Origin of the sequence: Natrinema limicola JCM 13563 (genome assembly GCF_000337475.1) — an archaeon.
GTDB classification, from domain to species: Archaea; Halobacteriota; Halobacteria; order Halobacteriales; family Natrialbaceae; genus Natrinema; species Natrinema limicola.
The window spans coordinates 1-44,442 of sequence record NZ_AOIT01000059.1 but is presented as its reverse complement, the minus strand read 5'-3'; the positions used below and the strand labels follow the sequence as shown (position 1 = coordinate 44,442).

Annotated in this window: 45 protein-coding genes; 24 read left to right on the top strand and 21 right to left on the bottom strand. The window is 63.2% G+C overall.

What is annotated here, in order from left to right; genetic code table 11:
- Both C476_RS14935 and btuC read right to left on the bottom strand, forming a co-directional pair.
- Positions 1–1,100 (bottom strand): heme ABC transporter ATP-binding protein (locus tag C476_RS14935; protein ID WP_008014415.1); only part of this gene is annotated, 1,100 nt, incomplete at its 3' end.
- Entirely contained in the window at positions 1,097–2,194 is a 1,098-nt protein-coding gene (btuC, locus tag C476_RS14930) for a vitamin B12 ABC transporter permease BtuC (protein WP_049911926.1), read from the bottom strand. The genes btuC and C476_RS14935, both read right to left, overlap by 4 nt.
- A 60-nt stretch (positions 2,195–2,254) precedes the next feature.
- On the opposite strand from btuC, the gene C476_RS14925 reads away from it, so the two are divergent.
- From C476_RS14925 to C476_RS14910, 4 genes are all read left to right on the top strand, one after another.
- Positions 2,255–3,319, top strand: coding sequence for a PGF-CTERM-anchored ABC transporter substrate-binding protein (locus tag C476_RS14925; protein ID WP_008014412.1), 1,065 nt, complete (start codon positions 2,255–2,257; stop codon positions 3,317–3,319).
- A gap of 107 nt (positions 3,320–3,426) precedes the next feature.
- A complete protein-coding gene (srp19, locus tag C476_RS14920) occupies positions 3,427–3,708 on the top strand; it encodes a signal recognition particle subunit SRP19 (RefSeq protein ID WP_008014410.1) in 282 nt (93 codons plus the stop codon).
- Position 3,709: 1 nt separating this feature from the next.
- The gene (locus C476_RS14915) at positions 3,710–3,958 is read left to right on the top strand and encodes an H/ACA ribonucleoprotein complex subunit GAR1 (protein ID WP_008014409.1); all 249 of its coding nucleotides are present in this window, start codon (positions 3,710–3,712) and stop codon (positions 3,956–3,958) included.
- Between the two features lie 85 nt (positions 3,959–4,043).
- Complete coding sequence (locus C476_RS14910) at positions 4,044–5,072, top strand: presenilin family intramembrane aspartyl protease PSH (RefSeq protein WP_008014408.1); 1,029 nt, start codon at positions 4,044–4,046, stop codon at positions 5,070–5,072.
- Positions 5,073–5,074: 2 nt separating this feature from the next.
- Here the strand turns inward: C476_RS14910 and C476_RS14905 are convergent, their stop codons facing one another.
- The 4 genes from C476_RS14905 to C476_RS14890 form a co-directional block, all read right to left on the bottom strand.
- Positions 5,075–6,178, bottom strand: coding sequence for a PAS domain-containing sensor histidine kinase (locus C476_RS14905; protein ID WP_008014407.1), 1,104 nt, complete (start codon positions 6,176–6,178; stop codon positions 5,075–5,077).
- A gap of 79 nt (positions 6,179–6,257) precedes the next feature.
- On the bottom strand, positions 6,258–7,772 hold the full coding sequence (gene cysS / locus C476_RS14900; RefSeq protein WP_008014406.1) for a cysteine--tRNA ligase: 1,515 nt from the start codon (positions 7,770–7,772) through the stop codon (positions 6,258–6,260).
- A gap of 93 nt (positions 7,773–7,865) precedes the next feature.
- On the bottom strand, positions 7,866–8,912 hold the full coding sequence (locus tag C476_RS14895; RefSeq protein WP_008014405.1) for a PAS domain-containing sensor histidine kinase: 1,047 nt from the start codon (positions 8,910–8,912) through the stop codon (positions 7,866–7,868).
- 83 nt (positions 8,913–8,995) lie between these two features.
- Positions 8,996–9,499, bottom strand: coding sequence for a DUF7523 family protein (locus tag C476_RS14890; RefSeq protein WP_049911923.1), 504 nt, complete (start codon positions 9,497–9,499; stop codon positions 8,996–8,998).
- 111 nt (positions 9,500–9,610) lie between these two features.
- On the opposite strand from C476_RS14890, the gene C476_RS14885 reads away from it, so the two are divergent.
- Positions 9,611–9,937, top strand: coding sequence for a NifU family protein (locus tag C476_RS14885; RefSeq protein WP_049911922.1), 327 nt, complete (start codon positions 9,611–9,613; stop codon positions 9,935–9,937).
- A 64-nt stretch (positions 9,938–10,001) separates the two neighbouring features.
- Positions 10,002–10,262, top strand: coding sequence for a BolA family protein (locus C476_RS14880; protein ID WP_008014402.1), 261 nt, complete (start codon positions 10,002–10,004; stop codon positions 10,260–10,262).
- A gap of 26 nt (positions 10,263–10,288) precedes the next feature.
- On the opposite strand, the gene C476_RS14875 is transcribed toward C476_RS14880, so the two are convergent.
- On the bottom strand, positions 10,289–11,101 hold the full coding sequence (locus tag C476_RS14875) for an enoyl-CoA hydratase/isomerase family protein (protein WP_008014401.1): 813 nt from the start codon (positions 11,099–11,101) through the stop codon (positions 10,289–10,291).
- Between the two features lie 115 nt (positions 11,102–11,216).
- Here C476_RS14875 and C476_RS14870 point away from each other — a divergent pair, with 115 nt between their 5' ends.
- Genes C476_RS14870 through C476_RS14860 form a run of 3 tightly spaced genes read left to right on the top strand, consistent with a single transcriptional unit; the run spans position 11,217 to position 14,702 of the window.
- Complete coding sequence (locus C476_RS14870; RefSeq protein WP_008014400.1) at positions 11,217–11,678, top strand: PH domain-containing protein; 462 nt, start codon at positions 11,217–11,219, stop codon at positions 11,676–11,678.
- The gene (locus C476_RS14865) at positions 11,668–13,266 is read left to right on the top strand and encodes a PH domain-containing protein (protein ID WP_008014398.1); all 1,599 of its coding nucleotides are present in this window, start codon (positions 11,668–11,670) and stop codon (positions 13,264–13,266) included. Before C476_RS14870 ends, C476_RS14865 begins: the two co-directional genes overlap by 11 nt.
- A 20-nt stretch (positions 13,267–13,286) precedes the next feature.
- On the top strand, positions 13,287–14,702 hold the full coding sequence (locus tag C476_RS14860; RefSeq protein WP_008014397.1) for a class II fumarate hydratase: 1,416 nt from the start codon (positions 13,287–13,289) through the stop codon (positions 14,700–14,702).
- 127 nt (positions 14,703–14,829) lie between these two features.
- Here C476_RS14860 and C476_RS14855 read toward each other — a convergent pair whose 3' ends face one another.
- Together C476_RS14855 and C476_RS14850 are read right to left on the bottom strand one after the other, a co-directional pair.
- Positions 14,830–15,261, bottom strand: coding sequence for a universal stress protein (locus C476_RS14855; protein WP_049911930.1), 432 nt, complete (start codon positions 15,259–15,261; stop codon positions 14,830–14,832).
- Between the two features lie 69 nt (positions 15,262–15,330).
- Positions 15,331–16,407: a CNNM domain-containing protein gene (locus tag C476_RS14850; protein WP_008014394.1), complete on the bottom strand. Its 1,077-nt coding sequence runs from the start codon at positions 16,405–16,407 to the stop codon at positions 15,331–15,333.
- Between the two features lie 300 nt (positions 16,408–16,707).
- Between C476_RS14850 and C476_RS14845 the strand changes: the two genes are divergently transcribed.
- The 7 genes from C476_RS14845 to C476_RS14810 all read left to right on the top strand — a co-directional run bounded on the left by C476_RS14845 (position 16,708) and on the right by C476_RS14810 (position 24,776).
- The gene (locus C476_RS14845; protein WP_008014392.1) at positions 16,708–16,941 is read left to right on the top strand and encodes an HVO_2901 family zinc finger protein; all 234 of its coding nucleotides are present in this window, start codon (positions 16,708–16,710) and stop codon (positions 16,939–16,941) included.
- 183 nt (positions 16,942–17,124) lie between these two features.
- Positions 17,125–17,613, top strand: coding sequence for a PH domain-containing protein (locus C476_RS14840; RefSeq protein ID WP_008014391.1), 489 nt, complete (start codon positions 17,125–17,127; stop codon positions 17,611–17,613).
- The gene (locus tag C476_RS14835; protein ID WP_008014389.1) at positions 17,610–19,199 is read left to right on the top strand and encodes a PH domain-containing protein; all 1,590 of its coding nucleotides are present in this window, start codon (positions 17,610–17,612) and stop codon (positions 19,197–19,199) included. The genes C476_RS14840 and C476_RS14835 overlap by 4 nt, the downstream gene beginning before the upstream one ends.
- 1,585 nt (positions 19,200–20,784) lie before the next feature.
- The gene (locus C476_RS14825; RefSeq protein ID WP_008014386.1) at positions 20,785–21,180 is read left to right on the top strand and encodes a DUF5805 domain-containing protein; all 396 of its coding nucleotides are present in this window, start codon (positions 20,785–20,787) and stop codon (positions 21,178–21,180) included.
- The gene (locus tag C476_RS14820; protein WP_008014385.1) at positions 21,170–22,216 is read left to right on the top strand and encodes a tyrosine-type recombinase/integrase; all 1,047 of its coding nucleotides are present in this window, start codon (positions 21,170–21,172) and stop codon (positions 22,214–22,216) included. Before C476_RS14825 ends, C476_RS14820 begins: the two co-directional genes overlap by 11 nt.
- Before the next feature lie 443 nt (positions 22,217–22,659).
- A complete protein-coding gene (locus C476_RS14815; protein WP_008014382.1) occupies positions 22,660–23,466 on the top strand; it encodes an N-acyl homoserine lactonase family protein in 807 nt (268 codons plus the stop codon).
- Positions 23,463–24,776 (top strand): hydroxyacid-oxoacid transhydrogenase, encoded by a 1,314-nt coding sequence (locus tag C476_RS14810; protein ID WP_049911920.1) that lies wholly within the window; start codon positions 23,463–23,465, stop codon positions 24,774–24,776. The genes C476_RS14815 and C476_RS14810 overlap by 4 nt, the downstream gene beginning before the upstream one ends.
- A 20-nt stretch (positions 24,777–24,796) precedes the next feature.
- On the opposite strand, the gene C476_RS14805 is transcribed toward C476_RS14810, so the two are convergent.
- From C476_RS14805 to C476_RS14780, 6 genes are all read right to left on the bottom strand, one after another.
- Positions 24,797–25,723, bottom strand: a complete 927-nt coding sequence (locus C476_RS14805; protein WP_008014378.1) for a hypothetical protein — start codon at positions 25,721–25,723, stop codon at positions 24,797–24,799.
- Positions 25,724–25,803: 80 nt separating this feature from the next.
- A complete protein-coding gene (locus C476_RS14800; RefSeq protein ID WP_008014377.1) occupies positions 25,804–27,828 on the bottom strand; it encodes a midas domain-containing protein in 2,025 nt (674 codons plus the stop codon).
- A gap of 56 nt (positions 27,829–27,884) precedes the next feature.
- Positions 27,885–28,718, bottom strand: coding sequence for an MBL fold metallo-hydrolase (locus C476_RS14795; RefSeq protein WP_008014376.1), 834 nt, complete (start codon positions 28,716–28,718; stop codon positions 27,885–27,887).
- A 159-nt stretch (positions 28,719–28,877) separates the two neighbouring features.
- Entirely contained in the window at positions 28,878–29,654 is a 777-nt protein-coding gene (locus tag C476_RS18440; protein ID WP_008014374.1) for a DUF7344 domain-containing protein, read from the bottom strand.
- A 231-nt stretch (positions 29,655–29,885) separates the two neighbouring features.
- Positions 29,886–30,935 (bottom strand): diphthamide biosynthesis enzyme Dph2, encoded by a 1,050-nt coding sequence (dph2, locus tag C476_RS14785; RefSeq protein ID WP_008014372.1) that lies wholly within the window; start codon positions 30,933–30,935, stop codon positions 29,886–29,888.
- An 81-nt stretch (positions 30,936–31,016) separates the two neighbouring features.
- Complete coding sequence (locus C476_RS14780; protein ID WP_008014371.1) at positions 31,017–31,601, bottom strand: HalX domain-containing protein; 585 nt, start codon at positions 31,599–31,601, stop codon at positions 31,017–31,019.
- A gap of 177 nt (positions 31,602–31,778) precedes the next feature.
- Between C476_RS14780 and C476_RS14775 the strand changes: the two genes are divergently transcribed.
- Together C476_RS14775 and C476_RS14770 are read left to right on the top strand one after the other, a co-directional pair.
- Positions 31,779–32,696: a DUF7139 domain-containing protein gene (locus C476_RS14775; RefSeq protein ID WP_008014369.1), complete on the top strand. Its 918-nt coding sequence runs from the start codon at positions 31,779–31,781 to the stop codon at positions 32,694–32,696.
- Between the two features lie 96 nt (positions 32,697–32,792).
- The gene (locus C476_RS14770) at positions 32,793–33,824 is read left to right on the top strand and encodes a disk-shape morphogenesis protein volactin (protein ID WP_008014367.1); all 1,032 of its coding nucleotides are present in this window, start codon (positions 32,793–32,795) and stop codon (positions 33,822–33,824) included.
- A 72-nt stretch (positions 33,825–33,896) separates the two neighbouring features.
- On the opposite strand, the gene C476_RS14765 is transcribed toward C476_RS14770, so the two are convergent.
- Entirely contained in the window at positions 33,897–34,079 is a 183-nt protein-coding gene (locus C476_RS14765; protein ID WP_008014365.1) for a zinc finger domain-containing protein, read from the bottom strand.
- A gap of 132 nt (positions 34,080–34,211) precedes the next feature.
- Between C476_RS14765 and C476_RS14760 the strand changes: the two genes are divergently transcribed.
- Positions 34,212–34,856 carry an METTL5 family protein gene (locus C476_RS14760; protein ID WP_049911929.1) on the top strand — a complete coding sequence of 215 codons (645 nt, stop codon included), beginning with the start codon at positions 34,212–34,214 and terminating at the stop codon, positions 34,854–34,856.
- 29 nt (positions 34,857–34,885) lie between these two features.
- Here C476_RS14760 and C476_RS14755 read toward each other — a convergent pair whose 3' ends face one another.
- On the bottom strand, positions 34,886–36,697 hold the full coding sequence (locus C476_RS14755) for a rhomboid family intramembrane serine protease (RefSeq protein WP_049911928.1): 1,812 nt from the start codon (positions 36,695–36,697) through the stop codon (positions 34,886–34,888).
- 166 nt (positions 36,698–36,863) lie between these two features.
- Here C476_RS14755 and C476_RS14750 point away from each other — a divergent pair, with 166 nt between their 5' ends.
- Entirely contained in the window at positions 36,864–37,148 is a 285-nt protein-coding gene (locus C476_RS14750; RefSeq protein WP_008014360.1) for a DNA-directed RNA polymerase subunit L, read from the top strand.
- A 77-nt stretch (positions 37,149–37,225) separates the two neighbouring features.
- Here the strand turns inward: C476_RS14750 and C476_RS14745 are convergent, their stop codons facing one another.
- Both C476_RS14745 and hisF read right to left on the bottom strand, forming a co-directional pair.
- Positions 37,226–38,098 (bottom strand): hypothetical protein, encoded by an 873-nt coding sequence (locus tag C476_RS14745; RefSeq protein ID WP_008014359.1) that lies wholly within the window; start codon positions 38,096–38,098, stop codon positions 37,226–37,228.
- A 63-nt stretch (positions 38,099–38,161) separates the two neighbouring features.
- On the bottom strand, positions 38,162–38,977 hold the full coding sequence (hisF, locus tag C476_RS14740; RefSeq protein ID WP_008014357.1) for an imidazole glycerol phosphate synthase subunit HisF: 816 nt from the start codon (positions 38,975–38,977) through the stop codon (positions 38,162–38,164).
- 154 nt (positions 38,978–39,131) lie between these two features.
- Between hisF and C476_RS14735 the strand changes: the two genes are divergently transcribed.
- Positions 39,132–39,314 carry a DUF7550 family protein gene (locus C476_RS14735; RefSeq protein WP_008014355.1) on the top strand — a complete coding sequence of 61 codons (183 nt, stop codon included), beginning with the start codon at positions 39,132–39,134 and terminating at the stop codon, positions 39,312–39,314.
- 176 nt (positions 39,315–39,490) lie between these two features.
- On the opposite strand, the gene C476_RS14730 is transcribed toward C476_RS14735, so the two are convergent.
- Both C476_RS14730 and C476_RS14725 read right to left on the bottom strand, forming a co-directional pair.
- The gene (locus tag C476_RS14730) at positions 39,491–39,718 is read right to left on the bottom strand and encodes a ribbon-helix-helix domain-containing protein (protein ID WP_008014354.1); all 228 of its coding nucleotides are present in this window, start codon (positions 39,716–39,718) and stop codon (positions 39,491–39,493) included.
- Between the two features lie 156 nt (positions 39,719–39,874).
- A complete protein-coding gene (locus tag C476_RS14725) occupies positions 39,875–40,174 on the bottom strand; it encodes a hypothetical protein (protein WP_008014353.1) in 300 nt (99 codons plus the stop codon).
- Positions 40,175–40,360: 186 nt separating this feature from the next.
- Between C476_RS14725 and C476_RS14720 the strand changes: the two genes are divergently transcribed.
- The 3 genes from C476_RS14720 (at position 40,361) to menD (ending at position 44,192) form a co-directional block, all read left to right on the top strand.
- Positions 40,361–40,957, top strand: coding sequence for a sulfite oxidase-like oxidoreductase (locus tag C476_RS14720; protein WP_008014351.1), 597 nt, complete (start codon positions 40,361–40,363; stop codon positions 40,955–40,957).
- Between the two features lie 61 nt (positions 40,958–41,018).
- Positions 41,019–42,362, top strand: a complete 1,344-nt coding sequence (locus tag C476_RS14715) for an isochorismate synthase (RefSeq protein ID WP_008014348.1) — start codon at positions 41,019–41,021, stop codon at positions 42,360–42,362.
- A 6-nt stretch (positions 42,363–42,368) separates the two neighbouring features.
- Positions 42,369–44,192, top strand: coding sequence for a 2-succinyl-5-enolpyruvyl-6-hydroxy-3-cyclohexene-1-carboxylic-acid synthase (gene menD, locus C476_RS14710; protein ID WP_008014346.1), 1,824 nt, complete (start codon positions 42,369–42,371; stop codon positions 44,190–44,192).
- Positions 44,193–44,442: the final 250 nt, after the last annotated feature.

Genomic DNA, 44,442 nt, shown 5'->3' with positions numbered 1-44,442 from the left:
GTCACGTCGGCTTCCCGAACGAGCGTCTCGGCGGTGGCGCGGTCCTCGGGGGCCAAGCGCGCAAACGGTTCGGTCTCGATCGCCTCGACGCCCAGTGAGCGAGCGGTTTCGGCTGCAGCGTCGCCGCTCGAGACGGGACCGAGCGTCACGTCGATCCCCGCGGCCTCGAGTCTGGCGACCACGCCGGCTGCGGCGGTTCCTGTCCCAAGGACGTGAACCCGGTCCGGACGCGACGCCGGCTCCGGCTCGCGGGCGTCTGCCAGCGCCGTCACCGTCTCGGTTCCCGTCACCGGATTCTGTGTCACGACCGCGTTCGCGTCGAAGGAGTCGGCCAGCGCGTCGCCGGTCAACACCGTCGCTGGTGGGCCGTCTCTGGCGACCGTGCCGTCCGACAGCAACACCAGTCGATCGCAGTACCGCGCCGCGAGATCGAGGTCGTGGATCGCTGCGATCACGGTTCGGCCCTCGTCGACCAGCTCGCGGACGAGCTCGAGCGTCTCGACCTGATGGTTGACGTCGAGACTCGCCGTCGGCTCGTCTAACAGCATGACTGGCGTCGCCTGGGCGATCGCCCGCGCGAGGACGACCCGCTGGCGCTGGCCGCCGCTTACCTCGTCGATCGGTCGGTCGGCCAACTCCGCCGTCCGGGTGCGCTCTAAGGCGCGCTCGACGACAGCATGGTCATCAGGTGTCGCCGACGAGAACCGCGAGCGGTGTGGATGACGCCCCATTTCGACGACGTCGCGGACGGGAAACGAAAACGACAGCGATGTGTCCTGGGGCACGACCGAGACGAGCCGACTCGAGGCCCGCGACGGAAGATCGTGAACGTCGGTCCCGTCGATCGCGACAGTGCCTGAATCGGGCTCGAGCGCGCCGCTGATCGTCCGCAACAGCGTCGTCTTTCCGGCCCCGTTGGGTCCGACGAAACCGACGAACTCGCCCGGCTCGATGGTGAGCGAGACGGCCTCGAGTACCGAGAGGTCGCCAAACGACAGTGAGACATCTTCGACGGTGATCGTCGCTGGATCCGGCCGCGGCTGCTCGTCGTTCTCGAGGTCGGAATCGGCCGCATCGATGGGCCGCCCGGGCTCGGTCATACCGAGTGCACCTCCCGGCGGCTGAGCAGGAACAGGAAGAAGGGTGCGCCAAGCGCTGCCGTGATGATCCCGACCGGAACGACGGCCGGACCGGTCCGAGCGAGGGTATCGGTCGCCACCAGGAACGATGCGCCGGCGAGTGCGCTGGTCGGCAACAGGATCCGGTGGTCCGGCCCCACGATCAGCCGCATGATGTGTGGCACGACGAGGCCGACGAAGCCGATGACGCCTGCAACTGCGACGCCGGCAGCGGTTACGATGCTCGCAAGCACGAGCAAGAGGAGTTTGGTCCGCTCGACTTCCACGCCGAGGTGGTGGGCGTCTTCCTCGCCGAGCAACAGAACGTTCAGCTCTTGTCGGAACGCACAGAGCGCGAGAATGCCCGCCAGCGTGATCGGGAGAGCAAATCCCACGTCTCCCCACTGGCTGTTGTTGAGATGCCCCATCATCCAGTAGACGGCCTGTCGCAGCGAGTCACCGCTATGGACGACCATATACGAGATCATCGCACCGAGAAACGTCTGAATCGCAACGCCGGCGAGCAATAGCGTCGCGACTGGCGTTCGGCCACCCTCTGTCGCGATGGCATAGACGAGAAACGCCGTTGCGAGCGCGCCGAGAAAGGCCGAGACGTGGAGGCTTCCGAAGGGGATGAGCCCCGGAAAGACGATCGCCGCGACCGCACCCGCTGCGGCACCCGAGGAGACGCCGATAATCGACGGATCCGCCAGCGGGTTCCGGAAGAACCCCTGCATCACCGTTCCCGCAGCGCCGAGTGAGAGCCCAACGGTCGCCGCGAGCGTGATCCGTGGCAGTCGAATGTCTTTGACGATGATCTGGTGTGTCACCGGTACGTCGAACGAAAAGACGGTCGCGTACTCGAGCCCCAGAGTCGGAACGGAGACGCCGATAACGGGAAGCGACGCACTGCTACTCGTCACGCCGACAGGGACGACGACCGCGTTTAACATCGCCATCGCGACGGTCACGACATCGATCCTGACCGGTCCGAGTGCGGCGCTGGTGAGAACGACCGCGACGAGCAGGACGAACAGCCCCGCCGACCACACTGCTGTCCGACCCGATCGATACATACCCGACAACCAACCTTGCAGTAGGCAAATATTTGTTGAAGTAGGGTTGAGGTGGGAGCGATGCGACGCCACATAACCGTCCTGTTTGTCCTGCTAATTGTCGGTTCCGCGGTTGCGCCCACCGCCGCTGGGCAGTCGAACGCTGACGCTGAATCGACCGTCGACGTTTCGTGTGAGTTCCCCCTCAAGCTGACCGATGCGACCGGCACGACCATTACGCTCGAGGAGCGCCCTGAATCGATCGTCACGCTACAGGCCAGCGACACGCAGACGGTGTACGAAATCGGTGCCGAGGACCGTCTGGTGGGGATGCCCTACAGCTATGCAACCAGCGATTTTGACCGCGGTGATCGTGTAAACATCGGTGACGGCTGGACGGTCAAGCACGAACAGGTGATCGATCTCGATCCCGACATCGTGCTAGCGGCGAACGCGACGAAGGACGGCGACATCGAGCAGCTTCGGAACGCGGGCCTTACCGTCTATCAGTTCAGCGACGCCGAATCGCTCGACGACGTTCGTGAGAACGTCCGGACGGCTGGTAAACTCACCGGCGAGTGTGACGGTGCCGAAGAGACGATCACCTGGATGGACGAGCAACTCGAAATCGTCGAACGAACGCTCGAGGGGGCGGACCGCCCGACGGCGTACTACGCGATGGGTGATGGAAACACCGCCGGGTCGGGAACGTTCATCAACGAGGCCCTGACGACGGCCGGTATAACGAACATCGCAGCGGAGGCCGGTATCCAGTCCTACGGCCAGATCAACCCAGAAACGGTCGTCAACGAGAGCCCCGCCTGGATCGTCTATCCGAACGACCGAGAGCAGGTCCCGATCCACGAGTCGGTCACGGCGACGCCTGCCTACCAGAACGACAACATCCTCCCGGTGAACGCAAACTACATCAGCCAGCCCGCGCCACGGGTCGTCTACGCGATTACTGACATCGTCAAAACGGTCCATCCGGAGGCCTACGAAGAGGCGAGCGCGGAACTCGACGCCGCACCCGAGGACGACACCATGTCGGACGACCAGCAAAACGACAGCATTCCTGGATTCGGCGTTCCTGCCGCCCTCGTCGCCCTGCTTGCTGCCATCGGATTCGTCGCACGGCGACGATAACGCGGGCAGGTAGAGTCACGCTTCTGATTCGTTTCGGTCGTCTTCTCGACGGCAGCCGACGTATCGTTTTGAAAAGGGTTTACTCGCCGGACCGCCCAGAGGGGCGCATGGTCGAGAACGTCATCTGGCCCGCTTATCTCGATGCGGACCTCTCGCGGAGCGACGGACGGCGCGTGTCCCAGGACTTGGCAGTCGAAGAACCGACGGTCGACGAAATCGCAAAGGCCGTCCAGCAGATCGGGTACGACGCCACGATCGAGCGGGACAAGGCGTATTCCCGGGAGCACTGGCTCGACCGGGGCCGGGTCGTCGTCCGCGGAGCCGACGACTCGACGAAAAACGACCTCGTGCAAGCCGTCGCGGCGTACGTCGTCGCGATGCGCGAGTGAGATGCGCCGGATCGGCGCAGTCGTCCGCACGGCACAGGGACTTGCGGTACTCCGCGCGGATGCCGTTGACGACGAGACAGCCGAGGCGTACCGCGACGAGATCGGCACGATCGTCCTCGACGACTCCCTCGAGGAGGTCGGCCGCGTCGTCGACGTCTTCGGACCCGTTTCGCAGCCGTATCTGGCGGTGACGCCGGACGATGACGTCCACCTGCCGTCGCTGGTGAGCGCGACGCTGTACGCGCGGTAGTGTCGGTGCGACTGCGTCCGCGGTGGTCGCGTCTCGCGACTGCGGAGTGGAAAAGCCAATAGGAGCGGGATGCGAACGCCGCGACATGAACGATCGGATGCGGGTCCTCGTCGCCGTTGGCACGACAGTCCTGCTCTTTCTTGGCGTCCAGCTCGGCGCGCTGGCGCTGGTCGAGCCCTTCGACGAATCGGGTCGGCAAGCCGTTGAGAACCCTCAGAATCCGACGAACAGCATCCTCTACTTCGGGGTGATGCTCGTCGCGACCGGGCTGATGCTCGCGGCCTTTAAATACGACCTCGAGTGGCTCATCCGGCTGCTGATCGTCGGCGTCAGCGTGATGATCTCGTGGTACGTCTTCGCCGAACTCGTGCCGGCACTGCTCGCGCCGCCGCTCGCTGCGGCTGTAGCCGACGCGCTCGCGATCGTCGTCGCGCTTGCCGTCGGCGCAGCGCTCCTATTGTACCCCGAGTGGTACGTCATCGATACAACGGGCGTCGTGATGGGTGCCGGTGCTGCCGCCCTGTTCGGGATCAGCTTCGGCCTGCTGCCGGCGCTGCTGTTACTCGCGGTACTGGCAGTCTACGACGCCATCAGCGTCTACGGCACCGAACACATGCTCGACCTCGCCGAAGGTGTGATGGATCTCAAGATCCCCGTCGTCCTCGTCGTCCCGATGACGCTGTCGTACTCCTACCTCGCCGACGGCAGCACCGACGACGTACTCGAGGACGATCGCGAGACCGACACGAGCGCTGCTGACGGCGGCACCGAACAAGACATCGACGCCAGCGCTGCCGACGACGCAGGAGCCCTCGACCGCGACGCGCTGTTCATCGGCCTCGGTGACGCCGTCATTCCGTCGATTCTCGTCGCCAGCGCGGCGTACTTCCTCGAGGTCGAGGCTGGGACGATTTCAGTGCCCCTGATCGCGCTGAACCTGCCTGCACTCGGCGCGCTGGTGGGAACGATCGCCGGGCTGCTCGTACTCATGTACATGGTCCTCAAGGGCCGACCTCACGCCGGCTTACCGCTGCTCAACGGCGGCGCGATCGGCGGCTATCTGCTCGGCGCGCTCGCGAGTGGGCTTTCGATCGCGACGGCACTCGGGTTCTAGAACTAGAGGTCGCACATCGAGACGCCCTGAATCTCGAATCGAGCGCCGCCGTCTTCACCTGTCGTCACCGAAACTGACCAACCGTGTGCGTCGGCGACTTCCCGAACGATCGCGAGCCCCAGTCCAGAGCCATCCGTGGTCTCTCCCGCTCGCGACTCACTGTCGTCGGCCGAATACCCCGATTCGAACACCCGTTCGCGGCGATCGGGTGGAATCCCTGGGCCGTCGTCTTCGACGTAGAACCCGGTAAACGCAGTGTCGCCTGCATCCGTCCTCGAGTGCTCGAGCGGGCCGACCTCGACGGTCACGTCGTCGCCAGCGTGTTCGACCGCGTTCCGAAAGAGGTTCTCGAAGAGATGGCTCACTAGCGACTCGTTCGCACGGATCGCGCCGGTCACGACGACCTCGACGGTCGCTGACTCCGTATGGACGTGTGCCCAGGCGTCTTCGACTGCCATCTCGAGTGGGATCGCCGCTCGCTCGGCCTCTGTGACCTCGTCGATCGTCACGAGCGCCAGCGCGTCGTCGATAATCGACTCCATGCGCTCGAGTGACGAGCGCAACGAACTGCGGTCGCCGTCGTCGGATCTGAGGTCGACGTTGTTGTCGCGCTCGAGGGAGTGAGTCTTAGCCAGCGCGACCGACAGCGGGTTTCGCAGATCGTGTGAGAGCAGTTTTGCGAACCGCTCCATGCGCTCGGCTTGGGCCTGGGTTCGTTGCTCGAGGCGGCGACGTTCGGTGATGTCGACGTGCATGACGAGGACGAACCGCTCGCCCGCGTGATCGTACGGCGTCGCCCGCATCATGAACCAGCGCTTGCACTCGGGCGTGTGACAGGGGTACTCGAGGCTGAACGCCTCGCGGTCGCCGTTTGCGACCGCCCGAATCCCGCGTGCCGTCTCCGCCGCCTCGTTAGCGTTGCTTCCCTCACAGACCGTGAGGTAGTTCGTGCCGACCCCGCCTGCCGCGTCAGACAACCCCTGCTCGTCGCCGAACGCGTCCCATGCCCTGTTGGTGTAGACGATTTCCCCCATCTCGTCGAGAATCGCCACGTGTGCAGGCATGGCATCGAACCCTGCGGTGACGACCGACCGAGAATCAGTCATTATCGTCTAGAGACGCGCCACCTACTTGAGCGAGGAGGTAACAGGTACGTATCCTTTCACGACCTCGGACGAGACAGCCTCACTCCCCCGATGGCAGCCGGTAAGTCGCCCCCTCGTCGGTATCTTGGACTTCGATGCCGAGGGCCTCGAGTTCGTCGCGCAACTCGTCGGCACGCTCGTAGTTGCCGACGTCGCGTTCGGCCTCGCGCACGTCAAGGACGAGTTCCACAACGTCGCCGGCGAGCGTGGCCGTGCCCGTCGTCTCGCCCCTAAAGGACAGTCCGAGGACGCCACCCAGTTCCTCGAGCGTCTCGACGGCGCGTCGAAGCCCGCGGTAATCGTAGCCGCCCTCGCCGTCGGCATCACCGCCGATCGCCTCGAGATGGCGGTTGATCGCCGTCGCGACCGACAGCAGTGCAGACTGCGCCTCCCGGGTATTGAAGTCGTCGTTCATTGCGGTCGCAAACGCCTCGCGCGCACTGTCGATTTCGTCGCGCAGCGACTCGTCCGTGGCTTTCGCACTCGCCTGTGGCGAATCCAGCACGTCGACGGCGGCCTCGTAGGCCCGCTCGAGTTGGTCCCAGCGTTCCTGTGCCTCGGCGATCGTCTCGTTGGCGTACAGCTGTTTGCTGTTGTACGACCCCGCGGTCAGGAACGTCCGCATGACGTTCGTCCCCCAGCGGTCGATCGCCTCGTCGACGGTGACGAAGTTGCCCAGACTCGAGGACATCTTCTCGTCGTCCATCTGGAAGAGTTCGCAGTGGAGCCAGTAGTTGGCGAACTGCTGGTCGGTCGCGGCCTCGGATTGGGCGATCTCGTTTTCGTGATGCGGGAAGACCAGATCCCGACCGCCGACGTGGAGGTCGAGCGTCTCGCCCAGATGAGTCATACTCATCGCCGAGCACTCGATGTGCCAGCCGGGCCGGCCCTCGCCCCACGGCGAGTCCCAGGTCAGGCCCTCGGGCGGAGTGTCTCCGTGGTCGACGCCCTCGTGGCTGTGTTCGTCGATCGCGTCGGGGTCGACGCCGTCGGCTTTCCAGAGTGCGAAATCCGCCGGATGGCGCTTCTCGGTGCGCTCGTCGGGATCACCCTGTGACTCGATCTCGTCGAGTTCCTGATTCGAGAGTTTGCCGTACTCCTCGAACCTGGTCACGTCGAAGTAGACCGAGCCGTTGGATTCGTAGGCGTAGCCCTTCTCGATCAGGGTCTCGACGAGATCGATGACCTCGGGGACGTGTTCCGAGACGCGTGGATACACCTCTGCGCGCAGGAGGTTCAGCGAGCGCATGTCGTCGATCGTCCGCTGGATGTAGGTCTCGGCCACCTCGCTTTCGCTTTCACCGAGGTCGTCCTCGCCGATTCGGGCGACGATCTTCTCGTTGACATCGGTGAAGTTCTCGACGTGACGCACGTCGTAACCGAGGTGCTCAAGCCAGCGGTGCATGACGTCGACGTGGACCCACGAGCGTGCGTGGCCCAGGTGTGGCGGGTCAGAGACCGTCAGGCCACAGTAGTAGAGCAAGACGTTCTCGGGGTCCTGTGGCTCGAACGGCTCTTTTTCGCCCGTCAACGTGTTCGTCACGTGCAGGGTCATTACGCTCATTTCCCCCGGCCGAAAGTTAAAGCGTGTGATGCCCTCCGGACCCGACGGCCGGCCAGTCCCGGCAGTGAGACGTGCTGACCGTCGCTACGGCTCGGCGCACTCGACCCGTGGCAGCAAGAACCGGACGACGTTTCCACGGGGCGTGTTCTCCTCGAAGACGAGTTCGCCGCCCAGCGAGTCGACACACCACTGCATCACCCACAGCCCGATGCCGGAACCGTGGTAGGTCGCACTCGCCTCGACGTCCTCTCTGAGAACGTCGATCTCGACGTCAGGGATCGGTGGGCCGTTGTCGCTGACAGCGATCTCGGCCTGTCCAGTGGTCGAATCGATGGCGACCGACACCTCGATGGACGGGACCTCGTGGTCGTTGTGCTCGATCGCGTTGTCGATGGCGTGAGTGATCGCGTGCCGAAGGCCCGTATCGGCATTTACACAGACGTCGTCCTGAATATCGACGGTTATCTCGGCCGCCGTCGCGTCTGCTCGCGCCTCCGCGACGATCGCTTCGACCAGTTCGCCGATGTCCGTGGGCGACCGCTGCGTTGCGTCGGGCGTTGCGATCTCCTCGATCTGGCGAATCGAGTCGCTCATCGTGCCGATTTCCGACGCGATCTCGCGGATCGTTTCGACTTCCTTCTCGAGCGTCTCTTCTTCGACGGCTTGTTTGAGACGGTCGGCATACCCCATGAGTACGTTCGTCTCGTTTCGAAGGTTGTGTCGAACGACGCGATTGAGGAGCCGCAATCGACGCTCCCGCGCCTTGTACTCGGTGATCTCCCGAACCTCGGCGATGACACACGTGGTGTCGTCGATCGTCGTCCGATTGAGCCGGACGCGAATCCAGACCAGTTCACCCGTAGGTCGTTCGATCTGCCACTCGAACACTTGCGACTCGCCGGCGGCAGCAGCGTGCAGTCGGTCGACCGCTTCGTCCTGGGAAAACGTCGTCGATGGTGCTGTGAACTCGCCGATTTCCATCTCGAGGATGTCCGCTCGAGAATACCCGTATAACTCCTCGATCCGGTCGTTTATGTCGAGAGCTGCGCCGGTTTCCGGGTCGCGTAAGACGATGCCGACCCCGAGATCGTCGAACGCTGCCGGTAACGACACGCCCTGGGAAAGCCCCATATAACTTCCCAGAAAGTGTGGGTATAAAAAGTCATAACCAACAGAAGTAGCCTCCCGCGATTATCTTCGTCGGTCGAATGCCCTCATCCGGATTGTGCACCCACACGCTCGAGCGCGTCCTCGACCGCCCGCAGCGCGTTCGCACCCTCGAGTCGTTCGACGACGATCACCAGGGCGTTTCCGGCGACGCCGGCTGCAGTCGGCGACAGCTCCTCGGCGGTAAGTCGTGCAAGTACGGCCGCGAGCGCGGCCGAATCGACGTCGCCGTCGGCGACGATGGCGGTCTGATCGCCGTCGACGGGACCGAAGGCCTGCCCACCGACCGTCAGGAGTGCGTCGGCATCGCCGCTCGCGTCCTCGAGCGGGCCGATCCCGCTTTCCATCCGCACACGGACGTCTCGCGACTCGGTCTCGTAGGCCGGTAACTCCTCGGCGTATCGGCGCAGCGCCGTCGCAATCGCATCGGTCTCGCCGTCGACCGCGAGAGAGCGAGCGGCGGCGGTGTAGTTGACGACGCCGGCCCGTAGCGCGGTTCGGAGGAACGGCCGACGATCGACTGCCCGGCGCGTCTCGGCTGCCAGTGACATATCGGGGACGGCGTCTCGAGCCGGCATAAAGTCGCCGTCATCGCCGCTCTGATTGCGGTCGCACGGACCGATGCCCGACAGTATATACCGCTCCAGTCCCTCGTCACAGTCATGAGCGAGTCCGAGTCGGACCAGTCCCCCGAGGACGCCGTTCGCGAAGCGGTCACGCTGTTCCTTCGCCGCAACTTCCCCCAGATCGAGGGGCACGGCGGCGACTCCTCGATCACCGAGGTCGACCTCGAGGAGCGCCACGTCGGGATCAATTTGCATGGCGCGTGCAGCGGTTGTGGGGTCAGTTCGATGACGACCCAGGCGATCCAGCGGCGACTCCCGGCCGAGATCGACGCGATCGATCACGTCACCGTTACGACTGGCCTCGACGGGCTGAGCGAGCAGGGATCGTCGGGTCCGGACGTGCCGCCGGATGTCCCGTTCTGAGCGTGTGACCGTGTCGCTGGCCGCGACCGCGGCGTTTTTGCCTCGAGCGCCATATCCTTTCCGTATGAAGCCAGCAACCGTCGAGGAACTTATCGAATCGAATCTCGAGGACGCCGAGGCGACGGTCACCCACGCCCGCGATAAACACGACGAGGACCACCTCGCCGCGACGGTCGTCTCGCCGGTCTTCGAAGGGCTGTCGTTGGTTCAGCAACATCAGCAGGTCTACGATGCACTCGACGAGCACATGACGACCGACATCCACGCGCTCGAACTGTCGACGTACACGCCCGACGAGTACGACGAGCTCGAGGCTGATCAGTAGCCGGGCCCGAACTGGCCGCGCGGTCGTTACTCGCCGGGCCACTCGTCGGCGGCGAGTGGCTCACCCTCGAGGAAGGCCGCAATGCCTTGGTTCGCGTCTTCTGTCGTACAGAGCGTTGCGAACTGCTCGTTCGAGTACTCGAGTGCCTCGTCGTAGTCCAATTCGACCATCTCGTAGAACGCCCGTTTCCCCATTTGGACGCCCATCGGGCTCTTGGAGGCGATCGTTTCGGCCAACTCCATTGCTACCGTCAGGTGGTCTCCCTCGGATGCGACGCGATTGATCAGGCCCCACTCGAGGGCTGTCTCGGCGTCGATCAACTCGCCGGTTAGGATGAGCTCGAGACACCGCTTTCTGGTGAGTGTCTTCATCAGCGGGACGGCCGGCCCCATACAGAACAGGCCGACCTTGGGTGCTGTCGCGCCGAACTTGGTTCCCTCGGCGGCGACGGCCAGATCGCAGGCCGCGACCAGTCCGATCCCGTTGGCGGCGGCGTGGCCGTGGGCCGCAGCGATCACGGGTGTTCGCATCTCGGTCAGGGTGTGAAACGGTTCTTCCATCCGCGCGACCCATGCCTCGTATTCCGACTCGGTCTCGTGGTCCCCGTGTTCGGAGAGGTCGATACCGGCCGAGAAGCACTTGCCTGCGCCGTCGACGACGATCGCACGCACGTCGTCGTCTTCGTCGAGTGCGTGCAGCGCCGCGTCGAGATCTTGCGCGAGGTTGGTGCTGAACGTATTCATTGCCTCGGGACGGGCAAGCGTGATTCGCCCGACGTGATCGTCTCGGCTGCAGTCGACGGTCTCCCACTGCTCGGTCGTGGACGTCTCGGAAGCCATGTGAACTGATTGACTGGTGAGTGTGATAAATGATGGCGCTCCTCGCGACCGCATACCCTCGGAGCGCCCACCGTTGAACCGTAGCTTTATCCACGATAGGTGACATATTCCTGCTATGGAAACCCTCCATCCCCGCATCAGGCTCCTCTGGATCGCCCGTGGGGCGCTCGCCGCGGTCGTCCTCGGCGTCGTCCTCGTCGCCGTCAACCAGTTGCAGTTCTCCGTTCCGCTGCCGGCGATCGGTGGCGTCGTCGTACTCGGACTCGTCATTGGGGTCGGCTATGCCCTCCGGCGCTACCAGATCTGGCAGTTCGAACTGCAAGACGACGCCCTCTACCTCGAGCGTGGCGTCGTCACGTTCATCGAAACCGCCGTTCCGTTCGTCCGCGTCCAGCACGTCGACACGCAGTTTGGCCCCATCGAGCGTGCCCTCGGCCTCTCGAGCGTCGTGGTCTACACAGCGGGCTCCCGAAACGCGGACGTGCGCATTCCAGGGCTGACGCCGGATCGCGCACGGGCGCTGCAGAATACGCTTCGCGAACTCGCCGTCGAGAGCGAGGCCGACGATGCCGTCTGAGACGAACCGCTTGCATCCGCTCAGCGCGGTGACGCTGGCGCTCCAGCGGGGCCTCACCGGGCTGTCGATGCCGTTTTTCGCCGTGATGATCCTCTCGACGGTTTTCGACGGCGTCGACATCGACTGGCTTTTCATGCTCTCTCCGATCGGATTCGTCGTCGGGGTCGGCTACGGCATCGCGTACTACTATCGGTTCACGTACGCGATCACGTCGCGGACGTTCGACGTTACTTCGGGTGTGCTCTCCCGGCGCTCGCGCGAGATTCCGTATCGGCGTATCCAGAACGTCGACGTCTCCCAGGGCGTCTTGTACCGCATTTTCGGGCTCGCTGTCGTCTCCCTCGAGACTGCCGGCGGCGGCGAGACGGAGGCGACGCTGAACTTTGTCAGCGAGGCCGAAGCCGAACGGCTTCGCGCCGAGATCCGCCGGCAAACCGCTCGAGTAGACGGGGCGAGCAGCGACGAGCGCGCGGCACCCGCCGCCGGCGTCGACGAGACGACACGCCACGACCGCTCGCGCTCTGATCGCGGGCCGACGCTCCTGTTCGAACTCGAGCCGACGGAACTGCTGGTGTATGCCCTGACGTCGTTCCGGTGGGGCGCGGCGGTCTTCCCGATCGCGCTAGTGATCTTCCTCACGAGCGCCGATTCCGGCTCGGGGCTGGTTCCTGCGTTCGTCCTCGAGATCGCACGTCCCATCGGCGGCCCGGCGTCACTCGACAGTGCCACGGTCAGCTCGCTGCTCATCTTGGTCGCGGTCACTTCGCTCCAGTGGGCGGTCGCGACGTACGTCGCGAGTGCGATCTACACGGTCGCGAACTACTACGGGTTCCGCCTCGGTCGAGCGGGTGACGACTTCGTCTACGAACGGGGCCTGATCCAGCGCTACAGCGGCTCGATCCCCGTCGACAAGGTCCAGTCAGTCTCGATCACCGAGAACCCGCTCCAGCGGTTGGTCGGCTACGCCGGCCTCTGGGTCGAAACCGCCGGCTACGGTCCCGAAAGCAGCGGCGGCAGCCAATCGGCCGTCCCGCTTGCCGAGACCGACCGCAGCTATCGCTTCGCCGAGAACCTCACCGGCGTCGAAACGCCACGGTTCCAGCGGCCGCCGACGCTGGCTCGGCGGCGGTATCTCGTCCGCTATTCTCTCATCGCAGCCGTCGTCGTCGCCGTCGCCTTCGGGCTCGCACAGGTCACGGGCCTCGAGCGCTGGTATCTCGCCGCGGCCGTCTTCGTCGCGGTACCCATTGCTGCCCATCTCAAATACGTCAACCTGGGCTATCACGTCGGCGACGACCATCTCGTGATCCGATCAGGGTTCTGGAACCGCAGAACAATCGTGATCCCCTACTATCGGATTCAGACGGTCTCGACGCGGCGGTCGATCTTCCAGCGCCGGCTCGGACTGGCGTCACTCGCCGTCGATACGGCTAGCTCACGGACGTTTTCCTGGGGGACGCCGACAGTTCCCGATCTCGAACTCGAGACGGCCCGCGAGCTCCACGGCAGTGGCCGGGAACGGCTCCAGTCAGCCGTCCGTGAGCGCGCTCGCTCGGACGAGACTGGGCTTTCGGTGGATTTTACCTGACTGACTGAGAGTTCTCGCGTATGGGAGACGAAGACGAATACCGAATCGAGGAGGACAGTCTCGGCGAGATGCAGGTGCCAGCGGACGCCTACTGGGGCGCACAGACCCAGCGCGCGATCCAGAACTTCCCCATCTCGGGAATCACGTTCAGTCGTCGGTTCGTCCGCGCGCTCGGCGTCGTCAAGAAAGGCGCGGCACAGGCCAACCGCGACCTCGGCCTGGTCGACGACGACGTTGCCGAGGCGATCATCGAGGCTGCAGACGAGGTCATCGCCGGCGAACACGACGACCAGTTCCCGGTCGACGTCTTCCAGACCGGCTCCGGTACGTCCTCGAACATGAACGCAAACGAGGTCATCGCCAACCGCGCCGCCGAACTCATGGGCAGCGAGATCGGCGACCGCGTCGTCCACCCCAACGACCACGTCAACTACGGCCAGTCGAGCAACGACGTCATTCCGACCGCGATGCACGTCGCCTCCCTCGAGGCCGTCGAGAAAGACGTCATTCCCGCACTCGACGCGCTCCGCGAGGCGCTCGAGGAGAAAGAAGAGGAGTTCGACGACGTCGTCAAGACCGGCCGTACGCACCTGCAGGACGCGACGCCGGTCACGCTCGGCCAGGAGTTCGGCGGCTACCGCACGCAGGTCGAGAAGGGCCTGGCCCGCGTCGACAACGTCCGTGACCACCTCGCGGAACTCGCCCTCGGCGGCACCGCAACCGGCACGGGTCTGAACACTCACCCCGAGTTCCCCGGCCGCGCGGCCGAGTACATCACGAAGGAGACCGGCGTCCAGTTCCGCGAGGCCGACAACCACTTCGAGGCCCAGGCCGCCCACGACGCCATGAGCGAGGCCCACGGCGCGCTCCGCACGGTGGCGGGCTCGCTGAACAAGATCGCCAACGACCTGCGACTGCTCGCCTCCGGCCCGCGCAACGGGCTCGGTGAGATCGAACAGCCAGAGAACCAGCCCGGCTCCTCGATCATGCCCGGCAAGATCAACCCGGTCGTCGCCGAGGCCGTCAATCAGGTCCACAAGCAGGTCGTCGGCAACGACGCCGCCGTCTCCGCCGGCGCTGCTGAGGGCCAGATCGACCTCAACCTCTACAAGCCCGTCCTTGCGCACAACTTCCTCGAGTCGGCCGAACTCATCTCGAACGCGAGCCAGGTCTTTGGCGACCGGTTCGTCCGGAAACTCGAGGCCAACGAGGAGTACTGTGCAGAGCGCGTCGAAGAGTCGATGGCGATGGCCACCTCGCTGAACGTCCACATCGGCTACGACAAGGCAAGCGAGGTCGCCAAGACCGCACTCAAGGAAGACAAGACGGTCCGTGAGGTCGTCTTAGAGAAGGGCTACCTCGACGAGGACGAAGCCGACGAGGTCCTCGACCCCCGCAAGATGACCGAGCGCGGCATTCTCGGCCAGGACGACTGATACGGTCTACTGTCACGTGTTCCGATGGGACCGCGACCGTCCGGCGGGCCCACCGGAACTGACCCACAGTAGCCCATACGACGACCGAATGTGATTTTTCGTCTCGGCTGACCGGTGAGTGATGCGTTTAGGATCGTGCGATCAGCATCGACGTCTCGACCGTCCGTACGACGCGGTCGGTTGTGCTCCCGAGGAGGCGTTCTTTTAATCCTGAGCGGCCGCTCGCACCCATGACGACGAGGTCGGCGTCCGTATCGTCGCAGTAGGCCGCGATCACCTCGTGGGGATCGCCCTCGCGAATCGTCCGGTTGGAGGTCACGCCGGCAGCCTCGGCCCGCCTTTCGGCATCGCCGAGGGCTGATTCGGCTTCCTCCTCGAGCGTTTCCGTGACCTGCGGCGCGATCATCCCCGACGCGCCCGCGGACATCTCCGTCCCCTCGTCGATACCGTGGAGAAAGTGGACCGTCGCCGCCTCCTCGTCGGCGATCGCGACGGCTTCGTCGACCGCCGCCGTGCTCGAGTCGCTGCCGTCGGTCGGCACTAGAACGTGATCGTACACGGTCACTGGGTCGACTGCGAGCAGCAAAAAGCGAGCGCGCGCAGAAGCCGGCGTCTGTGTGTCGGGCGATCAGCGATCGACCGGGTCGAGCGCTGCCTGATCGAGCGGGTCCTCGATATCGCCCATCACCGCCTCGAGCAGGTCGGTCACAGTCACCAACCCGACGACGGCACCATCCTCGATCACCAGCGCCAGTTCTTGATTCTCCGTCTGGAACTGATCGACCGCGTCGCTGACGTCCGCGTCAGGGGAGAGTGTCATCGGCGGTGCCGCGAGTTTCTCGAAGTCGATGTCGCCGCCCGCCAGTTCCTCGCGGTGTCTGACGAGGACCGGCGTATAGACGATCCCGCGGAAGTCGGTTGGCTCGTCGCCGACCAGCGGATACCGCGTCTGCGGGCGCTCCTCCATCTTCCGGAAGTTCTGCTCAGGATCGTCCGCCGTCGAGAGCGCGACGATCTCCTCGGGCGGTACCATCAGTTCGCTGATCGGCTGTTCGCCGATCTGAAACGCGTTCATCACTTCTTCGCGGCGTTCCTCCGGGAGTTCGCCCTCCTCGAGGACCGAACCGAGTTTGTTCCGGAGGTCGGCCCGGGACTCGATGACGTCCTCCTCGGTCTCGAGCCACGCGCCGGTCATCTCGACCCCGAAGAGCTTGAGGGTGAGCTTCGCGATGCCGTCGCCGAGGGTGATGATCGGCGAAATGAGCCAGTGGAACCAGTACAGCGGTGTCGCGCCGTACCGACAGACCAGCCGCGAGCGCTCGACGCCGAGATATGTCGGCGTTTGCTCGCCGTGGGTCAGGTGAACGAGGTTGATGATGAGGAAGGCGATGATCGCCCCGCTGCCGATCGCAGCCAGCGGCGTGTTCACGAACAGCGGCTCGAAGATCGCGGCCAGCGCCGGCTCTGCGACGATCCCAACGGCGATACTCGAGGCCGTAATGCCGACCTGGCACGTGGTGAGGTAGAGCTCGAGGTTGTCGGTCATCTCCCAGGCCCGCTCGAGTGCGGGTGTGTCGCCGACGAACTCCTCCTTGTCGAACTGTCGGGCACGGGTCAAGGCGAACTCGATCGCGACGAAGAAGGCATTCGCCAGGATGAGCAAGAGCCCTGCGATCAGCCGCCCACCGATGACGAGCGAGTTCATTACCGATCGGTTGTATCGCCAGACAGAAATCAATCAGGGAGACCATCGCCGGTTTAACTCAGTCCCGTGACTCTAACTACCACTATTTCGACACTCGATAATGACACGCGCCCACACAGAACACGAGATGGTCGATCTACCAGCAAATGAACAATCCGAAGTCGAGTAAACACGAATTTCAACCGTTCTTTTTTGCCTGGCTATCGATCCCAAATCGGGGCAGTGACGCCGAATCACGCCCGAATCTAGCGGAATAAAAGAACCCAAGCAGTTTTGGCGGATGCTCACGTCAGACGAAATATGCACACCTGTCGTAACTGCAACCAGTCGTTCCAGACCGAGCTCGCCCTCGAGTTACACCGCGATACGTGCAAAAAGGGACAACTCTTCTGTCAGGTATGTGGGGATCGATTCCGAGAGGGGGATGCCACCCAGGATGGCTGGCACTACGAGTGCCCGAACGACGAGTGTGACGGCGACGGCCTACAGGAAGACCTCTATCGCGTCGAAGACGTTCGAACAACGACCCACTGACCCGATCCCCGTCGTGTTCTGTAATCTCGTATCCGAGCGATAGGACTCTCGTCGGCGACGAGTCACCTTCTTTCGGTTGCTCGAGGCTACGCCGAAGACGACCGCTCAAACCGGCTCTCTCATGCGATGCGAACGACCGCCGCTTTCCCACCCTTTAATCGAGTCAGTTCCGTCACGACACGTATGGAACGGCTCACGCCGCGCGTTCGGATCGTCTGGCTCGTGCTCGCAGTTGTGCGAGCCGCGATTCTCGGCGGACTCTTGATCGGCGGCGCGATCGCTCTCTCCCGGATAGAGATCGCGGACGCCGCGCCAGTGCCCCTCGTCCCGTCCGCCGCGGGACTCGCCGTCGTGCTCGCGATCGTTCGAATCGCCATCGCCTGGCGGCGGTACGGCGTCTGGCGGTTCGAGCTTCGGGACGACGACCTGTACATCCGCCGGGGCGTCTTTACGCGAACCAAGACGGTCGTCCCCTTCGTTCGCGTCCAGCACGTCGACTCCCGGCGTTCGCCGCTCGAGCGAACGGTCGGCCTTGCGACGGTTGTCGTCTACACGGCCGGTTCGCGGAGTTCGGATGTCGCGATCCCCGGCTTGACGCCGGCACGCGCCGAGGCGCTACAGGAATCGCTTCGCCGACTCGCGATCGAGAGCGAGGGTGAGGACGCGGTATGAAGAAACTCCACCCCGCGTCGGTCGCCGTTCGATCGCTCTCGCGCAGCCTCAACACCGGCTTCGTCTTTTTCCTCATCGGCGTCGTCGTCTCGCCCGGCGGCAACGGGATGGATCTGCTGTCGATCCTCGGTCTCGTCGTCGTCGGGATCCTCACGGGGATCGTCTACGAGTTCGCCTACTACCAGCGATTCAGATACGAACTCACCGCGGACACGTTCGACGTTACCTCCGGGGTGCTCTCGCGTCGTACCCGTGAACTCCCGTTAGGCCGCATCCAGAACGTCGACATCAGACAGAACGTGGTCAACCGACTCCTCGGCATCGCCGCCGTCCACATCGAAACCGCCGGCGGCGGCGAGACTGAGGTCAGCCTTCGGTACGTCTCCGAGGCCGAGGCCCGTCGCCTCAGACGCCAGCTCCGACAGGGCGCACGCACCGACGTCGAGGCAGAGGACGAAGACTCGCTGGCAGAGACGGAATCCACTGGCGAATCCCCGGCAGCCGCGGCCGACGACGAAGCGCTCCTCTTCGAGATTACCTCTCGCGAACTCGCGATCCTGAGCGTTTTCACCATCGATCCTGGCGCGAGCGTGTTGGGTGGGATCGCGCTCTCGTTTGCCAGCGGGTTCGATCCCGCCACGCTGATCCCTACCGGTCGTGTCGAGGGGCTCCCGGGCCCAGCAACCGGTGTCTTCGCGCTCGCGTGGGGCCTCTTCCTCTTCGTTCTCGCCGCCTGGGTTATCAGTGCTACCCTCACGTTCACCCGCTACTACGGCTTCCGGCTCACCCGCGCCGGCGACGAACTCTACTACGAGCGGGGCCTCCTTCAGCGGTACAGCGGGACGATCCCCCTCGAGAAAGTTCAGGCACTGACGATCTCGGAGGCGATCCCCTTCCGCTGGTTCGGCTACGCCGCCTTGAGCGTCGAGACGGCCGGCTACGCCCCCGGCCAATCGGGCTCCCGCGGAACCGAATCCGCGATCCCGCTTGCCGATACCGATCGCGTCGCTGCGCTCGCACGCGCGATCGAGCCCTTCGGCCCGATCGATCTCGAGTCGCCGCCCCAACGCGCTCGAGAGCGGTACATGGTTCGCTACCTGCTGGTCGTTGCCGCCCTCGTTGCCGGTGCGTACGTCGCCGCGCGATACACGCCGCTCGAGCGCTGGTACGTCGCCGCCATCCTCGTCGCGGTCGTTCCCGTCGCCGCCCATCTCAAATGGACGAATCGCGGCTTCCGCGTCGGTGATCGGTACTTCCTCTCGCGGACGGGTGTCTGGCGGCGAACGACGAAGGTCGTCCCCCATTACAGGGTCCAGGCCGTCCTCCACGAGGCGACGATCTTCCAGCGTCGCCGACACCTTGCCAGCGTGACGGCTGACACCGCCAGTTCCGCCTCGTTTTTCGGCCGGGCCGCGACGGCCCACGACGTCGACGCCGACCGGGGACTCGAGGTACAGGCCGCTATCGAGGAGCAACTGCAGGAGCGACTTCGGATACGAAAGCACCAGCAACCGGCCGACCGATGGGGGCAGGACACGAGGGAACCGACGGATGATACGTCGATGGTCGACGACGATGAGGCCTGACGCTCTTCCCGTGTTTTGCTGTCGGCATCTTGGAAACTTCGTATATCGACATGCAGTTTATGTAGGCGAGTATGGACAGTGTTCGGCTCGAGACAGGGGACGTGAGTTTGAAACGGTACAAGGACAGCCACCGTTGCCCTTCCATCGGTGACAGCTGTCGGATTTCGATCGGCCGCTCACGGGTTTCCTGTTTTGACCTGGACGGGAACGAGGCGAGGGCTCGGCGACGACGGTAATTGCTTGACCGCTATCTGACGTCTCATGCATTGGGAAGCCAGCCTCTGGCACTGACGCGAGCACCACTGAGAACGTCATAAAACCGCGGCAGTCACGTTCTAAGACGGTTCGTCCTTACTCGCGGTTGAGATCCAACAAGAGTTCGACTTCCGCCTCAACCGCCTTGGTAGCGCACTGTGTCCGACGTTGTGAACGCAGGAACGTAAACAATCACTGGATCTCCATCCACTCAACCGTTCGTGATACGTAGCACGTGTGCGACGTGTGCCGTCCTGGCGTGCGAGACGCGCGTACTAATGGCTGTGGGGGCCACCCACAACCCGTTGACGTTCGGACTGCCAGGACCACTACAAATCGATCCCTGGCTGCGGTCCGATGGGTTCTGACAGCGTCTTCCCAGTCCGTTCTTACGCTCCTATCCCAGCGACTGAATCGCATCCATGCGATACCGACCTAAATGACGGGCAAAGCGTACTCCCGGAGACCGGAGTGACCGCCGACTGAGTGGCCACCCGACTGATACGGTTTGCTGTACGTCATTTCCGGAGGGACCGCGAGCCGTCCTGCGGTCCCTCCGGTAAACAGTTACAGCAAATCGTATGAGGAAATCCACAGACTGCCGGGGACAGTCGTCGTAGCCGGTGGATGACGGACACTCCGAGCAGTTCGGTCGTGTCGAGAGCGGTGAGCGGTATCGATCACCGATCGGCGTCTGATCGCTGGCTGGTGGCGTGCTCGAGAAAGTTGCGGTGGCAGTGGTGATGGGACCTGTCTTCAGAGGTGCCAGCGACCCGCGTGTTCGACACAGAAGGTGGTGGACGGATCGATCTAAAACAAGCTGATGAGTAGATCCAAAAGGTCTAGGACGAACTCCACTGCTTTCCTGAGTTTACCCTTGTCGCTGGTTTGGTCTTCGTCTGGAGATCCCTCCTGGGTGGCTGCTCTCTCGGCCATCTTTGAAAGCGTGTGTTCGGCTAGAGTAAAGAACGTGATGGCAGCCCAGCACGAATGCATAGTCACCGGGCTACCTGCGCTTCTTTCAGTCGGTAATCTGGGTGAACAGATGTAGCACGATCTATTAGTCAGCCCGCTCGTTGGCCGCAACGAGACGACGCACCCATACGACTATTGGCCGCGTCGTCGATCATCGAACCCACGGCTGCAATAGTATATCTAGAACTGTGGACCCAGTCGATAATCTCTCATATCTTGGTTTGTAGGACCCTCATTCTACAAATCTAGAACTGTAGGGCTATAGCTGGCGCTATTTGAGTGCCGCCACCTAAGATAAATATACTTAGATCGAATAATGGGAAGGTTGAATATCATCGCGTTTGATGGATGCTGCATGAGCGATTCGGCCGATACGTCTCGAGAAACTGTCAAAACTTACGTCCCGGCCTATCAAAAAGCGGAGTGGCAATCTCACGCCGACGACCTCGACATGAGCCAGAGCGAGTTCGTTCGCACGATGGTTCAGGCGGGGCGGAAAGGGTTCGAATCCGACTCAGCGGAACCCGATTCTCCGGACTCAGACCCTGGGGGTAACACCCTCGAAAGGCAGGTCCTCGAATTACTCTCTTCTGACACGTATTCGTGGGACGAACTGCTCGAGGCAGTCTCCGACGACATCGAGTCGCGTTTAGACGAGACGCTCGAGGAGCTCCAGGCGACCAACCGAATTCGATACAGCGGTCGCCACGGCGGGTACACGACCGTCGACGGTGGTGGCGATGGCAACTGAGCCAACCGGCGACGCGCCGGCAGACGTGGCCGACCCGATCACGTACTTCCTCGACGACCAGCGCTATCACGGCAAGAGCGAACGGACGCTCGAGGCCTACGAACGCGTGTTGCGGCGCTTCGAGACCTTTCTCGACACACGCTTCGACGTCGACGCGGTCGGCACAGCCCAACGGCGGGAGTGTATGGCCTGGGTGCATTCGTTACGCGGCGAGTTCGAAGACAGCACGATCGCGACGTACGCTTCCTATCTCAATCGGTTCTACGACTACATGACCCGCGTCGGCGTCTTCGACGACAATCCGATGGCGCTCGTCATGGAGGAGCTGTCCGAATCGATCGAGACGAATCCGACGCGACGCGACATTTCGGTGCCGGAAATGCAGTCGTTCGTCGGCTCGATTTCCCACCCGCTCGAGCGAGCCGTTATCGTTACCCTCCTCAAAACGGGGATGCGCGTCGGCGAGCTCTGCAACCTCGATCTGCGCGATCTCCACCTCGAGACGCCGGCACTCGACCTCGAATGGACGCCGCGTGTCGGCCTCGAGCAACGACCTGAATCAGTGTTCATTTCTGCCGAGCCGGCCCGCGGTGAGACTGTCAACGGCGAAGAACGGACGGCCTCGAACAAGCGAAAACGGGACACAGTCGTCCCTGTGGACGACGAACTTCGGGGGGTGATCTGCGAGTGGCTGGCGATTCGTCCGGACGCGGTGTCGTCGGCACGGCCGCTCTTTCTCGATACCCGCGACTCGTGGGGCGAGCGGCTCACGCCGTCGGACGTCCGCTATATCGTCGAGAAACACGCCCGCGATCACGGCTGGTACCGCACCGGCGGGGGGACCCAAGAGAACGTCACACCACATTACTTCCGGCACTTCTTCACCACACATCTGCGGGACCGGACCGGGGACCGGGGGATCGTCCAGTACCTCCGGGGTGACGTCGCCGGCGACGTGATCGATACCTACACCCACAACTGGGGCGATCGCGTCCGGGAAACCTATCTCGAGTCGATTTACGCCATCACCCGGTGATGGGTGTCGCCTACGGGGCACTCTCTGGAGGTCGACACCGTGTGTGCTGTGAGATGTCCAGAGCAGCTTCAACAGTACGGACTACCGCGTTGTGGCCGACCCTTACACCGACATAATCCGGTTCTGGGATGAACAGCGAGTGGATTATAACTACGATCGTACTCAAAGCAAATGTCTTGGACTGGCCTAATAAATCAAATATAGCTATATCAATTTGTGGCTCGAGACCCCCTTGTCGTCGGTCACGTTAGACGAACCGCTAGGTTCGTTCAGTCGGCGTTACCCGTTCTCTGGCAGTCGTGCCCGCAGTTCGCGATCGACTAGAGAAGGGGTCGCCAACCAGGCTTGCACCAGCGAGCCGTCACAATATGCAACCGGCGACAGATTCGTTCTCCCGAACCATTATTAGCCAGGTTCTGGTCGGCTAGTTGTGGTTTTATACCATGGTTGATGCTACCATATATGTTCTCGACCGCGGTGGGCTCGAGGTCGACATGAACTACATGATGGAAGGGCACGTACTCGGCACACACGACGAGCCCAACCCCGACATCGATTACGGCGAAATTCCAGTCTGGAGCCTCGTGGTCGACCACCCAGAAGGAACGATCCTCTGGGATACCGGGTCACATCACGACGCACTCAAGGGTCACTGGCCCGAGGGACTCGTACAGGCGTTCTATCCACACGACGCCCACGAACATCGGCTCGACGACGACCTAAACGAGGCCGGGTTCGACATCGACGACATCGACTACGTCTTCCAGACCCACCTGCACCTCGATCACGCTGGTGGGCTCGAGTTCTTCGACGGGACTGGCGTCCCGGTCTTCGTCCACGAGCGCGAGATCAAGTTCGCCTACTACAGCGCGAAGACCGACGAGGGAAGCAGCGCGTATATTCTTGAGGACTTCGACCACGACCTGAACTGGCACGTGTTACACCGGGACCGCGAGCAACACTTCGAAGACATGGAGTTCGTCCGCTTCCCCGGCCACACGCCGGGACTCACCGGGACAGTGATTCACCTCGATGACGAGAGGACGCTTGTCTTGACCGGCGATCAGGTCTATATGGCTGACAACTTCGAGGACGAGATCCCACTCGGGGCGCACCTCCTCTGGGGCAAAACGGAATGGGTCGACAGTCTCCGTCGAATCAAAGCACTCGAGCGACGTCACGACGCCGAGGTCGTCTACGGTCACGATCCCGAGCAGTTCGAGGCCATGCAGCCGGGGTGGGGGCTGTGAGTTACGAGCGGTCCGTCTCTGCCAGCCCACACGAACGCACGCCTGAAACCGTCTGGCAGATTCAGATGCCAGAGATCCGTGTCGGTCGTGGCGCAGTCAGCGAACTCGGCTTTCAGCTCGAGGATCTGGGCGTCGCAGACGATGCACGCGGGCTGATCGTGACCGACGAGACGCTTGCCGAGCTCGGCCATGCAGGCCGAGTCGCCGACCACGTCGAAGACGCGGGATTCGACGTCGATGTCTACGACGGTTCGGAGCGCGAACCCTCGATCGAGGCCGTCGAAGAATGTATCTCGTTCGTGCGCGAGGAGATGGGGACGGACGGCTACGACTTCTACATCGGGCTCGGCGGCGGCAGCTGTCTTGACACCGCGAAGACGACGCGTGCGGTCGTCGCCAACGGCGGCGAAATCCTCGACTACGTCGCCGAACCGACCGGCTCCGGCGAGACACTCACCGAGTCGGGTCCGCCCCTCGTCTTGCTCCCGACGACGGCCGGCACCGGCTCGGAGATTTCGCCGGTTGCGATCCTCTCTGTTACCGAGAAAGAGATCAAAGAGGGAATCTCGAGCAATAACGTGCGGGCCGACGCCGCGGTGCTCGATCCGACGCTGACGACGTCGCTCCCGCCGGATCTCACCGCGAAAACAGCGATGGACGCCCTCGGCCATGCCATCGAGGGGTATACGACACATCGATACGATAACTTACTCCGTCCCGAGGACCCCGCTGACCGACCGGTCTACGCTGGCCGCACTGGCTTTACCGAACTGTTCAGCGAGAAGGCGATCGACCTCCTCTCGAGCAACGTGCGACGGGCGGTCAACAACGGTGACGATCTCGAGGCGCGCGAGGCGATGTTGAAAGGGGCACTCTACGGTGCGATCGCCGGTCTCACGGCCGGCGCGAGCCTCTGTCACGCGATGGCGTATCCAGTCGGCAACAAGTACCACTCCTATCACGGCGAAACGATCGCCGTGCTCACGCCGGCGAGCACGTTGGGATACAACGTCGCCAGCGATCCAGAACGATTTGCGACCATCGCCGAGCTGCTCGGCGCGGATACGGACGGACTAAGCACGCGAACGGCGGCCGATCGCGCACGCGAGGAGTTCGTCTCACTCCAGCGTGATCTGAACGTCCTCCCGAGCGGGCTCCACGACCTCGCCGGCATCACCGACGACGAGATCGACTGGCTGGCCGAACAGACCGTCGACACCCAGCAACGGCTGCTGCGGTGTAATCCGCGGCCAGTCACGAAAGCCGATGTCGCGGAAATTTTCCGCGACTCGCTGTACAACTGGGAGTAGGAGAGACTCGCGAGTACGCCTTATTGGCCGACTGCAAGCTCCGTCTCGAGATCGGGACCGTTCAGCAGCGAGCGGACGTGGTCAACTGTGTCGGTCGTTTCTGCCGTGTTCTCGAGCAGGACGGTCTCGCTCGGAAACAGCTGTTCGCCGAGCAAGAGGCCGTGTTCGCGGGCGGTCGAGCCAGTCACAGTCAGATAGACACCCAGCCCTGCGTCGGCGATTGCTGCCTCTTCCTCGCGGCCCTCGTCCGGATACCGGAAGTCGATACCGTCGAGGAGCCGCGTGCCAAGCACGGCCTGGACGAGCCGTTCGTATCTGGGCTCGATACAGAGCGGTCCTTCGTAGGTCTCGAGGAAGTCCCGATCGATCGATTCGGCAGACGGCGCGACCTCGGGCGTGGCCAGTAGCGTGTGGTAGACAGTGTCGCCGAGTCCGGTGACGACCTGCACGTCGGTGTCGGCAGGATCGATTCGAGCGTTTACGTCGGCGATCCGATCGAGTGGCTCCGGTCGGAGTTCGACGACCTCCTCGAGAACCAGGTCGGCGCTGTCGAATCCGAGCGCGAACTCGTGGGTTCGGAGCGCCCGAAACGGTTCCTCGCGGCCCACGAGCTGGACCGCCGCGTCGTCGGGAGCGTCCTCGACATCGGCTAACGGGATCGTGACGCTGTCGAAGACGATCCGTCGTGGCTTGCCGGCGCGGTCGTCGCGCAACAGCGTATATTCGGGCGCGGTTGGATCGGCGACGGTACTGTAGTCTGCGAGACGATGGTAGACGTCCTCCTCGTCGGGTTCGATGGACCCTTTCGTGAGTGCCTTTTCGTGACGGAGCGTCGATGTAATGTCGTCGGCGAGGTCGGGGACGCCGAGGCGATCTGCGATCCGATCGAGTACAGACTCGAGCGGTCGCCCCTTTCGTGGAACAGCGATCGGTATCGTCTCGCCCATCGACCAGTTCTCAATCGGCGACGGATAAACGAGTTGCGTTTCCAGTACAGGCCGAATCCGATAGCCGACGATCGCGCTGCTCAGTTAGCGAACATCGAACCGAGCTGGTCACGCCAGTCCTGAATGTCCGTTACGTCTTCCCGGACCGCTTCGAGGTCGTCCGCGACGGTTTCGAGCTCAGATTCCACGTCGTTGACGGTATCCGTGAGGTCGTCGACATCGTCGTCGATCCCTGCGACGGTGTCGTCCAGTTCGGCGACATCGCCGCTGACGTCGCTCAGATCCGTCTCGAGATCAGCGTTCCAGTCGGTGAGATCGGCCACGTCCGCGTCGAGTTCGTCGACGTGCGATTCGGTCCCCTCGAGTCGTTCGTCCATCGACGCGAGGTCGTCTTCGAGCGCCGCGAGATCGTCCTGGACATCCTCGATGAGCTGTGCGCCCGTGCCGTTGTCCTCGAGGAACGTCTCGAGTGCGTCAGTGTAGGCTGCGACCTCCTCGACGCGGGACTGGAGGTGCTCGACTTTCGCGATCTCCGGGCCCGAGGGCTCGAGGTCGAGTTCGGCCTGAATCGTCTCGAGATCGTCGTCGTCGACAGTTCCGTCGCGGATCTCGGTCGCGAGACGGGCCGCAACCGACCCCTCAAATTCGACGGTCGCGGTTTCGGCGACAGTCGACTCGTCAGCTGCGTCGTCGGCGTCAGCCGTCGGTTCGTCAGCGTCAGCTGCGCCGGCCGAGTCCGGCTGCTCGACTGCCGAATCGGCTGTTTCGTCACTATCGCCAGATTGCTCGAGTGATTCGGCGGCGTCGTCGGCCGTGTCGGCCTCGGGTTCTGGCGTTTCGGGCTCATCGGCGCTCGCTTCGACCGCTTCGGCCGCGTCGTCAGTCTCGAGGGCCGTATCGTGTTCGTCCGCCTCGTCATCGGCGTCCGGTTCGGCAGCCGCACTCGCTTCGTCTCCGGTAGCCGTCTCGTTCACGTCGGTCTCGATCGTTACGTCGGGTTCGTCGTCCTCGACAGCTGGTTCGTCATCAGCTTCGACAGCCGGTTCGTCGTCCTCCTCGGTGCTCGGTTCATCGTCAGCTTCGACAGTCGACTCATCGTCTTCCTCAGCACTCGGTTCGTCGTCAGCTTCGATAGCCGATTCGTCGTCCTCCTCAGCACTCGGCTCATCATCAGCTTCGACAGTCGAGTCAGTCTCGCCGTCGGCGATCGATTCGGCATCCCCCTCGACGGTCAGCTCGTCGTTCTCGGCTGCCGATTCGGTGTCTTCCGCAGCAGTCGACTCGTCGTCGTCTCCGATTTCCAGCTCCTCGTCCTCGTCGAAGCCGAGATCGATATCCGGCTCGTCGTCTCCGATTTCCAGCTCTTCGTCCTCGTCGAAGCCGAGGTCGATATCCGGCTCGTCGGCGGCTGCGGGCTCGTCGTCCGGTAGCTGTTCGTCCCCGAATCCGAGATCAATATCTGGTGTCTCGTCATCGCCGTCCTCGTCGTCGACGGGATCGGGGTCGGTGTCGACATCACCGAGATCGAGATCGAGTCCCGAGGGGTCGTCAGTTGCGTCATCACCGTCGTTTCCGTCCTCGGCTTCGGCCTCGTCTTCGTCCTCATCCTCGACCTCGAGCCCGGGGACGGTGTCCGCTTCGCCCGCGATCATGTCCTTGACGGCCTGATTGCGGTCCTCGGAGACGATGGTGCCGATAACGGCGTCGTCGACTTCGTCGGCACTCGAGCCATCGTCGTCGGCTGCGAGCTCGACGATCGTCGGTTCCGTCAGAAACGCCGTGGCTCGGCTGTCGTCGTCGATCTGGATGCCATAGACCGTCTCGAGCTTGCTGTCGGGCTCGAGCGTCGCCGTGAACTCGACGTGGTTGTCCTGGTAGGCTGTCCAGTCGTCGCTGTGATAGTCGGGGTGAAACCCGACTTTGTCCATCGGGAACGAGTCGGGAATCTCCTCGGAGAGTTGGATCGTGACCGGCTCGTCACGGTCCGCTTCGAGCTCGAATCGGATCGCCGGTACGGGAAACTCGTCTGCTTCGAACGTCTTCTGGACGGAGATCCCGTCGGCGCTGACCTCGATTACGTCGTCCGTATCGGCGGTGCTGGTCATATGGGCCCAACGTTACCATACCATTACTATAAAACGTGCGGACAGTTCGGAAATCGCTACAAAACCACGCGATCGCCGATCTCGGCGACCTCGAGCCGCTTTGGATACTCGAAGCTCGCTGCGTGGTGGTGTAACGCCTTCGGATCGGCGGTCAGGCCCTTCCACATATCCCAATGACTCGGCAGGAGGCGGTCACACTCGAGGGCGGCGGCACATTCGATGACCTGGTTCTCGTCGTTGTACCAGCGGGTTCGTTTGGGCTCGCGGGTTTGTTTGTCGGGAATCTGTCCGACGGTGCCGAAGGCAAACACCGCGAGATCGATGTCGTACTCGTCGCCGATCCGCTCGAACTCGTCGGTCGGTTTCGTATCGCCGCCGTGGAAAAAGGTCCCGGCGTCGTGTTCGAACACGTAGCTGACGGGATGGGTCGCGTCGGGATCGTTGGCCGGCTCGACGTGGATGGTGAACTCACCGATCTCGAGGGTCTCTCCTTCGGTGACTTCGGTCAGCTGCTCGTCGGTGACGTCCCATTCGTCGGTCCACGCCTCCTCGTCGCGGGCTTTCGTGACGCTGTCGTCGGGCGCATAGAAGGTCGCGCCCGTGTTCGCGAGGATCGGGGCCTGACTCGGGCCGTGGACGTGATCGGTGTGTTCGTGGGTCGCGAGGACGGCGTCGGCCTCCGCGACATCGTCGGGAGTGAACGGGACGGGAATCATGCGAACCGTCCGCGGCGGATCGCCGAGCCCGAGGTACGGATCGATGTAGATCGTCGTTCCCTCGGTCCCCTTCAGGACGAAGCCGTTACAGCCGAGATACCAGATCGCGACGCCATCTGGAGTCGACTCTTCGACGTCACGGACGAGCCAGTCGTCCCAGTCGCTTTCGATCATACTCGAGGCTGTGGGGACCGACTGGGTAAGTGTTGTCGTCTCCGCGAAATCGGCGAACGACGATCCACGACCAGTGACGGTCGTGGCTTGACCGACCGTGTTGCTCGGTACCGTGACCTGACCGACGCTTGTCTTCGCCGTCGCCTGGCCCCGACTCGATCACGGAGAGCGTGGCCGGGCGCGATAGATCAGCTGGTGTGTCGCTGGCGTAGCGTCGTCGACATGTCGTTCGACGGTCGCCGACTCGCCGGTCGCTGTCGCTGCTGCGTTGCCGGGCCGGATCCACTCGGGGTCGACAATCGGGTGGTCCACGTCGACGACCCGCCCCGTCTCGGCGTCGTAGTCGACGAGCGAGGCGTCTGCCAGCATGGGGCCGTGAACGTGCACGAACGTGGTCGCCACCTCGTCGACACGTTCTTGAGCGACTTCGCGCTCGGCCGTCTCGGCCTCACGAGCTGCGACGCGACGGGCCAGCGTTTCGGTCTCGAGCGGGCGATCCTCCTCGGCCAGTATCGACAGGACCGTCCGTCGACGGTCGGCAGCGAGCGCACGGAACACTGCATCGAGTGTCGCGTCGTCGGCGTCGTGGCGGGCCGACACGATGCCCTCGAGGAGGGAGTCGTCGAAGGCTGGATGATCGCCCAGTACGACCGTCTCGTCATCGACCGTCTCGAGGAGACCAGCGTCGGTCAGCGACGGCACCAGCCGGTGATGGATATCGACGAGCGCCCCTTGATAGTCGTCGTCGGTCACTTCGGCGGGTCGTGTATCCATCGTTACTGCTGCGAGGTGGCGCGCAAGGTCGTCTTTCTCGAGTTCGTCCGGCGATCGCTGATACACGACCTGGAGAACGGTTCGTCGACGGGCGTCAGCGAGGGCGTCGAAGAACTCATCACGGACGGCGGCCGTCGATCCGCTCGAGGCTGAGTTACTCATCGACTACTGGTCGGTGACTAGTGGGCAAAAGAACACCTCCAAACTGATTTGGGAACAGCACCAGAACGCAGTATTTCTGCACTATCCTCGATACGATACACTCTTTTCGTGATGGCAGTCGTGATATATTTCGCTATGGCCGTCGAGCTTTCAGTTCCACGAACCGGTTATTGAGTGATAACTGACAGCGAAACGCGTGACGGCCACGGAAAGAGCGCCGCAGAAGAGCAGTTACCAGGTGCCGTGGAACGTATCGAACGAGAGACTGTCGAGCGGTTCGTCGCCGACGGCGATCCGGTACTCGCCGGGGGTGAGCATCGGCTTGTGGAACTGCGGGCCGTCGTCGGTCGTGATCCGCGGACAGCCGGTGTTGACGAACGCGTCCATATCGAAGTTGCGCAGCCGATCCGGCGTCACCTCGTCCATCGTGATGAGGTACGCGTCGTCGTTGTCGTCCAAGATCTCCTGAGCCTGCTCCCAGCGCCCCTGTCCGATCTTGGTACAGAAGATGACGCCCCACTTCTCGGCGTCCATCGCGCGATGGATCGCGCCGTAGCGCTGTTTCATGAACTTCTCCGTATCGGCGACGGTGACGACGTTGTTGACTGGGTCCGCGATGACGACGTGCTTGTCGGGGTGTTCCATCGCCAGTCCGAGCGGGTGGAACTTGCCGCCGCCGACGTACAGCACCTGATCGGCGGGCACGTCCGCACTCGCGTAGTTACAGCCGAGCACCTGCCCCTCGTGGGTCAGTCGCTCGTCGCCGCGACGGCTGTGGACCTCGTAGCCACGCTCCTCTAAGAACTCCGTCATCTCCTCGTAGCGGTTCATGTGCTGGGCCGTCGTGACGAGGCCGACACCCTCCGTTTCCTCGGGTGGCTCGAGCGTCTCGAGCGCTTCCTCCATGATCGGCGTCACCTCGACGTTCGAGAACAGCGGCACGTAGATGACCTTGTCCGTGTTCTTCATCGGCGAGTGACCGAAGTGAACGAACACGTCGGTGCGTTTCATCAGATAGGTATCAAGATCACAGGCCCCATAACAGGGCTGGCCCGAGAGCATGAACGTCACGTCGTCGCCGGTCAGTTCGCGCAGGTCGTCGGCGACGGCTGGACCGCGTCGCTTCAGCCCTTCGGGGAACTGTAGCCCGACTTTCGTTGCGTCTCGTTCCTCGATCTCCTCGACGATCTGCTCGAGTTCGTAGTCCCACTCACGGTCGTGTTTGAGACTCATCCCGGTGTTTCGGAGGTCGCCCTCGCTGTACTCCGGCTCCTGACTCATTGACAGCCCTTGCTGCCACGAACGTATATACTGCACGCTGTCGAGAGGGGAGAATATCGATGGTGCTCACGCTCGGTGCTGTCAGGAGCACTCGCTTGCACGCCGTGGCTGGATGGTCGTTCCGAACTCACACGTCGCGAACGCGGCCCGGAAGTCATCGCTGTCGAACGACCCCACCAGGTCATCGAGTTCGGTAAACAGCTCGTCGAGATCCCGCTGGAGCGTCTCAGATCGTGCGTCGGATGCGGTGTTGCCACCGGCCTCGAGTGCCCCTCGTTTCGTTGCAAGCGTCGTACATTCCGCGATCAGCTCGTCGTATCGGGCGCGACGGAGGAGCCTGTCGACGGTCTCGACCACTGTGTCCTTCTCGACGGGCTTGACGAGCGTGTTGGCGATCGAAAACGGATGCTTATGGGCATCCGTCTGCTCACAGAGGAATGCCAACGTCTGTGTCGTCGCACGGCGTTCGAGCTCGGCTGCGACGGCTCCGGATACTGTTAGGAGATCGTGATCAACGACGACTGCGTCGGCGGTTTCAAGGCATGCGATCGTCTCGTCTCCATCCGTCGTTGCTTCAACCCGATAGTCGTCGAGCCACGACTGTAGTTGATCGACGACGGCGGGATCGTCGTCCGCGACGAGGACGGTGTTTGTATTACCAACCATTATTTGAGATGGAAGTAGCTTTCGGCCCAGCCATCATCAAACTATGGTGACGTTCATCGTGACTTACACGTCGTGTCGCGTCGGCACCGAGTGTGCCGTTTGCGGAGCGAGGCGGGCGGGTATCGAGTTCGTTTCTCGTCCCAACAGTCATAGTACTGGAGCGTAAACGGGGGGTCAATGGCAGCGGAACAGGCCCCTGACGGGTATCTCTTCGACCTCTATCGTCGATACATCGGTGAACCGGAGGATCGGACCGACGTCTACGTCGGCTTCGGTCTGTTTCTAGGCGGGATCGGGCTTGCCATCGTCGCACTGCTGCTCTTTCTGTGGGGCAACACGCACGAAGCCCGATCCGCCGGCTACTTCGCGTGGGTCGGTCCCGCATACGCACTTGCGATGGTGTCTCTTCCCGTCGTGATGCTCGGGATCGTTACGCTCCTCCCGTCGGAACGGCGGATGCTGTATACGTCGATCGGCGGCGCGGCGATCACCGTCGCTGCGGTCGCTGGCTTCCTCGTCGTCTATCCACACCACTGGAACGGCTACAACAACAACTATACCGTTCAGGTGGTCGCAGTATACGCCGTCGGGCTCGCTGGTATCACCGCGTCAACGGGTGCGGCACTGATCGCCCACTATCTCGATATGGCACAGCAGGCCGAGGTAGTGGCAACCGACGACGAGGACGACGACCCCGACGTGACCGACGCAGAAGTCCAACAAGACATCGACGACGCGATGGACGGCGTCGAACTCTCGTGGGGTGGCGTCGAGAAAACCGAGCACAAACGACTGAGCTTCTCCGAGGACGATTTCGACGACGTCACCGTCGATACCAACGTCGGGACCACGACGACCCGCTCGTCGGGTGTCGACGCACAGGTTGCCGGTCTCAAAGGCCTCAAAGGCGGCGAGACGAAGCAGACCACCTCGAGTTCGACGGTCGACGATCAGACGGCGAAACTCAAAGAGCTTCGCGAACAACAGCGAGCCGAGGAACTGGCGACGGCCGACGAGAAGAGTGCGGTCGAGACGGTGACGTCACCGATCGCAAAGCTACTCGATCGGATCCGGGATCTGACACGACGAAATTAACGCAGGGCGGCGGAAAGAAATAGCATCTTTCTTCATAGTATCAGATCTGTAAGTGGCGTACATAGATTTATAATCCGTCGGTTTCCTTCCCCACACATGGCCAAAGGCCTAGACGTCGGGACGATGAACATCCTGTCTGCACAGCAGGATGGAACCGACACGGTATTCGTGCAACAGCGTAACTCATTCGTCGAGATCGAGTACTCGGATATGGCCGAGCAGATGCTCTCGCGAAGCGAAGTGCTCCACATCCGCAAAGACGACAAGGTCTACGTCGTCGGCGACGACGCACTCAATTTCGCGAACATCTTCAACAAGGAGACTCGACGGCCGATGAAACACGGGATCCTCTCGAACGACGAGCAGAGTGCGATCCCGATGATGAAGCTCATCATCGAGCAGGTCGTCGGCGAGCCCGCCTATCCCGACGAGAAGCTCTATTTCTCGACGCCAGCGGATCCGATCGACTCCGAACTCTCGACGCTGTACCACCAGAAGACGATCGAATCCTTCCTCGACGACATGGGCTACGACGCCGAGCCGATCAACGAGGGAATGTCCGTCATCTACTCTGAACTCGCGGACAACAACTTCACCGGCCTCGGGATCTCGTTCGGTGCCGGCATGACCAACGTCTGTCTGGCCTACTACGCCGTGCCCGTCATGAAGTTCTCCGTCGCCCGCGGTGGCGACTGGGTCGACGAACAGGCCGCCCGCGCAACCGGCACACCCGTCGACAAGGTCACCTCGATCAAGGAAGACGACTTCGAACTCGACTTCACGACCGACGTCGGCGGCGTCGAAGGTGCGCTGTCGATCTACTACGAGAACTTACTCGACTACGTCATCGAGAACATCGTCCAGGAAGTCGACGAGGAAGACGTCGAAGAAGGACTCGACATCCCTGTCGTCGTCACCGGCGGCACCTCGAGTCCCGACGGCTTCGAGGCGCTGTTCCGCGACCACTTAGAGGAGGCGAACATTCCGTTCTCGATCAGCGGCGTTTCGCACGCGAACGAACCGCTGTACAGCGTCGCTCGTGGTGGACTCGTCGCGGCTCGCTCCGACGAGGACGTCGATCACGAGGAGGAAGCGGACGAAGCAGAAGCAGCACCTGCAACCGAGTAAGCCGTCGCTCCAGCGGCAGTTATTTTTTCACGGGTATCGCGGTCAGGTAGCGCAGCGAACGAACGGAGACACTCAGCGATCGGCCGACTGCTCGTAAAACCGGTTGAGCGCGTCCCGCCAGGACTCGACCTCCTCGCTGGTCGGCTGGTGTTCGACGGGGATGTCGGCAAAGCCACAGCGTGAACACATGACTGTCGACACGTCGCCAAGCGAGAGTTCGTTGATCGGTCCCCCACACCGTGGACACTCGTCCATATCTATCACTTCCACGGACTCTCCTTAACTCTATTCGAATATATCATGAAAGCGGAACGTGTACACTCACACGACCAGCAACGTGCCCGTGACCTCGAGAGATCCATTACACTCGAGTACCGACACCTGACCATGTCCAGTCCCTCTCGGCGCACGCTCGCCCGCCGACTCGAGTCTCTCGAGGACTTTTCGGAGCCGTCACCAGCCCTCGAGCAGTATCTCACCCCACCGGAGCTAGCCGCGCATCTCTGCCACCTGGCAGGATTGCAGGGTGATCTCGAGGGGCAGGTCGTCGATCTCGGTACTGGAACCGGGATGCTCGCGATTGCGGCCACACTGGCCGGAGGTGACCGCGTTGCGGCGGTCGATGTCGACGCTGGCGCGCTCGCAGTCGCCCAACAGAACGAACAGGTAGTCGTGGCTGATGACGACCGTGGTCGCGCTATCGACTGGCTTCGCGGCGACGTCACCCGCCATCCGTTTTCGGTCACTGATGCGACTGTGCTCTCGAATCCACCCTTCGGCGCACAGCGCGGGAATCGACACGCGGATCGGGAGTTCCTCGAGACAGCACGCGAGATCGGGGCGGTCTCCTATACGATCCACAACGAGGGCAGCCAGGAGTTCGTCGAGTCGTTCGCCGCCGACGAGGGTGGGGAGGTAACGCACGCGTTCCGGGCTGCGTTTCCGCTGCCCAAGCAGTTCGACTTCCATACCGAAGCAGAAGCGACGCTCGAGGCCGAGGTCTTCCGCATCGAGTGGCCGACTCGAGTTTAACGAGTTCGGAAACCAGCACGCAGTAGCGGTCAGGAGCCGTTGTACGTCTCTTTGCTCGCGATCGCGACCCGCGTCCCGTCGGCGGCCGCGTAGACCGTCTCTTCGTCTCGCTCGAAGGTGAGGCCGCCAGCCATTGTCGTCTCGTTTTCGGCTGGGATCGGCGTCGTCGCGGTGTCGGTATTCTCGCTCGCGTTGACCGCGAGGTCGAACGTGCCGTCGTCGGTGCCGATGGTCACGTTTCGACCGGCGATCCGTACGTCGGCCCGCGAGTCGTTGGATTCGTACGCGAGCTGGCGATCGGTGCCGTCCTCCCACAGCCAGACCTGATAGACGGTCTCGTTGCCGACCGGCTCCCAGCCGCTGCGGTCGACGTGAACCGTCTCGCGCCAGCCGGGGCCGCCGACGGTAATCGTCTCCTCGCCCGTGAAGGCCAGTCGTTGGGTGCTGACCGCCTCGAGCCAAATCTCACGTTGCTCGCTGGCAACGATCACCCCGCTCGACTCGAGGCCGTCGTCGCTCTCGATGGCCTCGATACCGATCCCGGAGACGTATTCGTTGGGGACCCCCTCGACGTACTCGACCGTGTAGTCTCGAATCTGGAGTGGCGAATCCGATGCTGCCGTCGCGTCGTCGACGACGAGGAAGTTCGTGGGGACGGCGATGCCAGCGACAATTGCGAGCACGCCAAGGACCGCCAGAAACGCGGCTCGTCTGCGAGTCAGCGTCGCCAGCAGGCCCGGCTCGCGATCGTGTCCCGCACCGATAATTTCGCGCACGCGCTCGAGACGAGCAGTGACAACGCGGTCGCGAGCGCTGCCGGCGAGCTCGAGCGGTCTGGTGACCGGCGACGACTCGTCGTCGACCGGCTGCGCGACCAGTCGCCGGAGCGGCGGCGGGAGCAGAGGCGTGTCGGGGGCGGTCATCGAGAGCGTGACCACGAGTGCGAGTATCGAGACGATTGCGACGCCCGGCCCCTGATAGAGGATGAACGTGTTTTCGGCACCGAACCAATAGATCGCCCACAGCTCCCTCGAGAAGCCAAACAACAGGACGGCAAGCCAGAGCCGTAGCGGATCAGGGCGGCTGTGGCGGCGTTTGAGGAGGGCGACCCCGAGAACGAAGCCGACGAAGAGCCCGAGTGCGTGGCCCTGAATGGCGATACCGGCCCAGGAGGGTGCCGATGGCGGGCGGGGCGCAGCGGTATAGACACGGATGGGTTCTTGGAGCGCGTAGTAGAGCCGCAAGACGACGTCTTGGACGCCGAGCGTGGCAATGATCGTCAGGATCGGATACTGGACGAGTGCAAAGCCTGCGAGGGCGAAGACGACACCGGAAAAGCCGATGACGGGGCCGAGCGCGAACAGGCTCATCACGAGTCCAACGCCGATGACGACGAGCGGGAAGACGACGACTGCCCGGACGCGCGGGTCGGCGGCCCACGAGTCGGTTCGGACCGGATCGCGCTCGTCCGGATAGTGGCCCCAGGCGTACTCGGCGATCGGGGCGACGACGGCGGTCCCGGCGAGATTTCCGATGAGATGGCCGGGGCCCGCGTGGGAAAACGACGCCGTCGCCATCCCAAGCGGGTAGAAATACGACCACGTGCGGAAGGGAATCGTCACGGGATCGTCGAAGTCTGCCAGTCCGCTCTGGACGAACAGGTAGACAGCGAGGACGAACGCGATCACGACCAGCGATCCCCACGGAATCCCGTAGACGAGCCGCGCTCGAGCCACGTCGCGCCAGCGCTGTGCCGGCCGGTGGATCCATCTGACGACCGCGATCGACCCGATCAGCGACGCGGCGACGACGACCGCAAGCAGGGCCGCGAGGGTGCGCATATGCCGTGGTTCGAACGGGGCCGTATAGTGGTTTGCCTTCAGCGAAAGTCGCTCGTTCCCGGATCGGTTGACCCCGCTGTCGCGGCGAGCGACGGCGATCGTGACGTGAGCCGTGCCGAGGGCCGGCTTCGAAAGGTACAAGCGGCCGACGGCCGCACTGACTGACATGGAACTGCGGGTCACCGAGAGCACCGAGGACGAACTCTCGATCGAAATCGCCGGCGAGGACCACACGTTCATGAACGTGCTCAAGGGCGCCTTGCTCGAGCACGACGACGTGAGCGCAGCGACCTACGACGTCAACCCCGAACAGTCGGGCGGCCAGACTGAGCCCATCCTGACGATCAAGACCGAGGGCGGCGCGGATCCGCTCGAGTGTCTCGAGGACGCGGCTGTGACCGTCCGCAAGAAGGCGACGTCGTTCCGCAACGCGTTCGAAGCGGCCGCATAAGCACTGTCGTCTCGGGTTCGACCCGATCGTTCTCTTTCGGTGTGCGGTACGACCGAGGTCCGGCTGTAATCGATCGATCAGTTCGAACTGCTACACGCCGCGTAGAACACGTAAACAGAGCCGTCAACGACGTGGAGGTCGAGCCCTTCCCTGTCGAAATCGCTGTCGCCGGTCTCCTCGCTGAGGGCTGTGACGACGTCGTCGGCGAGTGCCGCCTCGTCGTCGTAGTCGGCGATCGACAGCGTCCCCGGGAGCCGTCCGGCGTATGGCTCACGCTGGCAGTTGGTGCCGAAGTCACTCGCTTCGACCGGCTCGGGTCTCGACTCCTCGTACTCGACTACCACGAACGCACGATTCATGTATTCGGCGTAGTCCGCGAGCCCGGCGTCGTACGTTCGTGACTCGGACTGATTACGGTCGGCCTCGAGCCGATCGTGGACCGCCCGTTCGGTCGCCTCGAGGTCGATCCCTGCCGCTTCGGACCCTTCACCGGGTGCATCAGGCGGTGACGGCGGGCCGATTCCTGGCAGTATCGAGGGTGGGATGATCCCCGTCGCGAACAGCGCGATGACGATCCCGATCACGGCGAGGACCGGGAGGTAGGGTTTCGCGACCGCAAGCCAGCTCGACGTCTCGAGGTCGCGCTCGAGTCCCTCGTAGGTCTGCTCGACTTTCTCGAGGTCAGGGTTGCCACAGCGAGAACACGGCGGGGAGTTACGGACGTGCTCGCGGCCGCAGTTCGTACAGGCCCAGACGTAGTCGGGGCCGGTGTCGACGGTTCCGGACGGTATCGGTTCGCCGTCGGTATCGTCGCCGGCGGCCGCGCCCTGGCCCTCGCGGGTCTCGTCCGCTCGGACGACTGCCTTCTCGAAGGTGTTGTGCCCGCAGTTGTCACAGGGTGGGTCGTTCTCCGCGTGCGGTTTCCCACACCACGTACACCGCCATTTCACTACTTGAGACGGAGGACTCCGAGAAAATAAACGTGTGGGTGTCGTCTGGCCCGGTCGTCTCGTCTAGCGGCGAACCGGCACGCCGTGCTCGTCGAGGTAGGCTTTCGTCTCCTCGATCGAGTATTCGTCGAAGTGGAAGATCGAGGCCGCAAGGCCGGCGTCGGCACCGGCTTCGGTAAACACGTCGTACATGTCTTCGGGACTGCCACAGCCCGAAGAGGCGATCACCGGCGTGTCGACGGTGTCAGTGACGGCGTTCGTCAGTGGCAGGTCGTAGCCGTCTTTCGTGCCGTCCTTGTCGATCGAGTTGACGAAGAGTTCGCCCGCACCGCGAGACTCGGCTTCGGCGGCCCACTCGAGGACGTCGATCCCGGTGCCCTCGCGGCCACCTTTCTTCGTACACTCGAACCAGCAGGACTCGCCGTCGATCTCGACGTAGTGCTCGCCGTCTTCGTCGAAGCGCCGTCTGGCGTCGACGCTGATGACGATACACTGGTTGCCGAAGGCCTGCGCGCCCTCGTTGATCAGTTCGGGTCGCTCGAGCGCGCCGGTGGTGATCGAGACCTTGTCCGCGCCGGCCCGCAGGGTCTCTTTGATGTCGTCGGTGGTGCGGATGCCGCCGCCGACGGTCAACGGGATGAAGACCTCGTCGGCGACGTCGCGGACGACATCGAGCATCGTCTCGCGGCCCTCCGCGGAGGCGGTGATATCGAGAAAGACGAACTCGTCTGCGCCCGCCTGATTGTACGCGCGTGCCATCTCGACCGGATCGCCGGTGTATTTCAGATCCTCGAAATTGACGCCGGTGTACACCGCTGGGTTCCCATCGTCATCGAGGTCCACGTCGATACAGGGGATAATTCGTTTGGTCAGGACCATGTGGTAACTACTGGAGGGTTTGATCTGCGAGTAGTAAAGGCGTCTGGATCGGGCGGTGTCTGCCATCGGCTCCGTCGCCGTGACTGCCGGCGAACTCGAGTCGTTGCGAGGTAGTGTAGGTGGTGTTAAGTGTCAGAGCCGAAAACGGGCGCGTATGGCAGACGACACCGAAACTCCCGACGATTCCGGAGCCGACGTCGGTCACGACCTCGAGACCGAGCGAACGACCGCACCGATGAGTCCCTACTCAGCACGGGACGTTGCGATCGGCTTCGTCGTCATGGTCGTCGGTGTGGCAGTCGCGTTCGGGATTCCATTGCTCACGACCGGTGTCTGAACTGACGGCCACCGCGATGTAGACGTCGATCGCACGCGACCGGCGTCGGTGACGAACCGCTATCGGAGAGACTCGAGCGAACGCTGATCGTCGTCCGGCAGGCCGAATCCGTCATCGACGGCAAGACGGGGCGGTGCGCTGCCGGACGTCCGAACGAACTGCCGAAAACAAAGACGTTAGAAGACGTATTCGTCGTCGTGGCCCATCATGCCGTCGTCTTCGAGGCCGGTGCCACCGGTCGCGCCCTCGTCTTCGTCCATCGGTCCACTCGTCTTGTAGGCCTTGATACCCGTTGACAGGAGGTCCTCGATCGCTTCCTCGCGGTTGACGAACTCACCGCGTTCGACCATCTGCGCGATCTGCATCTCGAGGTGCTCCGGGATAGTGATCTCTACTTTCGGCATCTGATTCGGCTTTCGGCGAGGGGGTATTTAGGTTTGACGGGGAATCTATACTGAGCGGAAAGAAAAATTCAGGCAGCCGAAACGACAGTTGGTGTGCGAGCGTCGCTGGCTCACTGATGACCTGATCGGTGGTCGTGACTCGAGGACAAGCCTGGCTTATCGGTTGCCCATCATCGAGTCGAACGCCTCTCGCAGCTTCGTCCCCGGCTGGGTCAGCGTCTCGAGTTGCCGGCGCATTTTCCGCTGGTTGAAGTAACTCGCGAACGCGAGGATCGTCGGCGGCCAGAGGCCGACGAACGTCCCGAGCTGACGATCGCCGCGAATGAAGTAGTAGTACAGCGAGAGCCCGACTGATGCAGCCGATGCAAGGACGGCAGGCCCCATCGCCTCGTCGCTAATCGCTTCTGGTTGCTTCTCGGTGACGTCCTGCTCCGTGAGTTGTTGTCTGCTCGCCATGCATCGATAGCCTCGGGGAGATCATACTAAGGCGTAGCGAGGGTTTCAATGGAAACTGTCGCTTGTCGTCGTCTCGAGACCGTTTCGGTTCGTTTCGACCCCTATGCTTGCTGCCAAATTCTGCGTTTCTCGAGGGATGGCAGGCGATGGCGTCACACCTACGTCGATCGGCACGAAGCCACGGGTATGGACGCGACGGACGTCACGGATTTGTATCGGGAGTTTGGCGACGAGCGACTGCCGCCGGGACAGCGTGAGACGGACGCGTTCCCCGTTCTCTCGAAGAGCGCGACGCCCGACTGGGACCCCGAGACGTGGGAGTTTACCGTCACCGGGGCGGTCGAGGAGGAATTGTCTTTCTCGTGGGACGAGTTCCGATCGCTGCCGAGCGTAACTCAGCGCCAGGATTTTCACTGTGTGACCGGCTGGAGCAAGTTCGACTGCGAGTTCACCGGCGTTCCGTTTCCCGACCTCGCCGAACGGGCCGGCGTCGACGACGACGCGGTCCACGTGCTGTTTTCCGCACTGGACGACTACACCACGGATCTACCGCTCGAGGACTGCATGCGCGAGGAAGTCCTGTTTACGTGGGCGTTCGACGGCGAATCGCTTCCCGCAGACCACGGCGGTCCGCTTCGAGTAGTGACGCCGCACAAGTACGCCTACAAGGGCGCAAAATGGGTCGACGGTATCGAGTTCCTCACCGAACCCGAGCGTGGCTACTGGGAGCGACGCGGCTACTCGCGGACCGCAGATCCGTGGCAGGAAGAACGGTACAGCTAGACGTATACACCAGGTCAGCGAATAGTTAGGCTGAAGGCGGGCCGGTCCTGAGGTTGTGTCGATGGACCGATCGTCGGGTGAAGGTCGACTAACGGGGGAGACCGAGTCGGTTGACAACGCCGTCGACCTCGTCAGCCGGAGTCGCGAACTCGAGACCGCCGCGTTCGATGCGGTGCTCGAGGATGAAACCGCGTCGAGAATTCAGTGGGCCACACCCGACGGACTCGAGATCGTCGGTCGTGGCGTTGCCGCCCGCTTTACCGCGACCGGCACCGACCGATTCGATCGGATTCGAACGCAGGCGAGCCGTGCCTTCAACGGACTCGCACACGATGGCCCCGAACACGCGCGACCGCGGGCGTTCGGCGGCTTTTCCTTTCACGACGGCCACGAGGCCGGCCCGCCCTGGACCGGCTTCGACGCGGCTTCCTTTGTCGTTCCACAGTTGTTCGTAACCCGAACTGACGACGGGACGTGGCTGACCGCCGTCGGCGAACACAGCGACACAGTTGCTGACCGCCTCGAGCGCTGGCACGATCGCCTGACGAACCAGCCGGCGACGCGACCAGCCGACGCGACACCCGGCGTCGCTGCGACGCGGCGGACGACCTCCCAGACGGCCTGGACCGAACAGGTCGACACCGCCCTCGAGCGAATCGCTGACGGTCAGCTGACGAAAGTCGTCCTCGCACAGTCGCTGTCGGTCGATCTCGAGGAACCGATCGACGTCCCGGCGACGCTCGAGCGACTGCGCCGTCGGTATCCGAACTGCTATGGCTTCCTGGTCGACCACGACATCGGTGGCACGTTCTTCGGCGCGCCACCGGAGCGACTGGTCTCGAAACGCGGCGCATGCGTCGAGACGGAAGCGCTTGCCGGGTCGGTTCCCCGCGGCGAAACGCCGGCCGAAGACGAGGCACACGTCGACCGGATGCGCGACGACCCGAAGTTTCAACGCGAACACGGCCTCGTCGTCGACGCGATCCGCGAGCAACTCGCGCCGCTTGCACGCGATCTCACCGTTAGCGAACAGACGATCCGCCGGCTGGCGACCATTCAGCATCTGCGGACGCCGATCGAAGCGACGCTCGAGGGCGAGCACCACGTTCTCGAACTCGTCGAGGCGTTGCATCCGACGCCCGCAGTCGGCGGCGTCCCACCCGATGCAGCCTGGGAGACGATCCGCGACACGGAGCCGTTCGACCGTGGCTGGTATGCCGCGCCGGTTGGCTGGTTCGACGCCGCCGGTGATGGCGAGTTCGCGGTCGGGCTCCGGTCGGGCGTCGCGGCCGACGAGACGGTGACGCTGTTTGCGGGCAACGGGATCGTCGCCGACAGCGATCCCGACGAGGAGTGGGACGAAGTCCAGCTGAAGTTCCGCCCGATTCTCGACGAACTGCGGTAGTAACCAATGACTGCACCGAACCGTGCGACCCTCTGGGGTCGCGTTCTCGCCGACGAACTTGCCAAGGGCGGCCTCGAGGCCGTCTGTATCGCCCCCGGCAGCCGGTCGACACCATTGACGGTCGCGTTCGCCGACCACCCGGACATCGACGTTTACTCGCACTTAGACGAGCGCTCGGCAGCCTATTTCGCGCTCGGTCGCGCTCGCCGCACTGGCGAGCCGACGGCGCTGGTCTGTACCTCCGGGACGGCAGCCGCGAACTTCCATCCCGCCGTGATGGAGGCCGATCAGGCCCGTGTTCCGCTGCTCGTGCTCACTGCCGACCGCCCGCCTGAGTTGCGCGACAGCGGCGCGAATCAGACCGTCGATCAGGTCAAACTCTACGGCGATGCGGTTCGGTGGTACACCGAGCTGCCCGAACCCGAAGCCGACGAGCGGAAAGTCAGGAGCCTCCGGACGACCGCCGCGCGTGCGCTCGCGGAGACGACCGGCGTTCCGTCCGGTCCCGTCCATTGCAATTGTCCGTTCCGCAAACCCCTCGAGCCGATCGACGTTCCCGGCGACGTCCCCGACTCGTTCGCCGATACGCTGGCAGCAGTGGGACGAGACGGCCCGTTCGTCGAGACGACGGGCGGAACACAAACGCTTACCGACGACGAATATCAGAAGCTGCTACAGGCGCTCGAGGCGGCTGACCGGCCGCTGCTCGTTGCCGGCCCTGCAGATCCCGCTGATCTCGCCTCGCTCGAGCCACGCGCAATCACCGACCTTGCAGACCGGCTCGGTGCGCCGCTCCTCGCGGATCCACTCTCGGGACTGCGATACGGCCCGCACGTCAAAGAGAGTGACACACCGCGGACGGTTTACGGCGGCTACGACGCCTATATCGACGCGTTGCCAGCACCGGACGTCGTGCTCCGATTGGGGGCGTCTCCGACGTCGAAACGGCTTCGCCACTGGCTTCGGGACGCCGATGCACGCCAGTTCTTGATCGATCCCGCGGGCGCGTGGCGTGAAGCGACGTTCACTGCGACCGATCTCTTGGCCGCCGAGCCCGGGACTGTAGTCGAGAGGGTGCTCGAGGTACTCGACGAACGCGAGCCCGCCGAGTCGGCCACACCCGGATCGGCTGACGACGCGTGGCGCGCCCGGTTCGACGCGGCTGAACGCCGCCACTTGGAAATCTGCGACGAGGCACTGGCCGCGGCCACGCTCGAGTCCCAGCCGTTCGAGGGCGCAATCCTTGCTACGGCGATCGCGAACGCGCCGGACCCGGCCACGGTATTCGTTTCAAATAGTATGCCGATCCGGGACGCAGACCGCTTTGGCCGGCCGCAAGCGGCCGATCTGACAGTGCTCGCGAATCGCGGTGCGAGTGGTATCGACGGTATCGCGAGTACGGCACTCGGAGCCGGCAGCGCGACCGACGACCCGCTGGTGTTGGTGACCGGGGATCTGGCCTTCTATCACGATTCGAACGGGCTGCTCGCTGTCGAGCGCTGCGACGTGGACGCGACGATCGTGTTACTGGACAACGACGGTGGCGGTATCTTCCACAAACTGCCCATCGAGGAGTTCGAACCGCCGTTTACGGACCAGTTCAAGACACCCCACGGCCTCGAGTTCGAGGCGCTCGGCGATATGTACGGACTCGAGTTCGAACGCGTCGCGCCCGCCGACTTCTCGGCTGCCTATCGCGACTCGCTCGAGACACCGGGGACGCAGGTCCTCGCCGTCGACTTCGATTCTGAAGCGAGCCATCGACGGCGCGAAGCGCTCGACGAGCGCGTGACGAGCGCCGTCGAAAACATCGTCGACGGGTCGAACTGAACGCGAGGATTTCTCCGCTGTCCTGCAACCGTCTGTCGATCGCTCGAGTCGCTCTCGTTGCACACATCTGCGATTAGTGTGGGTTCTTGTCACGATACCTGGTGGCACCTGATTTGGTCTGCTTCCAACAGATGAACTAATATATGCGATACAAAATTCGGTGGTGGTGCTGCGAATACCCCAAAATCCGTGCACGAGATTCGCGTCTGTCGGTAGGAATCGATCCCGAATACAGGGCCGATCAAGGAAT

Bases quoted from the DNA above. Each gene is read 5' to 3' on its own strand.
- btuC (WP_049911926.1), bottom strand. From the start codon at position 2,194: ATGTATCGATCGGGTCGGACAGCAGTGTGGTCGGCGGGGCTGTTCGTC.
- C476_RS14925 (WP_008014412.1), top strand. From the start codon at position 2,255: ATGCGACGCCACATAACCGTCCTGTTTGTCCTGCTAATTGTCGGTTCC.
- srp19 (WP_008014410.1), top strand. From the start codon at position 3,427: ATGGTCGAGAACGTCATCTGGCCCGCTTATCTCGATGCGGACCTCTCG.
- C476_RS14915 (WP_008014409.1), top strand. From the start codon at position 3,710: ATGCGCCGGATCGGCGCAGTCGTCCGCACGGCACAGGGACTTGCGGTA.
- C476_RS14910 (WP_008014408.1), top strand. From the start codon at position 4,044: ATGAACGATCGGATGCGGGTCCTCGTCGCCGTTGGCACGACAGTCCTG.
- C476_RS14905 (WP_008014407.1), bottom strand. From the start codon at position 6,178: ATGACTGATTCTCGGTCGGTCGTCACCGCAGGGTTCGATGCCATGCCT.
- cysS (WP_008014406.1), bottom strand. From the start codon at position 7,772: ATGACCCTGCACGTGACGAACACGTTGACGGGCGAAAAAGAGCCGTTC.
- C476_RS14895 (WP_008014405.1), bottom strand. From the start codon at position 8,912: ATGGGGCTTTCCCAGGGCGTGTCGTTACCGGCAGCGTTCGACGATCTC.
- C476_RS14890 (WP_049911923.1), bottom strand. From the start codon at position 9,499: ATGTCACTGGCAGCCGAGACGCGCCGGGCAGTCGATCGTCGGCCGTTC.
- C476_RS14885 (WP_049911922.1), top strand. From the start codon at position 9,611: ATGAGCGAGTCCGAGTCGGACCAGTCCCCCGAGGACGCCGTTCGCGAA.
- C476_RS14880 (WP_008014402.1), top strand. From the start codon at position 10,002: ATGAAGCCAGCAACCGTCGAGGAACTTATCGAATCGAATCTCGAGGAC.
- C476_RS14875 (WP_008014401.1), bottom strand. From the start codon at position 11,101: ATGGCTTCCGAGACGTCCACGACCGAGCAGTGGGAGACCGTCGACTGC.
- C476_RS14870 (WP_008014400.1), top strand. From the start codon at position 11,217: ATGGAAACCCTCCATCCCCGCATCAGGCTCCTCTGGATCGCCCGTGGG.
- C476_RS14865 (WP_008014398.1), top strand. From the start codon at position 11,668: ATGCCGTCTGAGACGAACCGCTTGCATCCGCTCAGCGCGGTGACGCTG.
- C476_RS14860 (WP_008014397.1), top strand. From the start codon at position 13,287: ATGGGAGACGAAGACGAATACCGAATCGAGGAGGACAGTCTCGGCGAG.
- C476_RS14850 (WP_008014394.1), bottom strand. From the start codon at position 16,407: ATGAACTCGCTCGTCATCGGTGGGCGGCTGATCGCAGGGCTCTTGCTC.
- C476_RS14845 (WP_008014392.1), top strand. From the start codon at position 16,708: ATGCACACCTGTCGTAACTGCAACCAGTCGTTCCAGACCGAGCTCGCC.
- C476_RS14840 (WP_008014391.1), top strand. From the start codon at position 17,125: ATGGAACGGCTCACGCCGCGCGTTCGGATCGTCTGGCTCGTGCTCGCA.
- C476_RS14835 (WP_008014389.1), top strand. From the start codon at position 17,610: ATGAAGAAACTCCACCCCGCGTCGGTCGCCGTTCGATCGCTCTCGCGC.
- C476_RS14825 (WP_008014386.1), top strand. From the start codon at position 20,785: ATGAGCGATTCGGCCGATACGTCTCGAGAAACTGTCAAAACTTACGTC.
- C476_RS14820 (WP_008014385.1), top strand. From the start codon at position 21,170: ATGGCAACTGAGCCAACCGGCGACGCGCCGGCAGACGTGGCCGACCCG.
- C476_RS14815 (WP_008014382.1), top strand. From the start codon at position 22,660: ATGGTTGATGCTACCATATATGTTCTCGACCGCGGTGGGCTCGAGGTC.
- C476_RS14805 (WP_008014378.1), bottom strand. From the start codon at position 25,723: ATGGGCGAGACGATACCGATCGCTGTTCCACGAAAGGGGCGACCGCTC.
- C476_RS14800 (WP_008014377.1), bottom strand. From the start codon at position 27,828: ATGACCAGCACCGCCGATACGGACGACGTAATCGAGGTCAGCGCCGAC.
- C476_RS14795 (WP_008014376.1), bottom strand. From the start codon at position 28,718: ATGATCGAAAGCGACTGGGACGACTGGCTCGTCCGTGACGTCGAAGAG.
- C476_RS18440 (WP_008014374.1), bottom strand. From the start codon at position 29,654: ATGAGTAACTCAGCCTCGAGCGGATCGACGGCCGCCGTCCGTGATGAG.
- dph2 (WP_008014372.1), bottom strand. From the start codon at position 30,935: ATGAGTCAGGAGCCGGAGTACAGCGAGGGCGACCTCCGAAACACCGGG.
- C476_RS14780 (WP_008014371.1), bottom strand. From the start codon at position 31,601: ATGGTTGGTAATACAAACACCGTCCTCGTCGCGGACGACGATCCCGCC.
- C476_RS14775 (WP_008014369.1), top strand. From the start codon at position 31,779: ATGGCAGCGGAACAGGCCCCTGACGGGTATCTCTTCGACCTCTATCGT.
- C476_RS14770 (WP_008014367.1), top strand. From the start codon at position 32,793: ATGGCCAAAGGCCTAGACGTCGGGACGATGAACATCCTGTCTGCACAG.
- C476_RS14765 (WP_008014365.1), bottom strand. From the start codon at position 34,079: ATGGACGAGTGTCCACGGTGTGGGGGACCGATCAACGAACTCTCGCTT.
- C476_RS14760 (WP_049911929.1), top strand. From the start codon at position 34,212: ATGTCCAGTCCCTCTCGGCGCACGCTCGCCCGCCGACTCGAGTCTCTC.
- C476_RS14755 (WP_049911928.1), bottom strand. From the start codon at position 36,697: ATGCGCACCCTCGCGGCCCTGCTTGCGGTCGTCGTCGCCGCGTCGCTG.
- C476_RS14750 (WP_008014360.1), top strand. From the start codon at position 36,864: ATGGAACTGCGGGTCACCGAGAGCACCGAGGACGAACTCTCGATCGAA.
- hisF (WP_008014357.1), bottom strand. From the start codon at position 38,977: ATGGTCCTGACCAAACGAATTATCCCCTGTATCGACGTGGACCTCGAT.
- C476_RS14735 (WP_008014355.1), top strand. From the start codon at position 39,132: ATGGCAGACGACACCGAAACTCCCGACGATTCCGGAGCCGACGTCGGT.
- C476_RS14730 (WP_008014354.1), bottom strand. From the start codon at position 39,718: ATGCCGAAAGTAGAGATCACTATCCCGGAGCACCTCGAGATGCAGATC.
- C476_RS14725 (WP_008014353.1), bottom strand. From the start codon at position 40,174: ATGGCGAGCAGACAACAACTCACGGAGCAGGACGTCACCGAGAAGCAA.
- C476_RS14720 (WP_008014351.1), top strand. From the start codon at position 40,361: ATGGACGCGACGGACGTCACGGATTTGTATCGGGAGTTTGGCGACGAG.
- C476_RS14715 (WP_008014348.1), top strand. From the start codon at position 41,019: ATGGACCGATCGTCGGGTGAAGGTCGACTAACGGGGGAGACCGAGTCG.
- menD (WP_008014346.1), top strand. From the start codon at position 42,369: ATGACTGCACCGAACCGTGCGACCCTCTGGGGTCGCGTTCTCGCCGAC.